Annotated in this window: 50 protein-coding genes, 1 pseudogene and 1 riboswitch (2 of these 52 only partly in view); of the genes and pseudogenes, 23 read left to right on the plus strand and 28 right to left on the minus strand. The window is 62.4% G+C overall.

Translation table 11 applies throughout. The features are described from left to right. From BLW25_RS02220 to BLW25_RS02230, 6 genes and pseudogenes are all read right to left on the minus strand, one after another. On the minus strand, positions 1-900 hold the 5' portion of the coding sequence (locus BLW25_RS02220) for an SGNH/GDSL hydrolase family protein (RefSeq protein ID WP_171909456.1). 663 nt of this gene lie to the left of the window's left edge; only the first 900 of its 1,563 coding nucleotides appear in the window; it begins with the start codon at positions 898-900; the stop codon falls past the left edge of the window. Positions 901-1,194: 294 nt separating this feature from the next. After that, positions 1,195-1,425, minus strand: coding sequence for a hypothetical protein (locus BLW25_RS24600; RefSeq protein WP_216279315.1), 231 nt, complete (start codon positions 1,423-1,425; stop codon positions 1,195-1,197). A gap of 150 nt (positions 1,426-1,575) precedes the next feature. Next, on the minus strand, positions 1,576-2,757 hold the full coding sequence (locus BLW25_RS24605) for a phage tail protein (protein WP_216279316.1): 1,182 nt from the start codon (positions 2,755-2,757) through the stop codon (positions 1,576-1,578). A 59-nt stretch (positions 2,758-2,816) separates the two neighbouring features. Continuing rightward, positions 2,817-3,593, minus strand: a complete 777-nt coding sequence (locus tag BLW25_RS24610; protein ID WP_216279317.1) for a hypothetical protein — start codon at positions 3,591-3,593, stop codon at positions 2,817-2,819. Between the two features lie 387 nt (positions 3,594-3,980). Then, positions 3,981-4,166: pseudogene (locus BLW25_RS25465) on the minus strand (transposase); the annotation flags it as partial. 565 nt (positions 4,167-4,731) lie between these two features. Then, on the minus strand, positions 4,732-5,601 hold the full coding sequence (locus BLW25_RS02230) for a glycosyltransferase family 2 protein (RefSeq protein WP_092895941.1): 870 nt from the start codon (positions 5,599-5,601) through the stop codon (positions 4,732-4,734). Between the two features lie 203 nt (positions 5,602-5,804). Here BLW25_RS02230 and miaB point away from each other — a divergent pair, with 203 nt between their 5' ends. The 11 genes from miaB to BLW25_RS02285 all read left to right on the plus strand — a co-directional run bounded on the left by miaB (position 5,805) and on the right by BLW25_RS02285 (position 17,169). Then, complete coding sequence (miaB, locus tag BLW25_RS02235; protein ID WP_092895943.1) at positions 5,805-7,181, plus strand: tRNA (N6-isopentenyl adenosine(37)-C2)-methylthiotransferase MiaB; 1,377 nt, start codon at positions 5,805-5,807, stop codon at positions 7,179-7,181. Between the two features lie 249 nt (positions 7,182-7,430). Continuing rightward, a complete protein-coding gene (locus BLW25_RS02240; RefSeq protein ID WP_249499321.1) occupies positions 7,431-7,982 on the plus strand; it encodes an OmpA family protein in 552 nt (183 codons plus the stop codon). A gap of 12 nt (positions 7,983-7,994) precedes the next feature. Continuing rightward, positions 7,995-8,375, plus strand: a complete 381-nt coding sequence (locus BLW25_RS02245; RefSeq protein WP_143040418.1) for a hypothetical protein — start codon at positions 7,995-7,997, stop codon at positions 8,373-8,375. A gap of 222 nt (positions 8,376-8,597) precedes the next feature. Then, positions 8,598-9,602, plus strand: coding sequence for a PhoH family protein (locus tag BLW25_RS02250; protein ID WP_394328419.1), 1,005 nt, complete (start codon positions 8,598-8,600; stop codon positions 9,600-9,602). Positions 9,603-9,796: 194 nt separating this feature from the next. Next, positions 9,797-10,300 (plus strand): rRNA maturation RNase YbeY, encoded by a 504-nt coding sequence (gene ybeY, locus BLW25_RS02255; RefSeq protein WP_092895947.1) that lies wholly within the window; start codon positions 9,797-9,799, stop codon positions 10,298-10,300. A 39-nt stretch (positions 10,301-10,339) separates the two neighbouring features. Further along, positions 10,340-11,266: a transporter associated domain-containing protein gene (locus BLW25_RS02260; RefSeq protein ID WP_092895949.1), complete on the plus strand. Its 927-nt coding sequence runs from the start codon at positions 10,340-10,342 to the stop codon at positions 11,264-11,266. 15 nt (positions 11,267-11,281) lie between these two features. Continuing rightward, a complete protein-coding gene (lnt, locus tag BLW25_RS02265) occupies positions 11,282-12,805 on the plus strand; it encodes an apolipoprotein N-acyltransferase (RefSeq protein WP_092895951.1) in 1,524 nt (507 codons plus the stop codon). A gap of 32 nt (positions 12,806-12,837) precedes the next feature. After that, a riboswitch (SAM-SAH riboswitch) is annotated at positions 12,838-12,887 on the plus strand. A gap of 8 nt (positions 12,888-12,895) precedes the next feature. Further along, positions 12,896-14,062, plus strand: coding sequence for a methionine adenosyltransferase (gene metK / locus BLW25_RS02270; protein ID WP_092895953.1), 1,167 nt, complete (start codon positions 12,896-12,898; stop codon positions 14,060-14,062). Between the two features lie 140 nt (positions 14,063-14,202). Further along, on the plus strand, positions 14,203-14,916 hold the full coding sequence (locus BLW25_RS02275) for a tRNA (guanine(46)-N(7))-methyltransferase TrmB (RefSeq protein ID WP_092895955.1): 714 nt from the start codon (positions 14,203-14,205) through the stop codon (positions 14,914-14,916). A gap of 176 nt (positions 14,917-15,092) precedes the next feature. Continuing rightward, on the plus strand, positions 15,093-16,439 hold the full coding sequence (gene aroA, locus BLW25_RS02280; RefSeq protein WP_092895957.1) for a 3-phosphoshikimate 1-carboxyvinyltransferase: 1,347 nt from the start codon (positions 15,093-15,095) through the stop codon (positions 16,437-16,439). A gap of 241 nt (positions 16,440-16,680) precedes the next feature. Beyond that, positions 16,681-17,169 carry a hypothetical protein gene (locus BLW25_RS02285; RefSeq protein ID WP_143040419.1) on the plus strand — a complete coding sequence of 163 codons (489 nt, stop codon included), beginning with the start codon at positions 16,681-16,683 and terminating at the stop codon, positions 17,167-17,169. A gap of 122 nt (positions 17,170-17,291) precedes the next feature. Here BLW25_RS02285 and BLW25_RS02290 read toward each other — a convergent pair whose 3' ends face one another. After that, complete coding sequence (locus BLW25_RS02290) at positions 17,292-17,909, minus strand: GcrA family cell cycle regulator (RefSeq protein WP_092895961.1); 618 nt, start codon at positions 17,907-17,909, stop codon at positions 17,292-17,294. Positions 17,910-18,011: 102 nt separating this feature from the next. Then, positions 18,012-18,659 carry a glutathione S-transferase family protein gene (locus BLW25_RS02295; protein ID WP_092895963.1) on the minus strand — a complete coding sequence of 216 codons (648 nt, stop codon included), beginning with the start codon at positions 18,657-18,659 and terminating at the stop codon, positions 18,012-18,014. A gap of 14 nt (positions 18,660-18,673) precedes the next feature. Between BLW25_RS02295 and BLW25_RS24200 the strand changes: the two genes are divergently transcribed. The 3 genes from BLW25_RS24200 (at position 18,674) to argF (ending at position 21,164) form a co-directional block, all read left to right on the plus strand. Further along, positions 18,674-18,820, plus strand: a complete 147-nt coding sequence (locus BLW25_RS24200; RefSeq protein ID WP_171909457.1) for a hypothetical protein — start codon at positions 18,674-18,676, stop codon at positions 18,818-18,820. A gap of 166 nt (positions 18,821-18,986) precedes the next feature. Then, positions 18,987-20,162 carry an aspartate aminotransferase family protein gene (locus tag BLW25_RS02300; RefSeq protein WP_092895965.1) on the plus strand — a complete coding sequence of 392 codons (1,176 nt, stop codon included), beginning with the start codon at positions 18,987-18,989 and terminating at the stop codon, positions 20,160-20,162. 75 nt (positions 20,163-20,237) lie between these two features. After that, positions 20,238-21,164 carry an ornithine carbamoyltransferase gene (argF, locus tag BLW25_RS02305; protein WP_092895967.1) on the plus strand — a complete coding sequence of 309 codons (927 nt, stop codon included), beginning with the start codon at positions 20,238-20,240 and terminating at the stop codon, positions 21,162-21,164. Positions 21,165-21,171: 7 nt separating this feature from the next. On the opposite strand, the gene BLW25_RS02310 is transcribed toward argF, so the two are convergent. From BLW25_RS02310 to BLW25_RS02340, 7 genes are all read right to left on the minus strand, one after another. Further along, positions 21,172-22,359, minus strand: a complete 1,188-nt coding sequence (locus BLW25_RS02310) for an MFS transporter (protein WP_092895969.1) — start codon at positions 22,357-22,359, stop codon at positions 21,172-21,174. A gap of 63 nt (positions 22,360-22,422) precedes the next feature. Continuing rightward, positions 22,423-24,837 carry an ATP-dependent helicase HrpB gene (gene hrpB / locus BLW25_RS02315; RefSeq protein WP_092895971.1) on the minus strand — a complete coding sequence of 805 codons (2,415 nt, stop codon included), beginning with the start codon at positions 24,835-24,837 and terminating at the stop codon, positions 22,423-22,425. Between the two features lie 93 nt (positions 24,838-24,930). After that, positions 24,931-25,995 carry a heme-dependent oxidative N-demethylase family protein gene (locus tag BLW25_RS02320; protein ID WP_092895973.1) on the minus strand — a complete coding sequence of 355 codons (1,065 nt, stop codon included), beginning with the start codon at positions 25,993-25,995 and terminating at the stop codon, positions 24,931-24,933. A gap of 10 nt (positions 25,996-26,005) precedes the next feature. Next, entirely contained in the window at positions 26,006-26,968 is a 963-nt protein-coding gene (locus tag BLW25_RS02325; RefSeq protein WP_092895974.1) for a PDR/VanB family oxidoreductase, read from the minus strand. Further along, the gene (locus BLW25_RS02330; RefSeq protein WP_092895975.1) at positions 26,965-27,573 is read right to left on the minus strand and encodes a dimethylamine monooxygenase subunit DmmA family protein; all 609 of its coding nucleotides are present in this window, start codon (positions 27,571-27,573) and stop codon (positions 26,965-26,967) included. The genes BLW25_RS02325 and BLW25_RS02330 overlap by 4 nt, the downstream gene beginning before the upstream one ends. Positions 27,574-27,754: 181 nt before the next feature. After that, complete coding sequence (locus BLW25_RS02335; RefSeq protein ID WP_092895976.1) at positions 27,755-28,894, minus strand: aminomethyl transferase family protein; 1,140 nt, start codon at positions 28,892-28,894, stop codon at positions 27,755-27,757. A gap of 237 nt (positions 28,895-29,131) precedes the next feature. Then, positions 29,132-30,472 carry an ammonium transporter family protein gene (locus tag BLW25_RS02340; protein ID WP_092895978.1) on the minus strand — a complete coding sequence of 447 codons (1,341 nt, stop codon included), beginning with the start codon at positions 30,470-30,472 and terminating at the stop codon, positions 29,132-29,134. Between the two features lie 698 nt (positions 30,473-31,170). Here BLW25_RS02340 and BLW25_RS02345 point away from each other — a divergent pair. The 5 genes from BLW25_RS02345 to BLW25_RS02365 all read left to right on the plus strand — a co-directional run bounded on the left by BLW25_RS02345 (position 31,171) and on the right by BLW25_RS02365 (position 36,404). Beyond that, positions 31,171-32,061 (plus strand): class II glutamine amidotransferase, encoded by an 891-nt coding sequence (locus BLW25_RS02345; RefSeq protein ID WP_092895980.1) that lies wholly within the window; start codon positions 31,171-31,173, stop codon positions 32,059-32,061. Between the two features lies 1 nt (position 32,062). Beyond that, a complete protein-coding gene (locus BLW25_RS02350) occupies positions 32,063-32,746 on the plus strand; it encodes a GltB/FmdC/FwdC-like GXGXG domain-containing protein (RefSeq protein ID WP_092895982.1) in 684 nt (227 codons plus the stop codon). Between the two features lie 10 nt (positions 32,747-32,756). Next, complete coding sequence (locus BLW25_RS02355) at positions 32,757-34,094, plus strand: FMN-binding glutamate synthase family protein (RefSeq protein ID WP_092895984.1); 1,338 nt, start codon at positions 32,757-32,759, stop codon at positions 34,092-34,094. A gap of 106 nt (positions 34,095-34,200) precedes the next feature. Next, positions 34,201-35,544 carry a type III glutamate--ammonia ligase gene (gene glnT, locus BLW25_RS02360; RefSeq protein ID WP_092895986.1) on the plus strand — a complete coding sequence of 448 codons (1,344 nt, stop codon included), beginning with the start codon at positions 34,201-34,203 and terminating at the stop codon, positions 35,542-35,544. A gap of 140 nt (positions 35,545-35,684) precedes the next feature. Beyond that, positions 35,685-36,404, plus strand: a complete 720-nt coding sequence (locus tag BLW25_RS02365) for a FadR/GntR family transcriptional regulator (protein ID WP_092895988.1) — start codon at positions 35,685-35,687, stop codon at positions 36,402-36,404. 10 nt (positions 36,405-36,414) lie between these two features. Here the strand turns inward: BLW25_RS02365 and BLW25_RS02370 are convergent, their stop codons facing one another. Next, a complete protein-coding gene (locus BLW25_RS02370) occupies positions 36,415-37,731 on the minus strand; it encodes an ABC transporter substrate-binding protein (RefSeq protein WP_092895990.1) in 1,317 nt (438 codons plus the stop codon). 167 nt (positions 37,732-37,898) lie between these two features. Between BLW25_RS02370 and BLW25_RS02375 the strand changes: the two genes are divergently transcribed. Next, positions 37,899-39,239 (plus strand): NAD(P)-binding domain-containing protein, encoded by a 1,341-nt coding sequence (locus tag BLW25_RS02375; protein ID WP_092895992.1) that lies wholly within the window; start codon positions 37,899-37,901, stop codon positions 39,237-39,239. A 153-nt stretch (positions 39,240-39,392) separates the two neighbouring features. Here the strand turns inward: BLW25_RS02375 and glyA are convergent, their stop codons facing one another. The 6 genes from glyA to BLW25_RS02405 form a co-directional block, all read right to left on the minus strand. Further along, on the minus strand, positions 39,393-40,691 hold the full coding sequence (gene glyA, locus BLW25_RS02380) for a serine hydroxymethyltransferase (RefSeq protein WP_092895994.1): 1,299 nt from the start codon (positions 40,689-40,691) through the stop codon (positions 39,393-39,395). A gap of 40 nt (positions 40,692-40,731) precedes the next feature. Beyond that, positions 40,732-43,398 (minus strand): phosphoenolpyruvate carboxylase, encoded by a 2,667-nt coding sequence (locus BLW25_RS02385; RefSeq protein WP_253188174.1) that lies wholly within the window; start codon positions 43,396-43,398, stop codon positions 40,732-40,734. Next, a complete protein-coding gene (locus tag BLW25_RS02390) occupies positions 43,398-44,372 on the minus strand; it encodes a 2-hydroxyacid dehydrogenase (RefSeq protein ID WP_092895996.1) in 975 nt (324 codons plus the stop codon). The genes BLW25_RS02385 and BLW25_RS02390 overlap by 1 nt, the downstream gene beginning before the upstream one ends. A 21-nt stretch (positions 44,373-44,393) precedes the next feature. Then, entirely contained in the window at positions 44,394-45,281 is an 888-nt protein-coding gene (gene sucD, locus BLW25_RS02395) for a succinate--CoA ligase subunit alpha (RefSeq protein ID WP_092895998.1), read from the minus strand. Continuing rightward, positions 45,278-46,477, minus strand: coding sequence for a malate--CoA ligase subunit beta (locus tag BLW25_RS02400; RefSeq protein WP_092896000.1), 1,200 nt, complete (start codon positions 46,475-46,477; stop codon positions 45,278-45,280). The genes sucD and BLW25_RS02400 overlap by 4 nt, the downstream gene beginning before the upstream one ends. A 93-nt stretch (positions 46,478-46,570) precedes the next feature. Then, complete coding sequence (locus BLW25_RS02405; protein WP_092896002.1) at positions 46,571-47,764, minus strand: aminotransferase class V-fold PLP-dependent enzyme; 1,194 nt, start codon at positions 47,762-47,764, stop codon at positions 46,571-46,573. Positions 47,765-47,984: 220 nt separating this feature from the next. Between BLW25_RS02405 and BLW25_RS02410 the strand changes: the two genes are divergently transcribed. The 3 genes from BLW25_RS02410 to BLW25_RS02420 all read left to right on the plus strand — a co-directional run bounded on the left by BLW25_RS02410 (position 47,985) and on the right by BLW25_RS02420 (position 50,988). Further along, a complete protein-coding gene (locus BLW25_RS02410) occupies positions 47,985-48,659 on the plus strand; it encodes a response regulator transcription factor (protein ID WP_092896004.1) in 675 nt (224 codons plus the stop codon). A gap of 73 nt (positions 48,660-48,732) precedes the next feature. Next, positions 48,733-49,707 carry an HpcH/HpaI aldolase/citrate lyase family protein gene (locus BLW25_RS02415; protein WP_092896006.1) on the plus strand — a complete coding sequence of 325 codons (975 nt, stop codon included), beginning with the start codon at positions 48,733-48,735 and terminating at the stop codon, positions 49,705-49,707. Between the two features lie 3 nt (positions 49,708-49,710). Then, a complete protein-coding gene (locus BLW25_RS02420; RefSeq protein WP_253188176.1) occupies positions 49,711-50,988 on the plus strand; it encodes a glycerate kinase type-2 family protein in 1,278 nt (425 codons plus the stop codon). A 3-nt stretch (positions 50,989-50,991) separates the two neighbouring features. Here BLW25_RS02420 and BLW25_RS02425 read toward each other — a convergent pair whose 3' ends face one another. The 6 genes from BLW25_RS02425 to BLW25_RS02450 all read right to left on the minus strand — a co-directional run. Continuing rightward, positions 50,992-51,396, minus strand: coding sequence for a group II truncated hemoglobin (locus tag BLW25_RS02425; RefSeq protein ID WP_092896008.1), 405 nt, complete (start codon positions 51,394-51,396; stop codon positions 50,992-50,994). Between the two features lie 13 nt (positions 51,397-51,409). Beyond that, positions 51,410-53,779 carry a trimethylamine N-oxide demethylase gene (locus BLW25_RS02430; protein WP_092901369.1) on the minus strand — a complete coding sequence of 790 codons (2,370 nt, stop codon included), beginning with the start codon at positions 53,777-53,779 and terminating at the stop codon, positions 51,410-51,412. A gap of 133 nt (positions 53,780-53,912) precedes the next feature. After that, a complete protein-coding gene (locus BLW25_RS02435) occupies positions 53,913-54,803 on the minus strand; it encodes a bifunctional 5,10-methylenetetrahydrofolate dehydrogenase/5,10-methenyltetrahydrofolate cyclohydrolase (protein ID WP_092896010.1) in 891 nt (296 codons plus the stop codon). Then, positions 54,800-55,690 (minus strand): bifunctional methylenetetrahydrofolate dehydrogenase/methenyltetrahydrofolate cyclohydrolase FolD, encoded by an 891-nt coding sequence (gene folD, locus BLW25_RS02440; RefSeq protein WP_092896012.1) that lies wholly within the window; start codon positions 55,688-55,690, stop codon positions 54,800-54,802. Before folD ends, BLW25_RS02435 begins: the two co-directional genes overlap by 4 nt. 48 nt (positions 55,691-55,738) lie before the next feature. Next, positions 55,739-56,056 carry a chorismate mutase gene (locus tag BLW25_RS02445; RefSeq protein WP_092896014.1) on the minus strand — a complete coding sequence of 106 codons (318 nt, stop codon included), beginning with the start codon at positions 56,054-56,056 and terminating at the stop codon, positions 55,739-55,741. Between the two features lie 156 nt (positions 56,057-56,212). Then, positions 56,213-57,310, minus strand: partial view of a formate--tetrahydrofolate ligase gene (locus BLW25_RS02450; RefSeq protein WP_092896016.1) — the 3' portion only. Its footprint extends 579 nt past the window's final position; the window shows 1,098 of its 1,677 coding nt (coding positions 580-1,677); its start codon lies beyond the right edge, outside the window; the stop codon is at positions 56,213-56,215.

A 57,310-nucleotide genomic window follows, 5' to 3' on the forward strand; every position in this document is an offset into this window, starting at 1 on the left:
CACCCCATTGACCCAGACCGTATAGTTAAGACAGCCGGAGGCCAGTGCACCAAAGCAGAAAGTGAATTCCTTGCCGGTCATCCGGAAGGCATATTTGCCCGAGCTGGCGCCACCCGAGCCGTCTGTGAACCTATGCTGTGCGCCATAAGGAAAGGCTTCATTGTAAAGGGTCTGCTGGTTGAAGCTGCCCGCCGTGATCGTGATTGTGAACTTCGGACCTGAGGGGAACATCCCAACTGCGCGGGCGAAGGTGGCAATGCTCTCGCCACTCTGGCTGGCCGACCAATTGGACAGGACCGGCGCCGCGCCGTCAGCATATTGTTGGCCGACCCAGCGTTTGAATTCATTTGCCCGGGCTGCCGTGTTGTAAAGGCTGCGAGGATCAGATCCGGTGCCATCACGCGGTTCGCTGACGCCCATCTCCGGCAGGCTGGATCCCCAGGTGATGCTGTCACCCAGCAGGCTGATTTTGAGGTACTGGCGAAAGGGGCCACCAAGCGCGCAGGCCAGCTGTGCGATCTGCCCGCCGAACCGCCAGACAGCCGCAGGCGCGTCATCAAGCTCGCCCAGAACCAACCTACTGCGGGTCAGCCCGCCGGCGGTGAAGAAGCCATTGATGTACTTATTGCCCGCCGGCAGCGCCGCCACCTGATAGGTGCGGCCTGCAAGATCGATGATCTGACCCGAGGTCCGCGCTTCCAGTCGGGTGAAAGCCGTATCCACATTGCCGGCGGCAGGCACATCGAAGGCTTCCGGCTTCATGTCTCGGCCAGAGATCAGGCTGCGGAACTGGAGACCGTTGCCATTGCTGACCTCGCCGCCCGCAGAAACGCGCTCATATGCATATCCCTCTGCGTCCACCCGCACGACTGTGCCAATCGGAGTATTGGCGGCGGTCATGCTGACATCCGCCTTCATGGCGGCGAGACTGTCGAAACGGGAGCCGATAAAAGCGAGGGGTAACGATCCCATCGATTAACGTCGCGAAAGCACCCCCCGTAACGATCTGCTGCGCCAGGTCGTTATTCGGCTGCGCCTTCGTGACACCACCACGATTGACCAGGAGCGCATCAGAAATGGCTGTGGATTCAAGATGGGTGCTCTTCACGCCGTTGCTTGCCATGCCTGCCGTCTCCGCTGGGATCAGGCATGGATTACGCGCGCGCGGCAGCATCGGTTCGGACCTATGTCCGGTCAGGTCACCTTAATCGGGAATGGCCCGCTGACCGGCCCCGGTACTCCCTCCGAGGTCTGCGGCTCCAGCCAGATGTAATGGACGCCCTGTGAGAGACAGGCCGCAGTTTCAAGATAGGCCACGACGCCGGTGATCGAGCCGTTGAAATCACTGGATGCCAGAAACTCGATCCGGTTGTTACCGCTGACCGCCTGGATGCGGTCGAGTTGTTCGCCATTCGCACCAACCACCAGCCCGGAACGGGTAGCTGCACCGTGCTGCCTGGTGCGTATCCTGCGATCAATCCACCACCATTGGCCGCAGGAATGCTGATCGTGGTCCAGCCGCCCGAGGTGCCAGCACGATGATTTACCTCGAATGAGGCAGATGTCACGGCCCCGTCACCCGCGCTTCGCTGGGATCAGCTCCGCTCCGGCGTCTTCAGCCCCCGCCGGAGCGGAGCTGATCCCAGCGAAGCGCGGCGCTGATGGCGTAGTGGTATTTTCGGCGATTTCCGCGCCGATCCGGCCATCCCAGGCCGGGATAACGGTCGCATCCGTCAGCTCGTCGATGATGTCAGCGGTGGCAACAGCCCTGACGATGGCGCATTGATCAGTGGTCGCTTCGATATTGGTCACCACGAGGTCAAAGCTGTCTTCTCCCATGATCCCGCAATGCACGATGTCATCCGCCGCCGGCCCCGGCCCCGTGCCGGTCATCGTCAGCAGCACCGTTTCCCCCGGGGTCGTCGGGACAGGGCGCACAAGCGACTGGCCGATGGTGTCAGGCAGCATGTGCGGCGGGCGGCTCTCGTAGACCCGGAAACGGAGCACGTAGCTCGCCCCCTCTGACAGGGTGATAAGATTGTTGAGTTCGACCAGCTGGTCACTGACAGACCGAACGCGGCCAACTTGCTGGGTATGGCGCAGCACATAATGGTTCAACGCCACTTTGTCACCACGGGTCGCGGCCCGAAGAAGACCGTCCTGAGTGACCTCGATCACGTCCGGCCGATGTTCCGCCTCGTGGAAGCGCCGGGTCGCCTCACGCCAGACGATGCCGGCATTGGTCAGGCCTGGCAGTGACAGTTCCTCGGTAAGCGTGATGTCGCCCTCATAGCCCGGGCGGCGCAAGACACGCCGTGCCTCGCGGAAATCGTTCTCCTCGTCATTGAAGGGCACGATCCAGGCATGGGGCTTTTCGGTATAGGTGCGTCGCAAGTTGAAATCCCAGCTGTTGCGCGGGCTGATATGATCGACGATCAGGCCCTCGGGCCGGTCGATGACCACGCCCCATTTGCGGCCATCATGCCGGGGCGATGCCCGGCCGGCGGCGGCGATCTCAGCCCGCGCCTCGCGCAATGTCGTGCCGTCCTGATCGAGCACACGATTGCAATGCAGCTGCTTTGACCGGCAAAACTCGTGCCAGTCGGCAAGAAGATCCTGATCGATCTGATCATCGCGCTGGCGGCGGGGATTGAAGGGTGCCTGAAGGGCGACGCGGAACAAGCTTGCAGGGTTAGAGGTCGGCCGTTCGATCCAGGTGCCGGTTCCGTGATCCCAGTCGAGGCAACGGCGCGCCACCAGGGCTCTGAAATTGTCCAAAGCGCCGGAAAGCTGATGGGTGGCTTTGACACGGATCGCTACAAGAGCGAGCGGATACGGGTATCCTCGGCAACCCATTCCCATTCATCCCGGCTAAGACGTCTCTGGTAGACCCTCTGGCCGACCTTTCCCCGGATGACATTACCCTGATCATCCCGCTGTAAGGGCTTGATCAGATCAACGCCGATCTGCTCTTCCGGCACCTGCTGCGGATAGAGGGTGACCGGCTCGTCATTTGCCAGCCCCTCACGCACCTCAATTTCGACCTCGTCGTAATCGGCGAGACTGGTTTCACCGATCCGGAATTCTGACAGTGACAGCGGCCCCTCGCCAAACACGAAAAGGGCACGGACATACTGACGATCCCCGACAATCTCGGTGTAAGATCTGGCCGCGAAAGGCGGGGCATAGCGTGTCTGTCCCAGCACGACCGGCACCGCACCGTCAGGATCCAGCCGGTTGCGCCATCCCGACAAAGTATAATTGGGCTTCGTATCCTCTGGCTTGACCGGCGGGATGAGGGCGTTGAACAGCAAAGATCCAAGCAGGCTGACACCCATCCCGACAAGTGCAGATGTGACCGCATATCCAGTCGTGCCAACGGCATATTCTAGCGCAGCAGCGGCCCATGCACCGATGGCGACGGCCGCGACCGTCACCACAATCGACAAGACCGCGCGCAGTGCATTCTTGCCGGGAACCAGCCGGATCACCACCCGAACCCCCTCGCGCGGCTTGACGCTCTGCCACCGCTCCGGATGGACAACAGCGGATCCTCGCGCAGTGACCAGAACCACCCGGGCGCGCGCCCTCATGGCGGGTTCCAGACCAGGCAAAGCCGCCGCGACAATATTTGCTCGCTTCTTTCTTGCCGAGGTGAAGACCACATACACGGTCAACCGTCGTACAGCGCAGGAGGCAAAAGGACAGGCGGGCGAACTATGGTTTGTCGGATCTCATCCGTTTCTGCGACCGCGTGACAGTGTTACTACCCCCCTACAGTTTGCGGCTTGCGCAGGGCAGTTTCCTGGCGTGATGCCTTTTGCGGCGGCCCAGTTTTTGGACGATTTATGGATAGCTTCTGGACAATAATTTTTTATGTCAGGTTCCGCCAGGCACGAACCCGAATGCCAAAATCCTGACATCCTCTTACCAGATAGCGCGGGTTGCACATAAGCAAGCGTTGCCAAACATCCGGTTGGAAGGTCGGGCGGGGCGTCCCGTCGGGGCAGAGCGTAAAGTCTGGCATAGCCCCTGCAGCCATCGGCCTGCAGGATGTAGCGGGTCTTGGCCAGATGGCGATGGACGTTCTCTTCCTTCCGGTCCGGCGCGAAGGCAAAGACCGAACCGGGTGGCGCGGTGCTTGCCCAAGGACGTTGATCGCGGATATCTTTTCACTGAAAGGCGGTCCTGCTGCCCCTCGGATTGCGCAGCATGTCGTCATCCTTGAGCTTGTCCTCGGACACTATCCAGACCATCCGCCAGAAATTCTGGATGACCGTCGAACAGCATCTTCCTGATTGGCGGCAGCGGAAGTTTTGATTGGCAGAGCACGGTATCCAGGTCGAGGGAAGCTGACACAGGCGCTCCGACGTCTGCCTGCTTGGGCGAGATTGTGAAGCCGATGGATCACCACACACCAGGATCGCCCTTTTGGTGGTTTTCTGATGCTCTTTACGACACTTGAAAGACGTTGCCCAGAAGACCCAGGGGGGGGTGATGTCTCAATACTGTAGTCCGATCATGCGTGATGAAGACGGCTCTGGCTGTCGCCCAAAACAACTGATTTGCTAGCTCCGAGACCATCAGCTGTCTTCCGCTAGCCGAAAGGATCTCCAAAACACCCAAAACACCCAAAAGCGCGACCGCGGCACTCGCGAATGGCTAATGCGGACCGAAACCTGTCAATTGCGGCAAGTTTTCCCGCAGCTGACAACAACGCTCAGGCAGCGGTCAGAACCATTGTCCGGGTTCCATCAGGCCCAGATCCATCAGCTGGTGACTGTCCCAGCGGAACGGTTCAGAGCTGTGCCAGCGGAAGCTGCGGATCTCATTGCGGCTGCCGGGATTGGTGCGCAGCGCTTTTGCGGTGCGGAATGAACAGACCGCTGCGGTGAGATTGTGATGCCAGGGGCAGGCAAAGGTGTTCATCTCCTCATCCGAGAAGGTGAAATCCGGCCTGAGTTTCACGCCTTTCGTTGCACGAAACAGCGAGATGCGGTCGATCTTGCGCCGGGCCCAGGGCACGTGCTCTTCGAACCGCCAGCGCAGCCCGCCGAAGAAATCCATCTGGCGCTCTTTCTCGGCCCAGTCGCGTTCGGGATCCTTGCGGGGCAGGGCGTAATAGCCGGCGCGGTCGAGATGGGCGTGGTCCAGCGAGACCGCATTGGGATGGGCGGCCAGATCGCAGGAATACAGATCAACCACATAGCTGAGCATCGCATTTCGGCGCTCTTCGCTGTGGAAGGTGGTCAGATCCCGGACCGAGCGGGTCTCGCAAAAGGGAAAGAACAGGAATTCGGCATTGTAGCCGTAGTAGATCCATTCGCCCTGCATCCCCTGGGCGATGAGGTTCACGGCAGTGACAAGCGCGTCTTCTGCAAAGGCATCGGTCTCGATCCGGTCGATCTGCGCTTCCAGCTCGGGGGGCAGGGTGATCTCTTCGCCGGCCAGCAACACGATGCGCCCGAAGCCCAGCCTGAGGTGATGGCGCAGTGTGGCGGCGGTCTCGCAATTGTCCTCGGCAAGGATCAGCGCCACAGGGCCCTTGCCCGGTGCGGGCTTCGCCATTTCCAGAAACTGGCCAATTGAACTATACTGCATGTCTCGCCCGGGTGGTGGATCGGCCCGCATCCGGCCGCGAATAAGACTCTGCTATCACGCCGCCGATGACAAGACGTTACCCGGACACGGATGGCGGTGTATGGCCGCATAAATCCGCAAAGCGGGCCTGGTCGTCGCCCTGCCGGGCATGGCGTTGCCCCGGGCGGCCCGCGCGTGTAAAAGCGCGCTCCAGGAGGCACGCCATGTCGAACCCCGAAAGCCTGACAGATGTCGCAGAAAGCAATGCCGGCCTTGCAAAGGGCGGTGATGCGGATGCGATAAAGAAGCTCTTCATCAAGACTTACGGCTGTCAGATGAATGTCTATGACAGCGAGCGCATGGCCGAAGCCATGGGCGCGAAGGGCTATGTGCTGACGGATAAGGCGGATGACGCCGATATGGTGCTGCTGAACACCTGTCACATCCGCGAAAAGGCCTCGGAGAAACTCTATTCCGATCTTGGTAGGCTGAAGCCGCTGAAACGGGAAAAGCCGGATCTCAAGATCGGCGTGGCGGGCTGTGTCGCCCAGGCCGAGGGCGCTGAGATCCGCCGCCGCATGCCGCTGGTGGATATCGTGGTCGGCCCGCAGGCCTATCACCGGCTGCCCGCGATGGTCGAGGCAGGTGGCGCCCAGATCGATACCGATTTCCCGGTCGAGGATAAGTTCGAACATCTGCCGCAACGGAAGGGCTATCGCGGCCCGACGGCATTTCTGACCGTGCAGGAAGGCTGCGACAAATTCTGCGCCTTTTGCGTGGTGCCCTATACAAGGGGCGCCGAGGTCTCGCGCCCTGCCGCGCGGCTGATGCGCGAGGCGCGCGAGCTGGTCTCCCGCGGCGTACGCGAGATCACGCTGCTGGGTCAGAACGTCAACGGCTATCACGGCGAAGGGGAGGGGAAAGACTGGACCCTTGCCCGGCTGATCCGCGAGCTGGCAGAGATCGACGGGCTGGACCGCATCCGCTATACGACCAGCCACCCCAATGACATGGACGACGATCTGATCGCCGCCCATGGTGATGTGCCTCAGCTGATGCCCTATCTGCATCTGCCGGTGCAATCCGGGTCCGACCGCATCCTGAAAGCGATGAACCGCAAACATACGCGCGAGCAGTATTTCGGCCTGATCGACCGCATCCGCGCGGCGCGGCCCGATATTCTGATGACCTCGGATTTCATCGTGGGCTTCCCGGGCGAGACCGACCATGATTTCGCCGATACGATGGATCTGGTCGCGCGGGTCGGCTATGGCGCGGCGTTTTCGTTCAAATATTCCGCGCGTCCCGGCACGCCTGCGGCGGAAAAGCCCGGCGTCGAGGCGGCGGTGGCGGATGCCAGGCTTCAGGCGCTGCAAAGGCTGATCCTGGATCAGCAGCACGCGGCCCAGGCGGCGATGGTCGGGCGCGAGATTTCTGTGCTCTATGAGAAACCCGGCCGTCTCCCGGGGCAGATGGTTGGCAAATCAGATCATCTGATGGCGGTGCATGTCACCGATCCGGAGGGCCGAATCGGCGACCTCGTCCGGGCGCGCGTGACAGCTGCGTCCTCTAACTCCCTTGCGGCGGAACGGCTTTTCTGATCCCCCCTGTGCCGGCAATGCGCCAGTGATCCTGGCCGGACAGCATTGCTTTCGGCCTGAGAGATCAGGCACGGGAACCACATCATCTTGTGTGCAACTTAAAGTTGAAGTCTACATAAATGAATTGGTTACGGTAAATTCTCCTTTACTTGCGCGTGAGCGGGGGGCAAATCTGCAGGTGCTGCACAAGAGAACAGGGGGCTGGCTGTGAATATGCTTTCACGCGCCGCGCGGAAGATGGGCGCTCGAATGAGCCTGGGGGCGACCGCGCTGGCAATTGCGATTTCCGGGGGCAGTGCTGCCCTGTCGCAAAGCACGATTGATCGCACTGTGGTCACCGGCCAGATCGAATGGGGTGTCTGGGTCGATGATGACGGCTGTATGCACTGGTGGGCCGATGGCGGTCTCGAAGGCTATATGGTGCCGCGCCGCGATCCGAAAACCGGCAAGCCAGTCTGCCTGAAAAAGAACCTTTGCCTGAACGAGAACACTGATCAGCTTTTCGCGACCGACAGTGCGAAGCTCACCAAAGCCGGGCGGCAAAGGCTGGCGAATTTCTTCACGTCAACCGATGCGTTTGGCTACGCGATCTACGGCCATACCGACAGCCGCGCCTCGGATGAATATAATATGAGCCTCTCGCAGCGCCGCGCGAAGGCGGTGGCGGATGTGGCCCGTTCGGTCGGCGCCTCGGTTGAGCGCGAGATCGGTTTCGGCGAGCGCAATCCGATTGCCACCAACTCGACCGCTGCCGGCATGGCGAAGAATCGTCGCGTCGAAATCGTCTGCTATCGCTGGTAAGGGGGCATGAGCATGAGCATGAAACTTGTGACTGTGCTGCTCGGGGCTGGCCTCGTGGCCGGCTGTGCCGAGAGTTTTGAAGGCACCCGGGCCTATTATGGCCCGGATTCGGTGATCGCGACCGGTGTGGACAAGGGGCGCGACCGCGGCGTTTTGCAAAATGGCCGCGCCGCCATCGCCTATGATCCGGATGGTTGTCAGAATTGGATCATCGATGATGGCCTGGAAGGCTATTCGACGCCGCGTTTCGACCCGGTTTCGGGCCTGCCGATCTGCAATGACAAATATCCTCCGGGCACTGTGCTGGGCGATTATCAGTCTGCCAATCCGGGGATCCGGGACCGTGTCTCTGGCCCGGGCCGCAAGACCGTGGTTGTGCGCCGCACGAACTGAACTGCACAGTCAGATCGCTGACTTCAACGGGCTGCAGGGGAACCTGCGGCCCGTTTTCACATCCGGGGCCTTCCCTCCGGCGCATGACCTCCCATATTGTAGAGGTTGTCATCAAATTCTGATCTTCATCCGCAAGATCTGGTGGTGGCAATGAAAGGTCTTGCCAGATGCCGCGTTCAGGCGCAGCATCATGATTAAGGCTCTTGCAGGAAGGAGGCCCATTTGGGCATCAGCGCGCTGACCCCCCCGACCAGCCCCGAGGATATGGTGGAAACCGTCCTGGAATTTCCCGATAACCGGCTCCTGATCGGGCTTTGCGGCGAATATGACCGCAATCTCGCCCAGGTCGAGCATCAGCTGGGGGTCCATGTGCTCAGGCGTGGTAATCGCCTGACGGTGGTCGGCGCTCCGGCAGCACGAGAGCAGGCCGCAGCCGTGCTGCGCGCGCTCTATGCCCGGCTGGAAGCCGGCCGCAGCGTTGAAGCCGGCGATGTCGATGGTGCGCTGCGTCTGTCGATCCCGGCGCAGCCGCGCGACGGCGAACAGATCGAACTCTTTTCCCCCGGGATGGAGCTGCGTACCCGCAAAAAGCCGATCGAGCCTCGCACCGAGGCGCAGAAGGCCTATGTGGCGAACCTGTTCAAACATGAGCTGGGCTTTGGCATCGGGCCGGCAGGCACGGGAAAAACCTATCTCGCGGTTGCGGTCGGGGTGACAATGTTCATCTCCGGTGCGGTTGAAAAGATCGTGCTCTCGCGCCCTGCGGTCGAGGCCGGCGAACGGCTCGGCTTCCTTCCCGGCGATATGAAGGAGAAGGTCGATCCCTATATGCAGCCGCTCTATGACGCGCTGAATGATTTCCTGCCGGCGCGCCAGGTCGAGAAGCTCTTCGCCGAGAAACGCATTGAAATCGCACCACTGGCCTTCATGCGCGGGCGCACTCTGTCCAATGCTTTCGTGGTGCTGGACGAGGCGCAGAACGCCACCGCCATGCAGATGAAAATGTTCCTGACGCGACTTGGCGAGGGCTCGCGCATGGTGGTCACGGGGGACCGCACCCAGGTCGATCTGCCACGCGGCGTGACCTCGGGTCTTGCCGAGGCGGAGCGGATCCTGAAAGGGGTCAGGGGCGTCAGCTTCAACTATTTCAACTCGGCCGATGTCGTGCGCCACCCGCTGGTCGCCCGGATTATTGAAGCCTGGGAAAAAGACGAAGCATCGGTCTGATCGCGACATATAAGACTTTCCCGGAGCCATGGCTCCGGGAATGCCTCCGGCGGGGATATTTAAGGACAGATGAAAACACTGACCCTTTCATCTGTCCTTAAATATCCCGGGGATGAGCGGCTGTGCCGCGAGGGGGCTGGCCCCCTCTCTTTCCTCTCTTGTCATGTGCGAAACAGCGCGATAGCGCGGGTTCTATGGAACAGATCGTAGATACCGTTTTTGAAGATCCGCGCTGGCAGGAATTCGGGTTGGAAGGCCTCGCCGAAACAGCTGCGGCCGCAGTTTTTGCGCAGCTTGGCCTTTCCCCGACCGGCTTCCTGATCTCGCTGCTCGCCTGCGATGACCAAAGGATCGCCGCGCTCAATACCGAATTTCGTGGCAAGCCGGTGCCGACCAATGTGCTGTCCTGGCCCTCGGAGGAGCGCGCGGCGGAGGAGGCCGGCGGTATTCCCGACCTGCCGGAGCCGGGTGATGCCGAGGATCCCGAAGAGCTTGGTGATATCGCCATCGCTTATGAGACCTGTATGCGGGAGGCCGCAGAACAGGAGAAGGCGCCACGGGAACATGTCGCCCATCTGATGGTTCACGGGATTTTGCATCTTCTGGGCTATGATCACATTGATGACGCAGATGCCGCGGTGATGGAAAATCTCGAAACGCGGATACTTGCGGGCCTGGGCATTCCTGACCCATATTGAAACGCACCCACATAACGGGTGGCTCTGGACAAAGGGACAATGGGCAGTAGCAGCGACGGGCCGGTTACGGCGCAGGATGCGGCGTCATTAGCGGGAACAACGGTCCCGCAGGATAATGCGGGACAGGGGAATACGCCGGCAGGAATGCCTGGTGGCGGGCAAAGTGGTCCCAGGGGCTTTTTCGGTCGCCTGATCTCGGCGTTCTCGGGCACAGATGCCGAGGGGGCCGCGCTGACCCAGGGCGAGCAGGCCTTTGCCCTGCTGGCCGAGGTCAGCGTCGATGATGTGGCTATTCCCAAGGCCGAGATCGTGGCGGTTGCGCTTGATACCGGGCTTGAAGATCTTGTCCGTGTCTTCCGCAGCCATGGATTTTCGCGCCTGCCGGTCTATGAGGAAAGCCTTGATCACCCGCTGGGGCTTGTGCTTCTGAAGGATGTGGCGCTGCGTTTCGGCTTCGGCACATCTGAGGCTTTCACCCTGAAAGACCTGTTGCGGCCGATCCTCTTCGCTCCGCCCTCGATGCCGGCGGCGGTGCTTTTGCAGAAGATGCAAAAGGAACGCGCACATATGGCGCTGGTGATCGACGAATATGGCGGCGTCGATGGGCTGGCGACCTTTGAGGATCTGATCGAAGCCGTGATCGGCGAGGTCGAGGATGAGCATGACGAGGTCGCCGGGCTTTTGTGGAAAGAGGAAAGCCCGGGGGTGATCCTCGCGCAATCCACGGCGGAGCTCGAAGATCTGGAGGCCGCTTATGGCATCCGGCTGCGGGGCCTCGCGGAAGATGATGATATCGACACTCTGGGCGGGCTGGTGTTCCTGCGCACCGGTCATGTGCCGGTGAGGGGCGAGATGGTGGTGCTGGAAAACGGCGCCACGATCGAAGTGGTCGATGCCGATGTGCGCCGGATCAAGCGGCTGCGGCTGCGGCTGCCGCAGGCGGCGGTCATCCCGGCGGGAAACTGAACGGGGACAGGTCTCATGCAGCCTCAGCGCAATCGCCTCTGGCATCAGAGGCTGCGTGATTTTGTCATCGGTGCCGTGGCGGCGCTGGGCCTTTCGCCTTTTGGCCTCTGGCCGGTGGCGCTGGTGGCGCTGGCGCTGATCCTCAGGCGGGTGGGCGCGGCAAAGACCGGGCGCGAGGCCTTCTGGCGCGGGCTCTTTGCCGGGGCCGGCTGGTTCGGCCTGTCGCTCAACTGGATCGTGCAACCGTTTTTCGTTGATCCCTGGCGCCATGGCTGGATGGCGCCTTTCGCGCTTTTGCTGATCGCCTTCGGGCTGGGGCTGTTCTGGGGCCTTGCCGGGTTGATCGCGCGGCGTGCCGGCGGGGGGGCGATGGCCTTCGCGCTGGCGCTTTCGCTGACGGAACTGGCGCGTGGTTTTGTCTTGACCGGCTTTCCCTGGTCTTTACCCGGCCATATCTGGCTCGATACTGCGCTGGTGCAGATGGGCGCACTTATGGGCGGCTATGGCATGACGGCGCTCACGCTGATCGCGCTGGCCGCACCATTTTCTTATGGCTGGCGGCGGGGAGGGGCGGTTTCCACTGCCATTCTCGCGCTCGGCGTCGGCTGGTCGGGCTACCGGCTTTCCCTGCCCGAACCCGCGCCGCGTGACACAGTCCTGCGCATCGTGCAGCCCAATATCGCGCAGAACCTGAAATGGGATCCCGAAGAGGCGCGCAGCAATTTCACGCGGCTCTTGTCTATGACCGCAGGCGCCCGGGCAGATCTGGTGATCTGGCCCGAGACATCGGTGCCCTATCTGGTGACAGAGGGCGATGGCGCTGCGCTGTCGATCGCACAGGCCGGAGGCGATGCGCTGGTCGTCGCCGGGTATCAGCGCGATGAAGGTGCCGCGGCCTGGAACACACTGGGCGTCTTTGGCCCGGGCGGGCGCATCTCACAGACTTTTGACAAGATCCATCTGGTGCCGTTCGGGGAATATATGCCGATGGGGGATCTGCTTTATGATCGTTTCGGCATCCGCGCTTTTGCAAGCCAGGCCGGGGCGGGCTATTCGGCGGGGCTCGCACGCAATCTGCTGGATTTTGGCGCCACGGGGGGGCGGGCGCTGCCGCTGATCTGTTATGAGGCGATCTTTCCCGGCGATCTGGTCACGGATGAGCGCCCCGACTGGATCTTGCAGGCCACCAATGACGCCTGGTTCGGCACCCTGACCGGGCCGTATCAGCATTTCGCCCAGACCCGGCTTCGCGCGATTGAACAGGGGCTGCCGCTGATCCGTGCCGCCAATACCGGGATCTCGGCCGTGGTCGATGCGCGGGGCTTTGTCGCGACAGACCGCGAAGGCCAGCCGGCGCGTCTTGGCCTCGGGCTGCAGGGTGTGATCGATGCGCAGCTTCCCGGCCCGATGGCGCCGCCGCCCTATGCGCGGATGCTGCGCAGTGTCGGCGAGGCGCCCTTGCTGATCTTCCTGCTATGTGGCCTTTTGGTGCGGGTCCTGTCGGCCCGCCGCCGGGCCGCGGGCCGAGCTGGCGCTTGATTGTTGGCCCCGTGGGCGCTAAGCGCAATGACACACCGTCACAACGGCTTCCTGGCGTGACGCGGTCCTTTCCAACGGAGCACTTCCCCAATGAGCCGCAAGAACTATGTCTTCACCTCCGAATCCGTGTCGGAGGGGCATCCCGATAAGGTTTGCGACCGCGTCTCCGACGCCGTGCTTGACGCATTCCTGACCGAGGAAGCCAATGCCCGCGTCGCCTGTGAAACCTTCGCCACGACGAATTGCGTGGTCGTGGGCGGCGAGGTCGGTCTGACCGACAAGGGCGCGCTGACCTCCATGCTGGAGCGCGTCGAGACCATCGTGCGCGACTGTGTGAAAGATATCGGCTACGAGCAGGACGAGTTCCACTGGAACACGCTGAAAGTGACCAATCTGCTGCATGCACAATCGGCCCATATCGCGCAGGGCGTTGATAAGGACGGGGCAGGCGACCAGGGCATTATGTTCGGCTATGCCTGCCGCGAAACGCCCGAGCTGATGCCGGCGCCGATTCAGTACAGCCATGCGATCCTGCGCCGCCTCGCGGAAGTGCGCAAATCCGGTGCCGAACCGACCCTGCGCCCGGATGCGAAATCGCAGCTTTCGCTGCGCTACGAGGATGGCAAGCCCGTCGAGGCCACCTCGATCGTGCTCTCGACCCAGCATTCCGACATCGCGCAAAGCTCGGATGATATCCGCGCCATCGTGGAGCCCTATATCCGCGAAGTGCTGCCTTCGGGCTGGATCACTGAAAAGACCGTCTGGCATGTCAACCCGACCGGGTCTTTCGTGATCGGCGGTCCGGATGGCGATGCGGGTCTGACGGGGCGCAAGATCATCGTCGACACCTATGGTGGCGCAGCCCCCCATGGTGGCGGTGCGTTTTCGGGCAAGGATCCGACAAAGGTTGACCGCTCGGCCGCCTATGCCGCGCGTTACCTCGCGAAAAACATCGTCGCAGCCGGCCTTGCGGATCGCTGCACGGTGCAGGTCTCCTATGCCATCGGCGTGGCCGAGCCGCAGTCGATCTATGTCGATACCCATGGCACCGGCGCGGTTCCTGACAGCGTGATCGAGCTTGCGATCCCGAAAGTGCTGGATCTGACGCCGCGTGGCATCCGCACCCATCTGGGTCTGAACCGCCCGATCTATGCCCGCACCTCGGCCTATGGCCATTTCGGCCGCGCGCCGGAAGCGGATGGCGGTTTTTCCTGGGAGCGCGACGATCTCGTCGCTGCCCTCAAAGCAGCGGTCTGAGCCCGGTCTGCCTGCCAAATTCTAAAAAGGGCGCCCATAGCGGCGCCCTTTTTCATGCTTCCCGGCCGGCCTGTGCTTGACCCGGTGCTGCGTGGCGCTTAGACGCGCGCCCTGACCGCACCCCGCCAGAGGCCCGCCCGATGTCCGATCCCGTTGCCCCGGAACAGCTCCCCGCCGAGCCCCGCCGCAACTTCTACGGCCGCTCAAAAGGCAAGACCCTCAGGGCGAGCCAGAAGGACTATCTCGCCAATGATCTCGAGACGCTGCGGCTGAGGGGCGTCACCCGTGACGAAAACCCGGGCCGTGCGCCGCTGGATCTGGCGCAATTCGGTGGTCTTCCGCTCTGGCTGGAGGTTGGCTTTGGCGGTGGCGAACATCTGGTGCATATGGCGGCGCTGAACCCGCAGATCCACCTGATCGGCTGCGAACCCTTTGTGAACGGGGTGGCGATGCTGATCGGTAAGATCCGCGCCGCCGGGGTGACGAATCTTTCGATCCATCCGGGCGATGTGCGTGACCTTTTTGACGTGCTCCCGGATGGGGTGATCGGCAAGACCTTCCTCAACTACCCCGACCCCTGGCCGAAAGCCCGCCACCATCGCCGCCGCTTTGTGACGCAGGGCTATCTGCGCGCGCTTCACCGCGTAATGGCGCCCGCGACCGAATTCCGCATCGCGACCGACATCCCCGATTATGTCCGTCAGGCGCATGAGGAAGTGCCCGAGGCCGGGTTCCGGCTGGAGCGTGAAGCCGGCGACGGCGGCGCATGGGAAGACTGGATCTCAACCCGGTACGAGCAGAAGGCCTTTCGTGAGGGGCGTTTCCCGCATTACCTGACCTTCCGGCGGGACTGAAACCGCGGAACGCTTCGCGGGGCGTATTTCCGTCAAACGGAAGCCCGCATTTCCTCCTGATCCAAAGGCACCCGACTGAGGCATCTGTGCTTTCCGTCTCTCATGCCGCTGCGATGCTGGACCCCCTCTTCTGCTTGCGCTATCAGGCAGGGGCATTTGCGGGACGGGAGAGAAATATGTCTGGCCATGGTGACGCACAGGTGATGATTTCCGCCAAAAGCGGGCCGCTGAAAGGCGTGGCATCGGTGCCTGGCGACAAGTCGATCTCGCATCGCTCGCTTATCTTCGGGGCCATGGCTGTCGGAGAAACGAAGATCACCGGCCTCCTGGAAGGTGAGGATGTGATCGATACCGCGAAAGCGATGCGCGCTTTCGGCGCGACCGTGACCCGTCATGGCGAGGGGATCTGGTCGGTGAACGGCGTTGGCGTCGGCGGCTTTCAGGAACCTGCCGATGTGATCGATTGCGGCAATTCCGGCACCGGCGTGCGTCTGATCATGGGGACCATGGCGACGACGCCGATCTCGGCTACCTTCACCGGGGATGCGAGCCTGCGGAAACGGCCGATGGGGCGGGTGACCGACCCGTTGTCGCTGTTTGGAACCGAAGCTTACGGGCGCAAAGGCGGTCGTCTGCCGATGACCGTGGTCGGCGCCGCCGATCCGGTTCCGGTGCGCTATACGCTTCCGGTCGCCTCGGCCCAGGTGAAATCTGCCGTGCTGCTCGCGGGTCTGAATGCGCCTGGCGAGACCGTCGTGATCGAGCGCGAGCCGACCCGCGATCATTCCGAGCGTATGTTGCTGGGATTCGGCGCCGATCTGACCGTTGAAAAAACCTCGGAAGGCCATGTCATCACGCTGAAAGGCCGCCCCGAACTGCGTCCGCAGATTGTGGCGGTGCCGCGTGACCCGTCTTCGGCCGCTTTCCCGGTCTGTGCCGCGCTGATCGCCGAGGGCTCGGATATCCGCGTGCCGGGCGTCAGCCAGAACCTCACCCGCAACGGGCTTTACCTGACCCTGGTCGAGATGGGCGCCCTGATCGACTTTGAGAACCCGCGCGAAGAGGGCGGCGAGCCGGTGGCAGATCTGCGCGTGCGCTTCTCGCCCGATCTCAGGGGCATCGAAGTGCCGGAGGATCGCGCGCCTTCGATGATCGACGAATATCCGATCCTCTCGGTCGTGGCCTCTTTTGCCGAAGGCGTCACCACCATGCGCGGCGTCAAAGAACTCCGCGTCAAGGAATCCGACCGGATCGACGCCATGGCGCGCGGCCTTGAGGCCTGCGGTGTGAAGATCGAGGAAGAGGAAGACGTGCTGATCGTCCACGGCATGGGCGCGGGCGGAATGCCGGGCGGCGCCACCTGCAAGACCCATCTTGATCACCGCATCGCCATGAGCTTCCTCGTCGCCGGCATGGCCGCGAAGCGCGAGATCACGGTTGATGACGGCTCGCCGATTGTGACCTCTTTCCCGGTCTTCGAGGCGCTGATGAACGGGCTCGGCGCGGCGATCCGCCGCGGCTGATCTGGTCCGGGAACAGACCCGAACCCGCCCCGGCTGTGCCAGGGGCGGGTTTTCCATATCCGGATCACGGCTTTACATCCCGACCCTGCGCCGCCAGTTTACCCGCAGTTTTCACCTCTCTCCGGGGATCCGCGCCATGCGCTTTGTCTGTTCTGCCGCCCTTCTTTCCGTGATCCTCTCTGCGGCCATTTCTGCGGTCTTTTCTGCGAGCCCGGCTTTGGCACAGGAAGAGGGGGAGGAGATGGAGGAGGTCACGGGCCAGCAGGTCGATGGCTGGATCAGGCTGGAAAGCGACGGCGAAAGCCATGAATTCATGACGGTCAGCTTCCTGTTCGACACGGTCAGGGTCGGCACAGCTTCGGTTGCCGATGGCGCGCTGACCGGCAATGAAACGATTGTGGCCGTTTCGGGCGGGCAGGAGCCGGATGGCAGCGGGCCGTTCTTCCACCTCGCCTTCGGCTGGCCGGGCGAAGGCGCCCAGCCGGTGCTCAAGCCTGAAATCACCTGGTATCCGGCCGGGCAGCAGCCGCCCTTTTTTGCCAGCCTTCTGGCCAGCCCGCCGGAGGTCACGGTCACCCGCTACGCCTTTGACGGGCAGGCCGGGGCGATCAGCGGCAGCTTCAGCGGCAGGGTCTGTTCGGTTACAGACTGGGACCAGGAAGAGCCGGATGCCGCGCTTTGTCGCGATGTCACCGGGGCGTTCGAGACAAAGCTCAATCCGGCCTTCTGACCTTCGGCCTTCTGATTTTCTGGCCCGTTCAGTCTCAGCAGGGTGTGCGCCGCAAAAAGCCCGCAGGATTTCTCCTGCGGGCTTTTGTCATTCCGGGGACCGGGCGAAAACGCCCGGAGGCATCAGCGACGGCGGTCGCGGCGGGCGCTCATCGGCTGGAAGGCGACGCCGACATGGGCCTCGCAATAGGGTTTACCGGGCAGCGAGGGCAGGCCGCAGAACCAGAAATCATCGGTTGCCGGGTCGCCGATCGGCCATTTGCAGGTGCGCTCGGTCAGTTCCATCAGCGACAGCTTGCGGGCACGCTTTTCGACTTCACGCACCGAAGCCAGCGCCTCGGGGCTGATCTCGTTGAGCGAGGGCTGCGGCGGCAGCGGCTGACCTGCGGGCACGATGGCTTTGCGGAGCGGCAGCGGCGTGACATTCGACACCGGAGCCGCCGACGGCGCAGGTGCCGCGCGCGGTGCCGCCGGTGCGGGCTCTTCACGCGGCGGTGCCGGCTGAGCCGGGGCTGCCTCGGCGACGGGTTCCGGGCGTGGCGGCGGGGCCGCTGCTGCCGGAGCCGGCGCGGCCTCTTCGTCATCCTTGCCGCCTACGCGGTTCGAAAGGCCCAGCCGGTGAACCTTGCCGATGACTGCATTGCGGGTGACGCCGCCAAGTTCCTTGGCGATCTGGCTGGCCGACTGACCCTCGCCCCACATGCGCTTGAGGGTTTCAACCCGCTCGTCCGTCCAGGACATATGCCTCTCCGCCTGTCTGATAACCGCTGCATAATAAGGGGAGGGGGCAGGGGGCCGCAAGGGGATAGCGAATCAAATCCCGTTCCTGATCGCAGGTCAGGATTAATGGTCCGGCAAAGGGGCGAGACAGGTGGCGACATGCGGGCGTTTTGCCTGGCGTTGCCACCAGTTGTGCAAGGCCGGAAAGGCAGCCACCGCCGCCGCTCCGTCCGGGCTGCGGGTAAAGCCTGCAAACATCGGTGCCAGATGCAGATCGGCAAGGGTCAGCGGACCGGAGAGCACCAGCCCCTCAGTCGCGATCCCGTCCAGCGCGGCCAGAACCGGCATCGCCGCGCGCAGCCCGGCCGAAACCCGCGCCGGATCCGGCGGCTCGCCCTCGGCCAGCGCAAAGACCCCCGCCCCGTAATGGTCGCGCAGCATCGGGCGAAAGCCATGCGCATCCATGATGGCGATGGCCTGGACCATCCGTGCCCGCGCCTTCGGATCCCCGGGCTGCAGCGCCGGGCCGTCAAAGCCCTCGTCAATCCAGCGGCAGATCGCCCCGGTCTCATAAAGCGTGAACTCACCCTGGCGCAGCACCGGCACCATGCCAAAGGGGGAAAGCCCTGCCGCATCAGGCGTCCGGAACTGGTCAACCTCGACGAAACGCGCTGCCACGCCTTTCTCAGCAAGGGTCAGCCGCACGATGGCAGTGTGGATGCTGTGGCGCCAGCCGGTCAGGATCAGGGGCAGAATCAGGGGATCACGCATTCGCGGATCCTCGCATGGCCCGGCGTTCCGCGCAAAAGCCCCGCCGCGCAAAATCCTTTCCGCAGATCCCCCGCATTCCCGTTTACAAAGCGCCATTGCCGTTTTATCAGATGCACATGACCATGAAAGCGAAACAGCTTATTCATTCGCTACGCCGCTGAGGCGTTGGTCCCGGCTTGCCCGCCGGTCACTCAGGGCAATCCCCCGCATATCCCGACAGAGCTCTGTCTGTCAGCGACCCGTCACCACGCAGGAATAAAATCCGCATGTTGACACCCCCATTGCCCCGGCTTTACGCCTTTGGCTTCCATTCCTGAGGGAAATTCCATGATCACGCCCGTGCTTCCCACCTATAACCGCGCGCCTTTGTCCTTCGTAAAGGGCGAGGGCAGCTGGCTGGAGGCGAGCGACGGCCGCCGATATCTGGACCTCGGCGCCGGGATCGCGGTGAATGCGCTTGGCCATGCCGCGCCGGAACTGGTGGCCGTGCTGACCGAACAGGCGGGGCGGCTCTGGCATGTCTCGAATGTCTATACGATCCCGGAACAGGAAAAGCTGGCAGAGCTGCTGGTCGACAGAACCTTTGCCGACACCGTTTTCTTCACCAATTCCGGGACGGAAGCTGCCGAGCTTGCGATCAAGATGGCGCGGAAATTCCATTACGAGAATGGCCAGCCGGAGCGGACCGGCTTCATCGCTTTTGAAGGCGCCTTTCACGGCCGCTCCACCGGCGCCATCGCGCTTGCCGGCTCGGAAAAGATGGTCAAGGGCTATGGTCCGCTGATGGAGGGCTTCCAGCAGCTTGCCTGGAATGATGCAGACGCGATCCGCGCCGCCATCACCGACAAGACCTGTGCCGTGATCATCGAGCCGATCCAGGGCGAAGGCGGCATCCGCCCGGTGCCCGACGCGCTTTTGCAGGAGATCCGGGCGCTTTGCGACAAGACCGGCACGCTTCTGATCCTCGATGAAGTACAATGCGGTATGGGCCGCACCGGACGTCTTTTCGCGCATGAATGGAAGGGCGTCACACCTGATATCATGATGGTCGCCAAAGGCATCGGCGGCGGCTTCCCGCTCGGCGCGGTGCTCGCATCCGAGCGCGCCGCCAAAGGCATGACCGCAGGCACACATGGCTCAACCTATGGCGGCAACCCACTTGCCTGTGCCGTGGGCGCAAAACTCACCGAAATCATCTCCGACCCGGCCTTCCTCGCAGAGGTGTCGCGCAAATCGGCGCTGCTGCGCCAGGGGCTCGAATCCCTTGTCGCGCGCCATGCGGATATTTTCACCGAAGTCCGCGGTGAAGGCCTGATGCTCGGGCTGAAATGCGTTCTTGCGCCGGGCGATGTGGTCACTGCAGGCTACCAGGCCGGTCTCCTGACCGTCGCCGCCGCTGATAACGTCCTGCGCCTGCTCCCGGCCCTCAATATTCCCGATGCAGACATCACCGAGGCGCTTACCCGCCTCGACCAGGTGGCGACCAGCCTGAAGGCCGCCTGATTTCATCTGTCCTTAAATATCCCGGGGGTGCGGGGGCTGGCCCCCGCTGCCCGACCTGTCAAAAAGCGAACCGAAATGAAACATTTCCTCGATATCCACACCACTTCGACCGATGATCTCCGGGCGATGATGGACAAGGCCCATGCGATGAAGGCCGCCCGCAAGGATCGCCCGAAAGGCACGCCTGATGATGACCAGCCGCTGAAAGGCCGCATGGTCGCGCTGATCTTTGAAAAGCCCTCGACCCGTACCCGCGTCTCCTTCGATGTCGGCGCCCGTCAGCTCGGGGCCGAGACCATGGTGCTTTCCGGCAAGGAAATGCAGCTCGGCCATGGCGAGACCATTGCCGATACCGCCAAAGTGCTCTCGCGCTATGTCGACCTGATCATGATCCGTACCTTCGAGGAAGACACGCTTCTCGAGATGGCCGAACATGCCACGGTGCCGGTGATCAACGGGCTGACAAACCGCACCCATCCCTGCCAGATCATGGCCGATATCCAGACCTATGAAGAACATCGCGGGCCGATCAGGGGCCGCAAGGTGGTCTGGGCCGGAGACGGCAACAATGTCTGCGCAAGCTTTCTGCATGCGGCCGGGCAGTTTGGATTTGACTTCACCTTCACCGGGCCGGAAACGCTTGACCCCGAAGGAAAATGGCTGGATTTCGCGCGCTCGAAAGGCTCAAAAGTCACCATCCAGCGCGATCCCTTCACCGCGATTGAGGGTGCCGATCTGGTGGTCACCGACACCTGGGTTTCGATGCATGACCCGGAATCCGCGCGCGAACGCCGTCATAACCAGCTGCGCCCCTATCAGGTCAATGAACAGCTGATGAGCCGTGCCAAACCCGATGCGCTCTTCATGCATTGCCTGCCGGCACACCGCAATGACGAGGCGACCAGCGCCGTGATGGACGGTCCGCATTCGGTGATCTTCGACGAGGCCGAGAACCGCCTGCACGCACAAAAGGCCGTGATGCGCTGGTGCCTCGGGGTCTGAGACCGCCTCACTCCACCTGGCGATCATCGGCGCTGGCGGTTCGTCCGGCCAGCGCCGCAAGCCCGAAGATCATCACTGCGAGGCCGCCGAAGGTGACGCGATGGCCGAAATGCTCGGCCAGCCAGCCGATCGAGGCCGGCGCCATCAGAATGCCCGCATAGCCCACCATCGTCACAACCGACATAGCCGCGCCCGCACGCTGGCCGGGGTAATTGCCGGCGGCAGAAAAGATCACCGGCACCAGATTGGCACAGCCCAGCCCGGAAATGGCAAAGCCGAAGATTGCAATCCAGGACCCGGGCGCGGCGGCAGCCAGCGCCATCCCGATCCCGGCAATCAGAGCCGAGAAAAAGAAGATCCGCACGCCGCCAAAGACATTCCTGAGCCGGTCGCCAAGAAAGCGGGTGATCGCCATGCTCGCCGCGAAAAACGCAAATCCAAGGCCCGCAGTGAACTCATCGGCGCCAAAGGCTTCGCCAAGATAAAGCGCGCCCCAGTCCAGGATTGATCCTTCCGGTACAAAGGCCATCAGCGCCATCACGCCAAGGATCCAGATGCCGGGATCTTTCGGCAGGAAACTGTCCTTTACCGCAGCAGCAGTCCCCGGCTGGGGCGCCCCCTCGGGCGGGGCACCGCGGAGATAGGGCATCGCAATCAATACCAGCGCGGCAATCGCCCCCGCAGCCACCAGGGACTGGGTCTCGGCCGAGGTTTTCGAGATGATCCATGCCCCGACTGTACCCGCGATAAAGCCGCCAAGGCTCCAGAACCCGTGCAGCGACGACATCACAGCCCGCCCGAGCCGCCGTTCGATCTCGACCGCATTGGAATTCGCGAGCACATCGAGAAAGCCCATCATCAGGCCAAAGAGCACCATCGCCAGCGCGAGCAGCGGCAGAGAGGGCGCGTAAACCACCAGGGGCAGCACCGGTGCCTGGGCCAGCGCCGCGAGGCGGAGCAAAGGCAGCGTGCCATATTTCTGGATCGCCTTGCCCGCAACCAGCATCGCAAGCATAGCCCCCACCCCAAGCCCCAGGATCAGCAAGCCGAGCACCGCCTTGTCGATGCCGTGCTTTGGCAGCAAAAGCGGAATCTGGGGCGCCCAGGCGCCCACCAGCATACCGCCGCCGGCAAACATCGCGGCCAGCGCCCAGCGGGCGCGTGTCGCTTCCTGGCGGGTCATGGTGAGGCTCATGGCTTTCGTTCCTCCGTTAGCGCCAGCATCCCTATCCTGGGCTAATGGCGGCGGGAAGGGGGATCAGCTGCGGGGTTTGGCGCGCAGGGTCGGCTCTGCTTCGCGCGGGTCTTCGGGCCAGGGATGTTTCGGATATTGCCCGCGCATATCCTTTCTGACATCGGCGTAAGACGAGGCCCAGAAACCCGGCAGATCCAGTGTCACCTGCACCGGACGGCGCGCCGGCGACAGAAGCGTGATGCGCAAAGGCAGCCGGTTCTGGCCGACCACCGGATGGCGGGTGACGCCGAACATTTCCTGCAGACGGACCTCGATTGCGGGGTGGTCGCCGTCATAATCGATCGGCACCTCGCGCCCCAGAGGCGTGGTGAAATGGGCGGGGGCAAGGCGGTTCACCTCTGCCATGTGGTCCCAGCCGATATGGGCTTTCAGGGGCTCGATCAGATCCAGGGCCTTCAGGTCAGACAGGCTGCGGGCGCGGGTCAGATGCGGCAGGAGCCAGTCTTCGGCGCTGGCCAGCAGTGCTTCGTCACTGACCTCTGGCCAGTCCGCGTCACGGGTCAGGCGGATACGGGCGCGCAGCCGCGCGGCGGCGGGCGACCAGAAGATCCCGTTTTCGCGAAGACCGTCCAGAGCCGCGCGGGCGAGCGCCGCGGGGGGCGCGTCAGGCCAGGGGCGCTCGGCCAGCACCAGCGCGCCAAAGTGTTCTCGTTTCAGCGCCTGGACGCGGTTTTCACGGCTGTTCCAGATCACCTCATCGGACCAGGTGATCGCCGCGCCATGGATCTCGCGCAGTTCCTCTTCGCTGATGGCCAGCCCAAGGCGCAGCGTGGCCTCGCGCAGATCGCCATCGAGGTCGGTTGCAATGATCAGCGGTTCTTTGGCCAGCGCGGTGCCGGTCGCGACCACCGCACCCTTGCCATTGGCCAGAAGGTAGCGCGGTGCGTCACCTTTACGCCGGAGCCCGATACGGTCAGGCCAGGCCAGCGCCGCCCATTGCGCGACCGAAAGCCCGGGGCGCGCGCCCTCCGGCACCGCGCGCGCGAGGCGTTTCGCCTCCTGGCGGATACGTTCGATCACCGCGCGGCTGGCGGTTTCGGGCGGGCGTTCAATGGCTTTGAGGCGCAGCATCAGATCCGGCCCGGCACCGCGCATCGGGTCGCGTTCTTCCGCCAGCGCCGCCAGGCGGGCGGCATCTGGCCCGGCGATCATCAGCATATGGCCAAGGCGGGGATGCAGCGGCAGGCGCGAGAGCCGGCGCCCGTGACCGGTGATCGAGCCTGAGCCGTCGAGCGCGCCCAGCGTGGTCAGAAGATCACGCGCCTCGCGCAGGGTTGCGGGATGCGGTGGCGTGAGGAAAGGCAGATCGTCCGAGCCCCATTCCGCCAGTTCGAGCGCAAGCGCAGTCAGATCGGCCGAGGCGATCTCGGGCGGCGGGAAAGCCAGAAGCCCGCCTTCCTCGCCTTTGGTCCAGAGCCGGTAGCAGATGCCAGCCGCAACCCGGCCGGCGCGGCCCCGGCGCTGTTCTGCCTCGGCGCGGGTGACGCGCTCGGTCACCAGCCGCGACATGCCCGAAGCCGGGTCGAACCGCGCGCGGCGCGCACGGCCACCATCGACCACCACGCGGATGTCGGGCAAAGTCAGCGAGGTTTCCGCAATCGAGGTCGCCAGCACCACACGCCTGAGACCTTCGACCGGTGCCAGTGCTGCGCGCTGCGCCTGGAAATCCATTGCGCCAAACAGCGGGCGCAGCGCGATCCCGGGGATGTCTTTCAACCGCGCCTCGACGCGCCGGATCTCGCCTTCGCCGGGCAGGAAGGCCAGCAGGCCCCCTTCGGTGGTTTCTTCCAGCGCCTGGGCAATCAGCCCGGCCATGGCGGCATCAAACCGCATCGAGGCATCAACCGGGCGGGGCAGCCAGCGGGTCTCGACAGGATAGGCGCGGCCCTCTGCCGTGATCATCGGGGCGTCATTCATCAGGGCCGCGACCGGTGCGGCATCGAGTGTCGCCGACATGACCAGCAGCGCCAGATCGGGGCGCAAGGCCGCGCGGACCTCGAGCGCCAGCGCAAGGCCGAAATCAGCATGGAGCGAGCGTTCGTGGAATTCATCAAAGATGATACAGGAGATCCCCGGCAGTTCGGGGTCAGACTGGATCATCCGGGTCAGAATGCCCTCGGTCACCACCTCGATCCGGGTGGCGCCCGAGACCTTCGCCTCGCCCCGGATGCGGTAGCCGACTGTTTCGCCGATCTTTTCGCCAAGGGTTTCTGCCATACGCTCGGCACTGGCGCGGGCGGCAAGGCGGCGCGGTTCCAGCATCAGGATTTTTTGCGCGAACAGCCCTGATTTCAGCAGGTCGAGCGGCACCAGCGTGGTCTTGCCGGCGCCGGGCGGGGCCTGCAGAACGGCCCGCCCCGCACGGGCCAGCGCCGCACGCAGGTCAGGCAGAATCTCGGTGACGGGCAGCTGTTCCATGCCTGCTATATGGCAAGCCCGGTGCGGATAAGCCAGCGCCGCCCGGGGAAGGGGCGGCGCGGGGTCATTCTCGTCTCCGGGTCAGTCTCAGGGTCAGTCTTCTGGCCACCAGCCGGGCGAGGTCGGCGCGCCATCATCATATTTCGCCAGATAGTCGAGGATCATCGGCTTGTTGCGGATGAAGCCCTTATAGGTCGCCAGCTCATCGGGCACGGTTTTGATCACCCGGTGGAAACGCCGCGCCCATTTCGGCTTGGTGACCAGATCATCCAGACTGATCAGGTAGCAGCGGATCGGGAAAACAATCGCATTCGAGCGCGGCAGCCGGATCAGCGTCTGCAATTCCACCCGCAGATGCTGGCGCTTGCCGATGGTCTCGGGCGTCATGGTGGTCTTTGACGGGCCCCATTTGTGGTAATTTTCGGGGCTGGTATCCAGCAGCGGATCGACGGTCATCGTCCAGTTGAACCGCCGCACCGGCGCACCATACTGAAGCGCGAGCAGGAATTTCAGCGCCCGGTCAAAGATCCCCATCTGATGCGCCAGCGGCACCGGCGCATGCCATTCGTGGAAATTCATCCCGATATCGAAATCAAGGCTCCAGTCGGCCTGGCTGGTCACCATGCCGGCTTCGATCCAGAGATTGTCGTCGCGCTGATCCTGCAGCGTGAAATCGCCCTGGGCCTGGCGGGTGATATATTCAAACGGCCCCATCGGCAGAGTCGATTCGTCCAGGAAGGTGAACTTCTGGTCGATCCCCAGCGGGCGGTTGATCCAGTGCCACTTGTTCCCGTCTTTCGTCAGCGAGAACCACTGGGGGTATTCCTCCGAGAATTTCTCCATGATCAGTTCAAGGAGATCCCAGCCCGCCAGCGTCATATGTGGCAGCGACTGGCAGCGCAGCGGGTCCTGTTCCAGCACCCGGGCGCGGTCACGCATTTCCGAGACGTAATGCTCGTCCACGTCAAAGTAATGTTCAAAGATCGAGCCGGGGCGACCCGCAACATGGGGCTCCATATTCACCGAATACATGTAATCGTCTTCGGGGAAGGGGAAGGGGAAACGGTTCACCGCATGGGGCGAGTTGCGATAGGTGTAATCGCCGAAAAAGCTCTCGTCGCGGAAGAACGGGTCTTTGAACGCATCATCAAGGCTCATCGCATCCTCCTCAGAGTTCGATCACCAGGCGCTCGCCTTTGAAACGCGAGACGCAGGGCATGATATGGGATTTCGCGGCTTTCTGTTCGTCGGAAAGCCAGTGATCATAATTCAGGATCTCGCCTTCGACGGCGTTGACCTTGCATTCGCATTGGCCGCAGGCACCGCCACGGCAGAGATAGGGGGCATCGACGCCGGCAGCTTCCAGCGCCTCCAGCATCGACTGGGTCGGGCCGACATTGACGGTGATGTTTGACTTTGACAGCTCGACCTTAAACGCCTCGCCCACCGGGGGAGCGAGGAATTCTTCGGAATGGAGCGCGCCTTTCGGCCAGCCCATCTTTTCAGCGGTCGAAAGCACCCAGCCGATCATCCCCTTGGGGCCGCAGACATAAAGATGCGTGCCAAGCGGTTGCGTTTTCAACAGGGTCGCGAGGTCGATCGCCTGTTTTTCCAGGTCGTAATAGGGATGAACCCGGTCGCCGTAACGGGCGGAGAGCTCTTTCATATAGGCGCCCAGCTCGCGGTCACGCATGGCGTAATGCAGCTCGAACTTATGGCCGAGCGTGTCCAGCTGTGCCATCTGCGCGATGAAGGGGGTGATGCCGATACCGCCTGCGATCAGCAGATGTTTCTTCGCGCGCAGGTCCAGCCCGAAGAGGTTCACCGGCTGCGAGATCACCATTTTCATGCCGGGCTTCACGCCGGAATGCATGAACAAAGAGCCGCCGCGTCCGGTCTCGTCGCGGCGTACAGAAATCTCATAGCCCGAGCTGTCCGACGGGTCGGACATCAGCGAATAGGCGTTCAGGCGGCGGGTGCCATTGTCATCCATCTCGACGACGGTATGGGCGCCGCCCGAGAAACCCGGCATCAGCCCGCCATCTTCGCGCACGAAACGGAAGCGTTTGATCAGGCTGTTGACCTCGACCACTTCGGTCACGATCACGGGCAATCTGGTCGAGCCGCTCATTTGAAACGCTCCTCGGAGGCGGGCACTTCGCCGGGGTCTTCGGCGTCGATGCAGACGCCCTGGAAGGCAGCGAGGCGGCGCGAATAATGGTCGCGCACGAAGAGGTTGAGCCCGCAATGCGAGCAGACAAACGGGTCAAGCGTCACGTTTTCGGTGATGCCTTTGCAATGGACGCATTGCACACGCCGCGCGAGTGAGCCGCGCTGCTCGGTCTGGAGCGCATCATGCGGCAGGCCGGCGGCAATCGCGTCGCGCTGTACCTGGCCGATCAGCCCCTCGGTGCCGGCGGCATAAAGCTGCAACCCCATATGCGCATCGCCCAGCACCTTGCGGATGCGCTGCGAGGCAGAGGCATAGCTGGGCGCGGGGTGGAAGACCTGCGCGCCAAGCCCCGAGACCATCGTGGTCAGATCGGTGCCATTGGTGCCAGGAATATAGACGATATGGGTCGTGGATTTCAGATCCGGCGCGGCAGTCAGAAGCGCGGCCACAGCCTCGCCCCCTTCGCCATCGGCCACAATGAAATGCGAGGAACCCTGCCGTGGAACAAGGCGGCCATAGAGCGGCCGGGATCTCATGATGTCATCTGCTTGCGTTTGCGACATTCTTCTTCTTTCGCTCTGGCATGATGCACCCGCGAGGGCCGGCGCATCGGCTTCATGTCTCTTCCTCACCCCAAAGCCTCTTGCGGGCCTTCCTCCCTGGAGGGTGATGACCTCCCCGCCACAAAGATGCGCGGCGGGGAGGGGAACAGACAGGGCTGAACCTGATCAGCCTTTGACGGTATCAGCCTTTGACGGTGCGGCGCTTTTTCTCGACGTCGTAGAACGGCATCGAATGGCTGGTCGCCGCGATCTCGCCATGGGTCTCGCAGTTCACCACAAGTTTGGTGTCGTTATTGGCATATTCAACCGGCAGTCGCGCAATTGCGACGGTCCAGTTGTTCAGCGGCGAATGCATCGCCTGGGTCACGACACCCACTTTCTTGCCGTCTTTGAACACCGGCGCGCCGTTGCCCGGGACTTTGTTGCCCTCAAGCTTCAGGCCCCAGATCTTGAAGCGCTCTTTGCCCTTCAGGCGGTAATGTTCTTCCGCACCGCGGAAGCCGATCTTGCCCGGCGAGACGGTGAAATCGAGGCCAAGCTCCCACAGCGTGTCGCCGCCCGGCTCGTTGTCAAAGGGGTTATTCTCCGACGTGTCGAACGGGTAGAACAGCAGGTAGCTTTCGACCCGCAGCATATCGAGCGTGGTGAAGCGGCAGGGCATGATGCCCATATCGGCGCCTTCTTCCAGGATACGGTCCCAGACCATGCCGGCATCCTGGCCGCGCACGAAGATCTCATAGCCGCGCTCGCCGGTATAGCCGGTGCGCGAGATCATGACGGGCTTGCCGAAAAGTGAGGTCTGCATATGGCTGAAATAGTTCAGGTCCCGGATGCCGGGCACGTGCTTTTGCAGGTAGTCAACGGCCAGCGGGCCCTGAAGCGACAGGTCATGCAGGTTGTCGTCAAAGCGGATATCGACATCGCGGCCGGTGGTGTACATGGCCAGCTGCTCATGGCCGTTGCCGGTGCCATGGACGACCATGAAATTGTTCGGCCCGGTGCGGTAGATCACGCAGTCATCGACGAACTTGCCGCCATCGGACAGCATGGTCGCGTAGGACGAACGGCCCGGCATGATCTTTTCAACGTTGCGCGTGGTGGCGCGTTCGATCACGTGGCTGGCGGCCGGTCCGTTCAGATAGACCTTTTTCAGGCCCGAGACGTCCATCAGGCCGGCTTTGGTACGGATGGCCATATATTCGGCATCTGCGTCACCGACCTTGTAGGACCAGGCCGTGCCCATCCCGCTCCAGTCTTCCATATCCGAGCCGAGCGCGCGGTGGCGATCACCGAGTGCAGAGAATCTCCAGGAATTGGTCATGATTCCTCCCGTCGTTTTCTTAATGAATGTTGCGACTCATTCTGAAAGGTCGGGATCGGAAAAGCAACATTCATGTTAAAAAAGGTTTCCTGACAGAGAACATTTTCCTGTTCCTCATTCGGTCTCCGGGCGCGGCGCGCGGAACTGCCCGATCCTTGTGCGACGCCTGGATGCGACATGGCAAAGCCGGCGGAAGGATCTCCCGCCGGCTTGCAGTCAGGGACGCGAAGGCCCGGCTTATTTGCCGTTGTCGAGCCCCCAGCGAAGCTTGTCGAGCCCTTCGGCCTGCTCCTCTTCGGGCACACGCAGCCCGGTCGTCGCCTTAAGCACCACCGACAGGATCAGCCCGGTGATGATGCCGACGCCAAGGCACAGCGCAAAGCCCGCAAGCTGCATCAACAGGCTGATATGGCCATGCTGATAGGCAAAGGGCCCTTCGGTGATGCCCCAATACCCGCCGCGCGGCGTGCCGGCCTTGAAGAGGCCAATCATCACGAGGCCGTAGAAGCCGCAGCCGATGAAGAGGGGGAACAGCTTGTGCTCGTCGATTTCACGCTTGGAGGTGAAATCATAGACCAGCCAGCAGGTCAGCGGTGCGCCAAGCGCCACGAGGAACATCTGCCAGGGCAGCCAGACGTCAAATCCGGGCGCACCCGCGACATAGCCGCCGAGCGGTCCGAACAGGAGGTAGATGTAGTTCTTCGTCTTATACGAGATTGCTGCGCCGGTGATGGCGCCGCCGGCCCAGGCCAGCGCATAGTTGTTGAAGGCAATCCCCAGCGAGGTATCGGCCATGGTGACCGAAATCGCGCGGGCTTCCGGGTCGACAAAGAACAGGCAGGAAAGAATCACCATCGGCAGGCCCGAGAAGATGGTGATGATGCCGGTTGCCGCGAGGCCGATCGACGGCGCCTGGTAAGAGGGCACCTTGGGATGGGGCGCGAACATGCCGGGGCGCTTGCCAAGCTGCGGCACCAGCACCATCGCGATCCCCGTCGGGAAGATATAGACGAAGCCGATCCCGAAGAAGTCATGGAAGCCGGCATTGGTCAGCGGCCCGACCGAACCCCAGACCACCCAGCTCAGGATCGAGGAAACGACCGTTGCCACCACGCAGGTGATGTAAAAGGCCGAGGCCTTCATCCGCTCGGACACCGCGAAATGCAGCAGCACGTTCACGATCCCCGCAAAGGTGGCGAGGAAGAAGATGAAGATCTGGAATGTGTTCAGCCCCGGCCAGACGGCGGGATCGACATTTTGCGCATGGGCATTCGACAGCGTACCGAAGAACCACCAGTCCTTCAGCGAATCCATCATCGTGGCGCCGCCCATGATGTAATATTGCCCGGCCCAGAAGCCGAAGCCGACCGCGAAATAGGTCGCGAATCCAATAAAAAACCCCACCATTTTCTCGATGGTGGAGTTGTAGAGATTAGCGCTTCGCGTTGTGCCGGCATCGATCATTAAAAGCCCGGCGACAACCATCAGCGCCCCCACCGTACCAGACGCATAGACGAGGTTCTGGACGAGCTGGCTGAGGTTTACCTGTTCCGCGAAGAACGTGGCAGTTTCTTCCATATACGCACTCCCTGTTGTGGGTCCGGCTCCTCTCATGGGGCCGGTTTCTGGTCTTTCCGGCATGTCGCCGGCCGTTCCGGTCTTTTGGAGTTCCGCGCGCAGCAGGGCTGCGTCCCGGAAGCGCCGGATTATTCCGCCTGCCCGCCGGTCCTTGCTGCCGGTCTTCCCGGCTTTCTTTCATGCTGTGAGGGCTGAATTTCCCGCAGCAGAAAAGCGCCAACCGAGAAAAGTACCGTTCCAATGGACCAGAGGGCAGACCACTTGCCGCGCCAGATCATACCGATTGCCGATCTGGTCTGGTGTGCAGGGCTACATTGCGAGCAAGCGAAATGAAAATCAACCATCCAGGAAAAAACTATTCCCATAGGGAAGACTCCTCCGGCCAGACCCCGTTTAACTGACTGATAGGGCGTGGAAAAATCTGGAGGTGAGAGGCGAAGATATCAGGTTTTTCTGCTGATTCCGGGGCGAGCAGCAGGCGTCGGTGCCTTGTGTCTGACCGCGTCGGCCAGGCGGGCAGTGCCAAAGGGCCAGGTTCGGCGCTGTACCAGATGCCCCGGATGGCTGAACCGCAGCAGCGAACCGGGAATCGCTGCCTGTTTGTAAAAATATTCCCCTCATTCAACTTTATTTCTTGTGTGTTTGTTTGTCTGGTTGTTAGGATTGTTTTGCGCCAGAGCTAATAGGGAGCCGCTTCGATGTGCGGGATTGTTGGACTTTTTCTGAAGGACCGTTCGCTGGAGCCCGATCTGGGCCGTTTGCTGACGGATATGCTGATCACGATGACGGATCGCGGTCCTGATTCTGCTGGGATCGCGATTTACGGTGATGATGCGGGGGGCAAGCTGACGGTTCAGTCTGCCTTTGCGGATCGCGATTTTGCGACGCTGGAGGCGGATCTCGGGGCGGCGATCGGGGCGAAGGTTTCGCTTTCGCGCAAGGACAGCCATGCGATCCTGACGCTTGCGGCGGATAAGATCGCGCTCGCACGGTCGACGCTTGCGGCTCTGCGGCCGGATGTGCGGGTGATGAGCGCCGGCGATTCGATCGAGATCTATAAAGAGACCGGTCTGCCGAAGGATGTGGCGGCGCGCTTTGGCGTCTCAAAAATGTCGGGCCGGCACGGGATCGGCCATACGCGGATGGCAACCGAATCGGCGGTCACCACCATGGGGGCACACCCGTTCTCGACCGGGCTTGATCAGTGCCTTGTGCATAACGGCTCGCTGTCGAACCACAATTCGCTGCGCCGTGAGCTGATCCGCGACGGTGTGAAGTTCGAGACCCAGAACGATACCGAAGTCGCTGCGGCCTGGCTGTCGCATCAGCTGGCCCAGGGTGTCGAGCTTGGCGATGCGCTGCGCGCCGGTCTTGATGTGCTCGACGGCTTCTACACCTTCGTCGTCGGCACCAAAGACGGCTTCGGCGTGGTGCGCGACCCGATCGCCTGCAAGCCGGCGGTCATGGCCGAGACCGACCAATATGTCGCTTTCGGATCGGAATACCGCGCGCTGGTCAACCTGCCGGGCATCGAGGACGCCCGCGTCTGGGAACCGGAACCCGCAACCGTCTATTTCTGGAAGCACTGATATGCAGACGATTGACCTTGCAACCACCACTCTGCGCGACCTGAACGCGACGCTGCAGGCCACCAAAGGCCAGACCAATGCCACCGCCTGGGAGATCGTGAACCCGAAGGGCAGCCATGCGCTGGCCGTCGGCCTCGATGCCCCGATCGAAGTCACCGTCAAGGGCTCGACCGGCTATTACACCGCCGGGATGAACAAGCAGGCGACCGTCACCGTGAAGGGCTCGGCAGGCCCGGGTGTTGCCGAGAATATGATGTCGGGCACCGTCGTGATCGAGGGCGATGCCAGCCAATATGCCGGGGCGACCGGCAATGGCGGGCTTCTGGTCATCAAAGGCAATGCATCATCGCGTTGCGGCATTTCGATGAAGGGCATCAATATCGTCGTGCATGGCAATATCGGCCATATGTCGGCTTTCATGGCACAATCGGGCAATCTGGTTGTGCTGGGCGATGCCGGTGACGCGCTTGGCGACAGCCTTTACGAGGCGCGGCTCTTTGTCCGGGGCAGCGTCAAATCCCTCGGCGCCGACTGTATCGAGAAAGAGATGCGCCCCGAGCATATCGCGATCCTCCAGGACCTGCTGGCCCAGGCGGGCGCGGATGCAAAGCCCGAAGAATTCAAACGCTACGGCTCGGCCCGCAAGCTCTATAATTTCAACATCGACAATGCGTCGGCTTACTGAGGGATCGGCCATGAAAGACGAACAGAAGACGATCCCGCAGACCGTGCCGCGCCAGTCCTGGACCTATAGCCAGGAGATCAATTCCGAGATCCGCCGCGCCGCCGCCACCGGCATCTATGACATCCGCGGCGGTGGGGCAAAGCGCAAGCTGCCGCATTTCGACGACCTCCTGTTCCTTGGCGCCTCGATCTCGCGCTATCCGCTGGAAGGTTACCGCGAGCGCTGCGAGACCAAAGTGGTCCTCGGCACCCGTTTCGCCAAAAAGCCGATCACGCTCGATATCCCGATCACCATCGCGGGGATGAGCTTTGGCGCGCTTTCGGGCGCGGCGAAAGAGGCCCTTGGTCGCGGCGCCACGCTTTCGGGCACTTCGACCACCACCGGCGACGGCGGCATGACCCCCGAAGAGCGCGGCCATTCCAAGACCCTGGTCTATCAGTATCTGCCCTCGCGTTACGGCATGAACCCAGATGACCTGCGCCGCGCCGATGCGATCGAACTGGTGGTCGGCCAGGGCGCCAAACCGGGCGGCGGCGGCATGCTTCTGGGGCAGAAGATCTCGGACCGGGTTGCCAAAATGCGCAACCTTCCCAAAGGCATCGACCAGCGCTCGGCCTGCCGTCACCCCGACTGGACCGGCCCCGATGACCTCGAGATCAAGATCCTCGAGATCCGCGAGATCACCGGCTGGGAGAAGCCGATCTATATCAAGATCGGTGGTGCACGGCCCTATTACGACACGACGCTGGCGGTCAAAGCGGGCGCCGATGTCGTGGTGATCGACGGTATGCAGGGCGGCACCGCCGCAACCCAGGACGTGTTCATCGAACATGTCGGCCAGCCGACGCTCGCCGCACTGCCCCAGGCGGTCAAGGCGCTGCAGGATCTGGGCATGCATCGCAAAGTGCAGCTGATCGTCTCAGGCGGCATCCGCACCGGCGCCGATGTGGCCAAGGCACTGGCGCTTGGCGCCGATGCGGTCGCAGTCGGCACCGCCGCGCTGATCGCGCTTGGCGATAATGACCCGCATTGGGAAGCCGAATACCAGAAGCTCGGCACCACCGCCGGGGCCTATGACGACTGGCATGAGGGCAAGGATCCCGCCGGCATCACCACCCAGGACCCCGAGCTGCAAAAGCGCCTCGACCCGGTCCAGGCGGGGCGGCGGCTCGCGAATTACCTCAAGGTGATGACGCTGGAGGCCCAGACCATCGCGCGGGCCTGCGGCAAGAACCATGTCCATAATCTCGAACCGGAGGATCTCTGCGCGCTGACGGTGGAATCGGCCGCCATGGCGGGCGTGCCGCTCGCGGGAACCAGCTGGATCCCGGGGCGCGGCGGCTACTGAACTGCTTTGGAAAGCCGGTCCGGATCTGGGCCGGCTTTCCTTTTCACAACATCAGGCCAGCCCCTCGACGGGCCAGCTGTATCAAAACAACAGGGAATCGAACAAAATGGCCTTGGACAAAGGGCAAAGCGCAAAGCCGCAGACCGGTGCCGAACTGAAGGCTTATGCCGAAGAGCGCGGCATCCGCTATTTCATGATCTCCTTCACCGATCTCCTGGGGTATCAGCGCGCCAAGCTGGTGCCGACCTGCGCGATCGAGGGCATGTGCCAGGATGGCGCCGGTTTCGCAGGCTTTGCGACCTGGCTCGACGTCACCCCGGCGCATCCCGATATGCTGGCCGTGCCCGACCCCTCGACCGTGATCCAGCTGCCCTGGAACCCCGAGATCGCCTGGGTCGCCTCGAACCCGGTCATGTCGGAAAAGCCCCTCGACCAGGCGCCGCGCAATGTGCTGCGCAAGCTGGTCGATGAAGCCGCCGAGCTGGGCCTGCGCGTCAAAACCGGCGTCGAGCCGGAATTCTTCCTGCTCAACCCCGATGGCTCCGCCGTCGCCGATGAATTCGACGATGCGGTCAAGCCCTGCTATGACCAGAACGCCATCCTGCGCCGCTATGACCTGATCAAAGAGATCGCCGATGCGATGCTCGATCTCGGCTGGGAACCCTATCAGAACGACCACGAAGACGCGAATGGCCAGTTCGAGATGAACTGGAAATACGATGATGTGCTGGCCACCGCCGACAAGCACGCCTTCTTCAAATTCATGACCCGCGTTCTGGCCGAGAAATACGGGCTGCGCGCCACCTTCATGCCCAAACCCCTGATGGGCAAGACCGGCAATGGCTGCCATGCCCATATCTCGGTCTGGACCATGGACGGCAAGTCGAACGCGTTTTCGGATGACAGCAAAGAGCTCGGTCTGTCCGATAAGGGCCGCGCCTTCCTTGGCGGCATCATGAAACACGCCTCGGCACTCGCGCTGATCTGCAACCCGACGGTCAATTCCTACAAGCGCATCAACGCGCCCCGCACCTCGTCAGGCGCAACCTGGGCCCCGAATTCGGTGACCTGGACCGGCAATAACCGCACCCATATGGTCCGCGTTCCCGGACCCGGCCGGTTTGAACTCCGCCTGCCCGACGGCGCCGCAAACCCCTATCTCATGCAGGCCGTCATCCTTGCCGCCGGTCTCGACGGCATCCGCACCAATGCAGACCCGGGGCCCCGCTCCGACATCAACTTCTACACCGAGGGCCATCTGATCAAAGACGCGCCGAAACTGCCCCTCAACCTCCTCGACGCCATCCGCGCTTTCGATGCAGATACCGAGCTCAAAGCCGCCCTCGGCGAGGAATTCTCAAGCGCCTTCATCAAGATGAAAACCCAGGAATGGAACGAATATTGCGGCCATTTCACACAATGGGAAAAACAAAATACACTCGATATCTGAAGCTTGATCCCCTGGCGGGCTGGTCCTGAGCCAGTTCGTTGGACTTGCGCGCCCCTTACCGGGCGCGCTTTTTTCATGCGGTTGCACCGGCGCGGTGCATCTGATGATATTCAGGACAGCAGCAACAGGAGGGGCACAGAATGCGCAGGCCGGAACAGGTGACAGTGCTCTTTGCCGATCAGTCGCTGGGGGCGACCGTCAGGATCGTGGCCGAGACGCTGCTCGCGCGGATCACCTCGCAGGAATATGTGGTTGACGAGAGATTGCCCTCGGAACGCACCCTGGCCGGAGAGCTGGGGGTTGCGAGGAATACGGTGCGCGAAGCACTGGATGTGCTGGAAAATCAGGGTGTCATCCGTCGCCGTGCCGGCTCGGGAAGCTTTGTCACCGGGCTGTCACGCCATGAAGATATCGATGTCGGCGATGTGGCGGCCGAGACGAGCCCACTTGATCTGCAGGTGATGCGCGGCATTCTTGAGCCCGAGATGATCCGCCTTGCCATCATCGCCATGTCGCCGCGCGAGATCGAGGCGCTTGGCGAGGTGCTTTCCGCGATGGAGGCGGTGACCACCGATGCGAGTGAATTCGCGCGGCTGGAGGATGAATTTCACCGCCAGATCGCCAAAGGTACCGGCAATCCGCTGATTGCGGCCTGCTATGATCTGGTGATCGCAGCCCGCCACCAGGCGTTTCGCGCCGCGCTGAACCGCCGCTTTCTGACACCGAAACGTATCCAGGAGTGCCAGCGCTATTACAACACGCTGTTCAACACCCTGACCGCGCGCGACATCGAAAGCGCGGTCGAATTTACCAAGCTTTTGCTGATCGAAGAGCAAAAGCTCCTGATGCAGGAAGACTAGATCCGGGGGATCAGAGCGGGGCGGAGGCGGCGCTGTCCAGCGTGGTGTCGCGGATCGGCAGCGGCTCTTTGCCCTCGCGCTGATACCACATCTGGCCAAGGGCCTCCATTTCCTGGCGAAGCCGTGCACCATGTTCGGCCAGCCAGGCCGGGATCGAGCCAAAGCCGACAACCCGCGCCCGGCCAGACGTGATCCTTACCACCGGCCAATCCCCCGCCAACAGATTGTCATTGCCGTAAAATTCGGTCCCGAGCCAGCGCGCATGGCCAAAGGCATGTTCCCCCCGGCCGCCATGTTTCATCGCCGCAAGGACTGAGACCGGCGCCACGGTTCCGGCCTTTTGCACCGCCATATGCCACAGATCCAGCGTCGCCGCATATTCCCAGGACACCGAGCCCCAGCTGCCGGGAAAGCGCCGCTCATATTCGCTGTGGAACTGTGTCGGGCGGTTGAAGAAAAAGCTCTTATTCTGCAGGGCAGGGTCGTCGAAATCGGGGAACTGGAAGAGAAAGCCTTCCATGAACTCCGTCGATGTTTTGCGGATCAGCTCGCGGTAGCCATCGGCGGTGCAGGACAGCAGCTGGCCGGTAAAGCCCTGGCGATGCGCCGCTTCGGTCAGCGCATGCACCATCGGCGTGTGGCTGGTGCACCAGCACAGGACCTGCGGATCCGTGGCCAGCATCGCCGCCACGATCTCGTCGGCATCACCACCGGTATTGGGATAGCGGATCTCTTTGGTGATCTGGAAACCTTCTGCGCCGAAAGCCGCACGATAGGCGGCAAGCGAGGGCAGGCCCAGCTCATCCATCTGGCTGCACAGCGCCACCCGCCTCAGCTCGGGCCGGTTCTTTGCCAGCCAGCCGACTGCGGTGACATTGAGCAGGGGATGGGTCTCGCTCGGCGCGATCAGATAGGGCGTGTCGGGGGAAAGATCGCTCGGGAGCAGGGTCGAGGTCAGGATCTTGCGTTCGGTTAGCCAGGGGCGGAGCCGACGCAGCGAGTCGCCGCCGAGCATCATCATAAACCGCACATTGCCATCCTGGACCAGCCGGCGCGCGCCGATAAACGCCCGGTCGGGGTCATAGCCGCAATCTTCGGCGAGGATCTCGACCTGATGGCGCCGCCCGCTGATCATCATGCCGCCCGAGGCATTGATCTGATCGGCCCAGATCTGACAGCCATAAAGCCCGGGCAGGCCCCAGGACCGCACCTGGCCGCTCAAAGGCGCCAGAAAGCCGATCGGGATCCGTTGTCCGGTGGTGGTTTCCAGGCGCCGGACCAGACCTCCGACCGCGAGCCGCTGTGCCAGACTGACAGAACCGGTCATCTCCCGCCCCTTGTTTCAGCGTCAGACCGCCCGGGAGGCGGCGATTCCGCCAGGAATCTTTTTCCCAGCATGAAGATTTGTTGACATGCTGGCAATCCTGTCGCGTAATTGGCGCAGTGAATAAGGAACCAATCCATAAACTGGTTCAGACCAACGGGAGCACACGCATGAGTAAGAGAATCGCAGTCATCGGAGCAGGCCCTTCTGGCCTTGCACAGCTGCGCGCCTTTCAGTCGGCCGCCGAAAAAGGCGCCGAGATTCCAGAGATCGTCTGCTTCGAGAAGCAGTCCGACTGGGGCGGGCTGTGGAACTACTCCTGGCGCACTGGTCTGGACCAGTATGGCGAACCGGTTCATGGCTCGATGTACCGCTACCTTTGGTCAAATGGCCCGAAAGAAGGGCTTGAATTCGCTGATTATTCTTTTGAAGAGCATTTTGGCAAGCAGATTGCCTCCTACCCGCCGCGCGCGGTGCTGCTCGACTATATCGAGGGGCGCGTGAAAAAGGCAGGGGTCCGCAAATGGATCCGCTTTGAGAATGTGGTCCGCCTTGTAGACTGGGATGAGGCGACGCAGAAATTCACCGTTACCGTCCAGGATCTGCCGAAAGATCACTGCTATTCGGAAGAATTCGACCATGTGATCGTGGCCTCGGGCCATTTCTCAACGCCGAATGTGCCCTCTTTCCCAGGATTCGAGCGCTTCAACGGCCGGATCGTCCACGCCCATGATTTCCGCGATGCGCGCGAATTCGCCGGCAAGGATGTGATGCTGGTCGGCACGTCCTATTCGTCGGAGGATATCGGTTCGCAATGCTGGAAATATGGCGCGAAGTCGATCACCAACACCTATCGCTCGGCGCCGATGGGGTTCGACTGGCCGGATAACTGGGAAGAAAAGCCCAATATGCAGAAGGTCGAAGGCAATATCGTCACCTTCGGCGATGGCACGACCAAGAAGATCGACGCGATCATTCTGTGCACCGGCTATAAGCATCACTTCCCCTTCCTGCCCGACGGGCTGCGGCTGAGAACGGCGAACCGGCTTGCGACGAACGACCTCTATAAAGGGGTCGCCTATGTCCATAACCCGGCCCTTTTCTATATCGGGATGCAGGATCAGTGGTTCACCTTTAACATGTTCGACGCCCAGGCCTGGTGGGCGCGTGATGTGATCCTGGGGCGCATCGCGCTGCCGGGCAAAGAGGCTATGCAGGCTGATGTGACCGACCGCGTTGCGCGCGAGGATGCCGGCAAAGACACCCATGATGCGATCCAGTATCAGGGGGATTACGTTAAAGAACTGATCGCAGAGACGGATTACCCGAGCTTCGATGTCGATGGTGCCTGCGAGATCTTCTTCGAATGGAAGGATCACAAGAAGCAGGACATCATGGGCTTCCGCAACAATTCCTACAAATCGGTGATCACCGGCACGATGGCGCCGAAGCATCACACGCTCTGGAAGGATGCGCTGGACGACACGATCGAAAGCTATCTGCAGAACTGACGGTCCGCTCTGGCGCAAAAGGAGAGGTTCCGATCAGAAGGGGCGCTGGCATGGTCCAGCGCCCCTGTTTTTTGCGAAATTGTCAGAAAAACGTAAAAATGCCGGAAGATTTTCCGGCATTTTGCGATCTGAATGTTCGAATAGTGAAAGCCGTCAGAGTGTCGGGTAAAGCGGGAACCTGTCGCAGAGCGCCTGGACCTCGGCCTTCACTTTGGCCTCGACCTCGCCGTTGCCGTCTTCGCCATTGGCGGCGAGCCCATCAACCACTTCGACGATCCAGCGCGAGATCTGGCGGAATTCGGCCTCGCCGAACCCGCGCGTGGTGCCTGCCGGCGCGCCCAGACGGATGCCCGAGGTCACGAACGGCTTTTCCGGATCAAACGGCACGCCGTTCTTGTTGCAGGTGATATGGGCGCGGCCAAGCGCGGCCTCGGCCGCCTTGCCGGTCACTTTCTTGGGCCGCAGATCGGCGAGGCAGAGATGGTTGTCGGTGCCGCCCGAGACGATATCGATCCCGCCCTTCATCAGCTCATCCGCCATCGCTGCCGCATTGGTTTTCACCTGGGCTGCATAGGCCTTGAACTCCGGACGCAGCGCTTCGCCGAACGCGACCGCTTTGGCGGCGATCACATGCATCAGCGGGCCGCCCTGCAGGCCGGGGAAGACCGCCGAATTGATTTTCTTAGCGATGTCTTCATCATTTGTGAGCACCATACCCCCACGCGGGCCGCGCAGGCTCTTATGGGTCGTGGTGGTCACCACATGGGCATGGGGCAGGGGCGAGGCATGCACGCCGCCGGCCACGAGGCCCGCGATATGCGCCATATCAACATGGAGGTAAGCACCGATCTCATCAGCAATCGCCCGGAAGGCGGCCCAGTCCCATTCACGGCTATAGGCGGTGCCCCCCGCCAGGATCAGCTTCGGCCTGTGCTCGAGGGCCTTTTTGCGCACCTCGTCCATGTCGAGGCGCTGGTCCTGCTGACGCACGCCATAAGAGACAACCTTGAACCATTTGCCGGACATATTGACCGGCGAGCCATGGGTGAGATGTCCGCCCGAATTCAGGTCGAGCCCCATAAACGTGTCGCCCGGCTGCAAAAGCGCGAGAAAGACCGCCTGGTTCATCTGGCTGCCGGAATTCGGCTGCACATTCGCGAATTTGCAGCCAAAAAGCTCTTTCGCGCGCTCGATCGCGAGGGTTTCGGCGATGTCCACATACTGGCAGCCGCCGTAATAGCGCTTGCCCGGATAGCCCTCGGCATATTTGTTCGTGAGCACCGAGCCCTGGGCCTCAAGAACCGCGAGGGAGACGATGTTCTCGCTCGCGATCAGCTCGATCTCATCGCGCTGACGGCCAAGTTCAGAGCGCACCGCTCCGAAAAGTTCGGGGTCGCGCGAGGAAAGAGATTCGGTGAAAAAACCGGAGCTTTGGAAACTTGTATCGGGCATATCGGGCCTCTTTCTGGTCCTGGATCTGCGGAAAGGGGGGTCAGCCGGTCCAACCGAGGCCGGCGGCGATGCAGTTCATGCTTTGCAGGAGCGGCACGGAAAGGGTTTGCCGTTCGCTTTGGCGCGCATGGCGCAAGAGGTCGATCTGCAGGCGGTTGAGCTGATCAAGGGCGACCCGGTTGCGTTCGAACCCTTCGCGGAACATCGGGAACCGCGCGGCAAGAACATCCTGATTGGTGATCTGCAAGACCGCCGCGCAGGTCAGCTGGTATTCCTCGCGGATCATCCCGAAGAGGGTGCGGGCGAGATCTCGGTCGGTGACAAGGCTGGCATAGCCGGCGGCGACATCCATATCCGCCTGTGCCAGGCTCTTCTCGATCTCGTCAACCACCATGCGAAACAACGGGTTAGAGGAGAACATCCGCGCCAGGAGCAGCCTGCCGCTTTCGCCGCGCACCGAAAGGAAGGAGGTGATGGCAGATCCGAAACCATACCAGCCGGTCAGCATATGCCGGTTCTGGGACCAGGCGAAGACCCATGGGATGGCACGCAGATCAGCGAGCGTCTTTGCCCCGTGGCGCCGCGCCGGCCGCGAGCCGAGTTTCAACGCCGACAATTCGCCGACCGGGCTTGCCTCTTCGAAATAGCGCACGAAATCCGGGCTTTCGACCAGGCGTGACCAGACCGCCTGCGACATGCCGGAAAGGGCGACAAGGGCTTCGTCCTGATCTGGATGGACCACCGGTCCCTGCGGGCCGGTGCCGGCGGTATGGGTGAGGACGGCGGCGGTGAGCAACTCCATATTATGGAGGGCTGTGCCGCGATTGGCGTATTTTGCGGAAACAACCTCACCTTGCTCGGTGAGTTTCAACGCGCCGCCAATGGTGCCGGCGGGTTGCGCCGCAATGGCGCGTTCTGTCGGCGCGCCACCCCGGCTGGCTGAACCACCACGACCGTGGAAGAAGCTGGGACGGAAACCATGGGCGGCCAGTGTTGCGGTGATGCGCCGCTGGGCACGGTGCAATTCCCAGGTCGAACAGAGAAAGCCTCCGTCTTTCCCGGAATCGGAATAGCCCAGCATGACCTCGACATGGCCGCGTTTTTCCCGCAATCCTGCGCGAAACGCGTTGTTTTTCAACAGCTCTTCCAGGATTTCCGGACCAGCGCGCAGATCGGCGATGGTCTCGAACAGGGGGGCTACGATCAGCGCAGGCGCGCCGGGGCAGGGGCCAGCGGCATAACGCGCAAGCAGGTGTACCGCCAGAATATCTTCGGCAGAGCGCGCCATTGACACGATAAAGGGACCAAAGGACTCCGGGTCATGCCCGCTTTCGCGGGTCAGCCGAAGCAGAGCGAGCAGGTCCTGCGCGACCGGCCCGAGGTCAGAATCCTGCGCCTGGGGCAGTTCGGGGTCGGCGAGGGCGCGCCGGATTTCCGCAGCACCGGCAGGGGTGCCGCTGCGCGCGCTGATCCCTTGCGCAGCCCAGATCTCATCCAGGACCGCATTGATAATGGTCGAATTTTGCCGCAGATCCAGCGCGGCCGTGCGAAAACCGAAAACCTCGGCCCGCCAGCGCACCGGGCGGATCCAGGCCCTTGCGAGATCGCCGGCACCGATGGCAAGCAGGGCGGTTTCGACGCTGTTCAGATCGCCAACCAGCTCATGCGGGCCACGATAGGCGGTCGCAGTGCCATCGCGGCTTGCGATCAGGCGGGCGAGGATCGCGCTCAGTGCCTGTCGGAAAATCTCGTTGGGATTTCGTTGATTATGTGGCGTGCCGCTTCTGCTCTGGACGATGACGGCGGCCAGAGCGGCCATATTGGCCTCGGGAACCGGCACGATGCGACAGGAAATGCTGAGCCGCCGCGCGGCGCGCTCGACCCCTTCGATATGGCAGGCGAGCGCGGCCAGCCTCCCGGCATCGATCGCGGCCCGCGTCACCTCGGCCGTCACATTGGGATTGCCGTCGCGGTCGCCGCCGATCCAGGTGTTGAACCGCAGACAGGGACGTTCCGATGCCGCCGATTGCGGCGCGAATTCAGTGCGCGCGTCGATAAAACGTTCATAAAGCTGGGGAACCGCGTCAAAGAGGCTGTTGCGGAAAAATTGCAGGCCCCAGTTGATCTCATCGGTGAGGCTGGGGCGTTCCAGCCGCAATTCGCCGGTCAGCCATAAAAGACCGATCTCGCAGCGGATCTCTGTATAAAGCGCTTCGCGTTCCCGCGGGGTCCAGCGTTGCGTCTCAAGCTCGACAAGGCGGCGATAGATGCGGCGGTGAATTTCAAGAATGGTGACCCGTTTCGCCTCGGTCGGATGCGCGGTCATCGTCGGCACCACCGCGAGCTTTGCGACCGCGGCATCAATTGCGGCAGAATCCAGCCCCTGCTGCGCAAGGCCCGCAAAGGCCGCGGCGAAAGAGCCGGGAACATTCTCCGCCCCTTCTCGCGCTTCGATCCGGCGGCGCTGCCGCATCGCGTCGTTTTCCTCGGCGATCCGCGACAGCTGAAAGCGGATGTTAAGCGCCTGGAGATAGGGGATGGCGCGGTCATCGGCGGGGATCGGGTCGGTCGCGCCGGTGGAAAGCCAGGCAGCGACTTCAGGCGCACGCTGGGTCACCACCTCGGCCAGCAGGTCATGCAACAGGTGGCGCAGCGCGGCGGCATCGCTGTCGGCGGGCAGGCCCGGATCAGGCATTACCCGGTTCATCATGCCACCCTGTCGCGAGGGGCGCGGCCCTCAAAGAAATCGACCAGGTTTTCAAAGACGCGGAACCCCATGGCCTCACGGGTTTCGCGGGTCGCCGATCCCAGATGCGGCAGCAGCACAAGGTTGTCGCTGTTCAGAAGATCGGCCGGGATCTGTGGTTCGCGTTCAAACACATCAAGCCCGGCGCCACCGATGGTGCCATACCAAAGCGCACGGGAAAGCGCATGTTCATCAACCACTTCGCCGCGCGCCGTGTTGATCAGGAACGCACCGGGCCGCATCAGATCGAGGCGCCGCGCATTGATCAGATGCCGGTTTGCCGCGCCCCCGGGGCAGTGGAGCGAGACGAAATCGCAGGCCGGCAACAGGTCTTCGATGGTTTCCACCTGCACCGCGTTGTAGCGGGCAAGCACCTCAGGCGAGATGGGCGAGCGGTTCTGCACCAGGATCTTCATGCCAAATCCGTGATGCGCGCGCTGCGCCATCGCCTGGCCGATGCGGCCAAAGCCGATGATCCCGAGCGTTGCGCCTGAAACCCGGGTGCCGATCATATGGGTCGGCCGCCAGCCGGTCCATTTGCCGTCCCGGACCTCGCGTTCACCTTCACCGGCGCGCCGTGCAACCATCAGCATCAGCGTCATGGCGATATCGGCGGTGCATTCGGACAGAACATCGGGCGTATTCGTCACCATGATGCCGCGATCCTTCGCAGATCCGGTGTCGATATGGGAAAAGCCAACCCCATAATTTGCAAGGATTTTCACCCGCGCCGGGGCCTCGCAAAAGGCCTCGGCGGGGAGTTTGTCAGTCACTGTCGGAAGAACCGCATCATAGCTGCGAAAGGCGTCCCGGAACTCTGCGAGCCCCAGAGGCCGGTCGGCCCGGTTCAGATCGGTGTCGAAGATCTCCGACATTTTCGCCTCGACCGCAGCGGGCCAGCGGCGGGTGACAAGAACCTTTGGTTTTGCAGCCATGATGCGTTCCCCCCTTGCGGTTCAGGCGGCGTTCAGCACGCGGGCGATGGTCTCACCGATAACCGAGGGGTTCTCGGCCACGGTGACGCCTGCGGCGGTTAGGATCTCGACCTTTTCGCTGGCGCTTTCGCCAAAGGCCGAGATGATCGCGCCGGCATGACCCATGGTGCGGCCCTTCGGTGCGGTGAGGCCGGCGATATAGGCGACCACCGGTTTCGTCATGTTTTCCTGGATCCAGGCGGCGGCTTCGGCCTCTTGCGGGCCGCCGATTTCACCGATCAGGCAGACGATATGGGTGTCGGGATCTTTCTCGAACTGCTCAAGAATATCGCGGAAACTGGAGCCGTTGATCGGATCACCGCCGATGCCGACGCTGGTCGAAACCCCGATGCCGCGATCTTTCAGCTGCTGTGCCGCCTCATAGCCGAGCGTGCCGGAGCGGCCAACGATGCCAACATGACCGGGCAGATAGATATGCCCCGGCATGATGCCGACCAGTGATTTCCCGGGAGAAATGGTGCCGGCGCAGTTCGGCCCGGTCAGGACCATGCGCTTTTCCTTGGGATAACGCATCATATAGCGCTTCACCCGGATCATGTCCTGGGCCGGGATACCGTCGGTGATGCAGACGCAGTAGCGGATGCCGCCATCTGCGGCTTCCATGATGCTGTCAGCGGCGAAGGGCGGGGGAACGAAGACAAGGCTTGCTTCGGCGCCGGTGGCCTCGACCGCTTGTTTTACCGTGTCAAAAACCGGAACGCCGTGGACGGTTTCGCCGGCCTTGCCGGGCACGACGCCGCCGACGAGGTTGGTGCCGTAATCCAGCATTTCCTTGGCGTGGAACTGCGCCATGCGGCCGGTGATGCCCTGGATGATGACGGGGGTGTTTCTGTCGAGAAAGATGCTCATTTCACGATCCTCATCCGGGTGTTCTGGGTTTTGTCGTTTTTCCAGGCCGAAACAGCGCGCTCTGCCGCTTCCATCAGCGAGGTCGCACGGATGATCGGCAGCCCGCTTTTCGCAAGGATCTTCAGCCCTTCCTCGACATTGGTTCCGGCAAGGCGCACCACGACCGGCACATCGACCGGATTGGCCTGCAAGGCCTGAACCACGCCTTCAGCGACCCAGTCGCAGCGGTTGATGCCGGCAAAGATGTTCACAAGGATCGCCTGGACGTTTTCATCCGAATTCACGAGACGAAACGCCTTCGCCACCCGCTCGGGCGTCGCACCGCCGCCGATATCCAGGAAGTTCGCAGGCTCGCCACCTGCCAGCTTGATCGTATCCATCGTCGCCATAGCAAGCCCGGCGCCGTTCACGATGCAGCCGATATTGCCGGAAAGGCCAATGTAAGAGAGGCCACGATCCGCCGCGCGGCTTTCGCGCGGGTCTTCCTGACTTTTGTCGCGCAGCTCGGCAATGGCCGGGTGGCGGAACAGGGCATTGGTATCAAAGGTCATTTTCGCGTCGAGCGCCAGGATGCGGCGGTCGGCGGTGATCACCAGCGGGTTGATCTCGACCATGGTCGCGTCAAGCTCGGTGAAGGCGCGGTAGCAGCCTTGCAGCGTGCGGACCATCTGCTGGATCATGTCGGTCGGGATCTTCAGCGCAAACGCGATTTCCCGCGCCTGGAATTCCTGAAGGCCCACCGCCGGCTCCACCGTCGAGCGAACGATGCTGTCCGGGCGGTTTGCCGAGATCTCTTCGATCTCCATCCCGCCTTCCGAGGAGGCGACGATCATCACCCGCTGCGACGAGCGGTCAAGCACGAAGCCGAGATAGATCTCGCGCTCGAACGGCACTGCCGCCTCGACATAGATGCGGTAGATGCCTTTGCCTTCGGCGCCGGTCTGATGCGTGACCAGACGGCGGCCAAACATCTCATTGGTGGCGTCCTGGATCTCATGTTCCGAGGAACAGATCTTGACGCCGCCGGCCTTGCCACGCCCGCCGGCATGGACCTGGGCCTTCACGATCCAGCGTGAGCCCCCCATTTCCCTTGCGCGATAAGCCGCCTGTTCGGGGCTGTATGCCAGCGCCCCATCCGGAATTGCGACACCGAAACGGTGAAGAATCTCTTTCGCCTGATATTCATGAATATCCATGCGCGGCCCTCCCTGACCGGTTATGGTTGTGAATTTCCGCGTTTTTCGCGGTTGGTATCTGGCTGCGGGCGATGCCGCAGCCAGGGAAACGGCTTATTCCGCCGCCAGCGCCATCGAGCGCGAATTGGATTTACGCCAGAATTCCTCGGCCGCCGCGACGCCGGAACCGGCCTCGATCGGGATGCCGACATCGCGCATCGACATCTCGGCGCCGCCAAGTGCCATCATCAGCATCAGCTCATTCAGATCGCCGAGATGGCCGATGCGGAAAACCTTGCCGGCCACGACCGACAGCCCGGCGCCCAGCGAGAGACCATAGCGGTCATAGGCGCGCGCGATCACCTGGCGGGCGTCATGGCCCTCGGGCACGACGATGGCGCTGACGGTGTCGGAATGCCATTTCGGCTCTTTCGCGCAGAGCGTCATGTTCCAGGCCGAGACCGCGCGGCGCACGCCTTCGGCAAGGAACTTATGCCGCGCCCAGATATTCTCGATCCCTTCCGCATTGATGCGGTCGAGCGAGGCGCGCAAGCCGCGCAGCATGTTCATCGGCGGCGTATAGGGGAAATAACCGGTCGCATTGGTCGCGGTCATGTCCTTGAAGTCAAAATAGCAGCGGCGCAGCCCGTTGGTTTTCGAGGCTTCCAGCGCTTTCTGGCTGACGCCGATGATTGCCAGGCCCGCCGGCATCATAAAGCCCTTTTGCGAGCCGGCCACGGCCAGGTCGACCCCCCATTCATCCATGCGGAATTCGAGCGAACCGATGGAAGAGATGCCGTCCACGTAAAGCAAAGCCGGGTGATCGCACTGATCCATCACTTTTCGAACACCGGCGATATCCGAGGTCACGCCGGTCGCGGTCTCGTTATGGCAGGCGAGGATGGCCTTGATCTCGCGCTTTTTGTCGGCGCTGAGGCGCTCGGCAAGCTTGTCGAGCGGAACGCCCGTGCCCCATTCGCAGTCGATGGTTTCGACATCGAGACCGAGGCGCTGGCAGAGATCAACCCAGAGCACCGAAAACTGGCCGAAACGCGGTGCCAGAACCTTGTCGCCGGGCGACAGCGTGTTGGTGATCGAGGCTTCCCAGCCACCGGTGCCGGTTGCCGGGAAAATGAAGACCTGGCCGGTTTCGGTGTGGAAGACCTTCTTCAGATCCTGGAACAGCGGCAGCACCAGTGCAGGCACATCGGGCGAACGATGATCCTCCATCGGCACATCAATCGCCTTGCGAATCGCCTCGGGAACATTGGTGGGGCCGGGGACGAAAAGGCCACGGATACCTTGCATAACAGTCCTCCCATGGGGCGGCGTCGGGTTATTCCCTTCACGCCGTGAATAATCGTTGACCTCAGGGAATACTTGTTATGAAAGTTTCACAACGGAACTACCTCCTGCTTTTGGGCTTCCGTTTGGGTGGGAAAAAACCTGCCAGAATGTCTTGATATACGGTTGTATGCAGAAAATTTACCTATCCATGCGGGTAGGTTTCCTAGCGGAAGGGTTGTAAATGCAAGTGCTTAGCCCGGCGTCCCGACAGATCTCGCTTGCGCTGGCGGACAGCAATCCGCTGGTTCTGGGTGCGATGTCCGAGATTTTCGACCGTGATCCCCGATTCTCACTGGTCGCCACCAGTTCAAGCGCCGAAGGGTTTCTTGGTGCGGTGATGCGGGTGCCGGTGGAACTGGGGATTATCGACTGGCGGATCCCCGCGCTTGGTGGCCAGAAGCTGATCGAGGTGCTGCGTGATCAGCCCAATGCGCCCCGTCTGATCGTCTATGGCGATGATCAGAACGGCGAACTGCCGCGAAAGTCGATGATCGCTGGCGCGGCCGGCTTTGTCGCGCGCTCCACCTCGGTCGAGAAGCTGGTCGATACCTGTCTCGCGGTCGCGTCGGGCCAGATGGTTTTCCCCTTTCTCGACGTGCGCGAGCTGCAGACCGATCCGATCCACCAGCTGACGCGGCGCGAAAAATCGCTGCTGGAGGCATTGGCACGCGGGCTGACGAATCGCGACCTGGCGGGCGATTTCGGCATCTCGGCCAATACGGTGAAATTTCACTTGTCGAACCTTTACGAGAAGCTCGGCGTCCACAGCCGTGCTCAGGCAATCGCGTGGTTCTACTCGCATCAGCAGAGCGGCGACGCCGGGGCTGCGCGGCTCGCATTTACGGCGCAGAAATAATATTTCTTGACAGGAAAGTAATTTTCTTTCTCGCATTGGGTCAGCACAGATCACATCCTGAGGAGGATCCACAATGAGCTTTCACCCCATCGAACAGGCGCCCGCACGGCTGAACCGCAGCGAATTGGCGGTTCCGGGAAGCCAGCCGCAACTGTTTGAAAAGGCAGCGCAATCTGACGCGGATGTGGTGTTCCTCGATCTCGAGGATGCGGTGGCCCCCGATGACAAGGCCCAGGCCCGCAAGAATATCATTAAGGCCCTGAACGAGATGGACTGGGGCAAGAAAACCATGTCGGTGCGAATCAACGGGCTCGATACGCATTATATGTATCGCGATGTTGTCGATGTGGTGGAGCAGGCGGGCGAGCGGCTCGACCTGATCATGATCCCGAAAGTGGGCACTGCCGCCGATGTCTATGCTGTCGATATGCTGGTGACGCAAATCGAGGATGCAAAGGGCTATAAAAAGCGAATCGGCTTTGAACATATCATCGAGACCGCGCTTGGCATGCAGAACGTGACCGAGATCGCGGGCGCATCCAAACGCAATGAGAGCCTGCATTTCGGCGTGGCCGATTACGCGGCCTCGACCCGCGCCCGCACCACGATCATCGGCGGCGTGAACCCGGATTATTCGGTGCTGACCGACCCGCTGGAAGATGGCACCCGGGCCGTCCATTGGGGCGATATGTGGCATTACGCGCTGGCGCGGATGGTGGTTGCGGCGCGCGCGAACGGGCTGCGCCCGGTGGATGGGCCGTTTGGCGATTTCTCGGATCCCGATGGCTATCGCGCGGCGGCAAAGCGCGCGGCGGTGCTGGGCTGCGAGGGCAAATGGGCGATCCATCCGAGCCAGGTCGCGCTGGCCAATGAGGTCATGAGCCCGTCCGAGGCCGAGGTCACCCGCGCACAACGTATCCTTGAAGCGATGGCGAAAGCGGCGTCGGAAGGCAAAGGGGCTGTTTCGCTTGACGGGCGGCTGATTGACTATGCGTCGATCCGTCAGGCAGAAGTTCTTGTCGAGAAAGCAAAACAGATCGCAGGGTAAGACATGACCATGGGAGAGGGCGCGGCCCGGGCTGAGATTTCGGGGCTGCGCGAAGAAGCGCGGGCGATGTTCGCGCGTGCGGTTCAGGCGGCGGATCCGGCACTGGCGCTCCGGCGCGCGCTGGAGACTGCGCCCTTTCCTCTGGCGCCCGGGCGCCAGATCGTCATCGCCGTCGGTAAGGCGGCGGTGCCGATGGTGGCCGAAGCGCTGCGGCATCTGTCGCCCGAGGCCGAGGTCATTCTGGTGACGAATTATGAGAATGCCGCGTCCTTGCCCGATGGGTTCGGGCGCGTGCAGGTTTTTGCCTCGGGTCATCCGGTGCCTGATGAGAATGGGCTGCGCGCCGGTCAGGCCGTGATAGCGGCACTGCAAGGGGCAGGGGCGGATGACCGGGTGATCGCACTGATTTCGGGCGGTGGCTCGGCGCTGTTGCCCGCGCCGGTCGAGGGCGTCAGCCTTGCGGACAAGGCCGAAGTGAACCGGCTTTTGCTGGCGGGCGGGCTCGAGATCACCCAGATGAACCTGATCCGGCAGAACCTGTCGCAGCTGAAAGGCGGCGGAATGCTGCGGCTGGCGGCCCCGGCCCCGGTTTCGGCCTGGATCCTTTCCGATGTGATCGGCGATGATCTGCGCACGATCGCGAGCGGGCCGACGGTGGCCCCGCTCGGCGGACGGGCGGCGGCGGGTGACATCCTGCGCAAGGCAGGGCTTTGGGATGCCTTGCCCGAGTCAGTCCGGGCGCATCTGAGTGCTGCGGCAGACGAAACACCGCCACCCGCAGCTGCGCTGAACCGGCTGATCGGGTCGAACCGGCAAAGCCTGGAAGCGATCCGTGACGGCGCAGGCCACCCGGTGGTGATTATTGATCAGCCGCTGGTCGGTGATGTGGGGGCTGCGGCAGAGACGATCCTCGCGGCGGCGGAACAGGCCGCGCCCGGGGATTGCCTGATCTGGGGTGGCGAGACCACAGTGACGCTGCGTGGAGACGGTAAAGGCGGTCGAAATCAAGAGCTTGCGCTTCGTGTGGCGCTTGGGGCCACGCGGATCAGCCGGCCCTGGGTCTTTCTGTCAGGCGGCACTGACGGGCGCGACGGGCCAACCGATGCGGCGGGCGGGCTGGTCGATGCGGGCTCGGCTGCGCGGATGCGCGAAAGCGTCGATCCCGGGCCTTTGCTTGCGAATAATGATTCCAATAAGGCGCTGGCCGCGTCGGGTGATCTTCTGATCACCGGCGCCAGTGGCACCAATGTGGCCGATGTGCAGATCCTGCTGATCGGCTGAGCCTCAGGCGGGAATTCCCGAGGCGGGAAGGTCATTGACCAGCACATGCGCGACCCGGGTGAAGGTCGCGCGCATCCTGTCGACATGCGGGCCGCTGAGCCCGCAATCCAGGATCGCCTGATCCATCAGCGCCAGCCAGTCATCCGCGTCGCCTGCCCGGATCGGGATATGGGCGTGCATCGTCTTCACGTCCATATTCCCATGTTTTTCAAGGTAATAGCGACGGCCGCCCAGGAAGCCCGAGAGAAAATTGAACTGTTCTTCCCGAACATGGCTCAGCCCGTGGCCGCGGAAATGCAGATGCAGGATCTGTCGGCCGCGCGGATCGGTCTCGACCAGATCATAGAAGCGGTTGACGAGGCGCCTGAGCGCCTCCTCTCCGCCGATCTGGTCGAGGATGCTGGTCATTTCGGTTGCGGCCTCACGACTGGGGGCGGGTCTTTTTCGGATCGTAATGCGACAGCGTCACGATCTTCGCAGGCAGGCGCTTTTGCTGCCCGTCAAGCTTGCCGACCTCAACCTCGGTCCCCGGTTCCGAATGCGAGATATCAACGCGGGCCAGCGCGATATTCTTCTTCAGGAGCGGCGAACGCATCGACGAGGTGACCACCCCGATCTGCGCCCGACCGATATGGATGCAATCGCCATGCCCGACCGAGACATTCGAATCGATGTCGAGCCCGACAAACTTATGCATCGGGTTCTCCTTGCGCCGGACCAGCGCATCACGCCCGATGAAATCGTCCGTCTTGCCTTTCAGCGGCACGGTAAAGCCGATGCCGGCTTCGAACGGGTCGGTCTGATCGGTGAAGTCGTAATTCGCAAAGATCAGCCCGGCTTCGATCCGGAGCATGTCCAGCGCCAGCAGACCCATCGGGCGCAGCCCGTGTTCAGGGCCTTTTTCCCAAATGGCGTCAAAGACTTCGCCCGCATGTTTCGGGTGGCACCAGACCTCATAGCCCAGCTCGCCCGTATAGCCGGTGCGCGAGATGACGACCGGGATGCCCTGGTCATGACCGATCCGGCCGACGGTAAAGCGGAACCAGGCCAGCTCCTGGATCTTCGGCTGATGCGGCGGCGTCCAGATCACCTTGTCGAGCAGGTCGCGGCTTTCCGGCCCCTGTACGGCGAGGTTATGCAGCTGATCGGTGGAATCGCGGATCAGCACTTTCAGGCCCAGCTTCTCGGCCTGTTCGCGCAGCCAGGTGCCAGAATATTCGTCCCCACAGACCCAGCGGAAGTTGTTATCGCCAAGTTTGAAGATGGTGCCGTCGTCGATCATGCCGCCATGCGGATAGCACATCGCCGAATAGACGATCTGGCCGGTGGTCAGCTTTTTCACATCGCGCGTCAGCGTATATTGCATCAGCGCCTCAGAGTCCGGCCCGGTGATCTCGTATTTCCGCAGCGCGGAAAGGTCCATGATCACCGATTTCTGGCGCGCGGCGAGGTATTCCTCGGTCGGGCCGGCCTCGGCGAAGGAATTCACCAGCCAGAACCCTTTATATTCCACAAAATTGCGGGTGAGTTTGGACAGGCGGTCGTGGAACCCGGTTTCCCTGGTCATCTTCGGCTCCGAATCTGGGGTCGCGCGGAAAGCGACGGCGCGGCTGAATTTCTGCGTGGCCGCATAGGTGCGGACATGAATGTCGGTCGGGTTCCAGCCATTGGCGGCCGTGGTGTCATCGGGGCAGGCCGAATTGACGCAGACGATGTCGGTCAGGGCGCGCAGGAGGACATAATCACCCGGGCGCGACCAGGGTTCATCGGCATACATGACACCATGATCATCGACGCCGGTGTTGAAGAAGAAGTTCGCAGCCATCCAGCCGCCGCGTGCACCGATACCATGCGGTGCGAGGACCGCATTGAAATTCTCGGTACAGTTCACATGGCCCGGATAGCCGATATCGTCGTAATATTTGGCATAGCAGGCCAGCGAGAAGGCGTCATGACGCCCGCAGGTGTCCTGGATCACCTCGACCAGCGGGGTGAAGTCCTGGTCGTAATATTTCGCGTGCAGGCCCGGCATCGGATAGGCATGGCCCATGACCGAGCGGGTCGCGGTGACGTCCAGCGCATGTTCGATACCGCGATCCAGCTTACGGGCGTCAAAGCACTGGAAATCGGTGCATTGGCGGCCATCGACATCAAGGATCTGGATATATTCGCCGGCCTTGACCACATAGGCCTCGGCCGTGGCCGAGCGCACACGGATCTCTTGCAGCGGATCCGACAGCGGGTCGGGCAGTTCGGATTTCAGCGCGAAATTCGCCGCCGCACGTTTGACAAAGACGGTGAGCGGCGTCGCGGTGTCCTGGCCATCGGGATCCATATCGCCGCCAGGCGCCGCCACCACCAGAAAGCCCTCGCGGCTGGCGGTGAAATCGACCGAGGTGCGCGCGGGGGTATCGGCGGCAAAAAAGCGGCTGGCCTTTGCCCCGGCCAGATCGAGGCCAAGACGCTCAAGCCCCTGGCGCATCCGCGCAAGGCTCGGCTCGCCCGAGGCCAGCAGCGCTTTCAGCCCGCTTGCGTCACAGTCGCCGCCAAGCCCCAGAAGGGCCGGATCGATCCGCCCGTCCTGGCCTGCCGCCAGCACCTCGCAGGGCTGTCCGCCCTCGTCATTGACCACCGTGATCCGGTCGCCGGTGCCGATCCGGATCATCATCGCGCCGGCACCGGGCACCGAATAGCGTTCGGTGCCTTTGGGCAGCATCAGCCCGGCGGGGCGGATGATCTGGCTGGGTCTGGGCGGGCCCGGGATCACATCGGGATAAGCCTGGTCGAGCATCGCATCCTCCATCACGCCATTGGCGTATGCAGAAAATAAGTTTACGCTGAGGAATATTCTAGGCCCGGGCAAGCGCAAGTCAACGGAAACCACAGGCTCTTTTACTGATAAAGCGACCGAAGGGGCGGGGGGCTCAGCTTTGCAGCCAGCCCGCCGCGATCTGGCGTTGATGTGCGGTCACCGCATTGCGCATCAGGATCGCCACAGTGACCGGGCCGACACCGCCCGGAACCGGTGTGATCCAGCCTGCGACCTCTTTGACGCGGTCGGTGTCGACATCGCCGACGATCCGCACAGTGCCATCGGGATCGGTCACCTGGTTGATGCCGATATCAATGACGGCCGCACCGGGCTTGATCATATCCGGCCCGATCAGATGCGCCTTGCCAACGGCAACGACCACCGCATCAGCGCGGCGCGAATGCATGGCAAGGTTGCGCGTCATATGGTGGCAGATTGTCACCGTCGCACCCTCGGCCATCAGAAGAAACGCTGCCGGTTTGCCGACGATCTCGGAATGGCCGATCATCACGACCTCCAGCCCCTTCATCTCGAGGCCGGTTTCACGAAGCAGTTCAACCGCGGCGGCGGCGGTGCAGGGCGCCATCGCCACGTCATTATAGACGATATTGCCGATCGAGGCGGGGTTCATCCCCTCGACATCCTTCAGCGGATGGATCGCCGATTGCAGCGAGCGCACATTGATATGTGCCGGCACCGGACGCTGCAGGATGATCCCCAGCACATCGTCTCGGTCATTCATCTCGACGATCAGGCGCTTGGCCTCTTCCTGGGTGATCTCGGCAGGCCAGAGCTGCTGGTCGAACGGAATCCCCGCTGCCGCAGCGCCCCGCGCCTGGTTGCGCACATAGACCGCCACCTCGGGCGAGGGGCCAATCGAGACCGAGACCAGCCGCCCGATGGGGCGGGTGGCCGAAGCCTCCTGCACTTTGGCCCGAACCTCGGCAAGGAGGCGCTGTTGCACCGCCTTGCCGTCGATGAAACGGTGGTCGCTTACAGTCACGCGGTCAGACCTTCGGGCTCAGGGAGGTTATTGGCGCGGCAGGCTGCCGTCAGCGTATTTGCCAGCAGGCAGGCAATCGTCATCGGGCCAACGCCACCCGGCACCGGGGTGATCGCACCGGCCACTGCGGCGGCGCTTTCATAATGCACATCGCCGACAAGCTTTGCCTTGCCGTCGCGCTCGATCCGGTTGATGCCGACATCGATCACGGTCGCGCCGGGGCGCACCATGTCGCCGGTGATCATCTCGGGGCGACCGACTGCGGCCACGAGGATATCCGCGCCACGGCAGACTTCCGCGAGGTCTTTGGTGCGGCTATGCGCGATGGTCACGGTGCAGCTGTCGCCCAGCAGAAGCTGCGCCATCGGCTTGCCGACGATATTCGAGCGTCCGACCACAACCGCATTCAGCCCTGCAAGCTTGCCATGGTGATCGCGCAGCATCATCAGGCAGCCCAGCGGCGTGCAGGGCACCATCGACTTCTGCCCGGTGCCCAGAAGACCCACATTCGAGATATGGAATCCGTCTACATCCTTCGCCGGATCGATCCGGTTGATCACCAGCTCGGAATTCAGATGGCCGGGCAGCGGCAGCTGCACGAGGATGCCATGCACCGCCGGGTCAGCATTCAGCCTGTCAATCAAAGCCAGAAGATCGGCCTCTGACGTATCGGCCTCCAGCTTGTGCTCGAAGGAATTCATCCCCGAGGCCTTGGTCTGGATGCCCTTGTTTTTCACATAAACCGCCGAGGCCGGATCTTCGCCAACCAGCACCACGGCGAGGCCGGGCACCAGGCCCTTTTCCGCCTTCAGCCGGGCGACATGCGCCGCCACCTGCTCGCGCACCTTTTCGGCAAAAGCCTTGCCGTCGATCACCTTCGCCGCCATCCGATAATCCTTCCTGTGTGACGCCTGGCCCTGTCTGAGCGGGCAGGTTTATCCGTTCCTGTCCCTGAGGCTGTCCGGCCCCAGGTGGCTTTCCTCACGCGCGATCGACCAGTCGATCAGCCGCCGCCAAAGCTTCTCCACCAGGTCGGGGGGCAGGCCTTCACGCGCGGCATGGGCGCGGACATTGGCCACCACTTCCTCAACCCGGGAGGGGATCCGTGCTGGCAGATCCACCCCGGCCTTGATCGACGCCGCCCTGTCGATAAACTGCGCCCTCAGAGCGAACAGCCGGACCAGGTCCTGATCCAGCGCATCAATCCCGGCACGAATTTCCGCCATGGTCGAGCAGTCTTCCGGCTTTTGCATCTCATGCCCTCCGCAAACATCGCCCCTGACTTATGCCAGCAGGCCCTTAGCGAAAAGCCCTCTTCCTCTTGACGTAAATACTCTGTGGGCGGATGGGGGGCGCAAAGCCCCCCATCCCGGTATCATACTGAGCGAAAGCTCAGAACAGAGCCGTGATCAGAACAGGCCTTCGACCTGGCCCGCTTCATTCAGACGGATGGTCTCAGCTGCCGGCACGCGCGGCAGGCCCGGCATGGTCATGATCTCACCGCAGATCGCCACGACGAAACCGGCACCGGCCGAAAGACGCACTTCGCGGACCGGGATCGTATGGCCCTCGGGCGCGCCGCGCAGGTTGGGATCGGTCGAGAAGCTGTACTGGGTTTTCGCCATGCAGACCGGCAGATTGCCGTAACCGGCAGCTTCCCAGGCCTTCAGCTGATCGCGCACCGACTTGTCGGCAATGACTTCGCCCGCGTGATAGATGCGCTTGGCGATGGTCTCGATCTTGGCGAAAAGCCCCATTTCGTCCGGATAGAGCGGTGCGAAGCTGGATTTGCCGCCCTCGGCCAGCTCGACGACTTTCTTCGCCAGATCCTCGATCCCGGCAGAACCCTGGGCCCAGTGCTTGCACAGGATCGCTTCAGCGCCCTGTTCCGCGACATAGGCTTTCACCGCTTCGACCTCGGCATCGGTGTCCGAATAGAAGTGGTTGATGGCAACCACCACCGGCACGCCGAAACCTTTGACATTGGCGATGTGACGACCGAGGTTCGGACAGCCCTTTTTCACCGCATCAACGTTTTCAGCGCCCAGATCGGCCTTCGCCACGCCGCCATTCATCTTCATCGCGCGCACCGTGGCCACGATCACCGCCGCCGCCGGTTTCAGCCCCGCCTTGCGGCATTTGATGTCGAAGAATTTCTCGGCGCCCAGATCGGCCCCGAAGCCGGCCTCGGTCACGACATATTCGCCCAGCTTGAGCGCGGTGCGGGTCGCGATGACCGAGTTACAGCCATGCGCGATATTCGCAAACGGGCCGCCATGGACGAAGGCCGGGTTGTTTTCCAGCGTCTGCACCAGGTTCGGCTGCATCGCGTCTTTCAGGAGCACGGTCATCGCGCCATCTGCTTTGATGTCGCGGCAATAGACCGGCTTTTTCTCGCGGGTATAGGCGACGATGATGTCACCGAGGCGCTTTTGCAGGTCTTCGAGGTCTTTCGACAGGCAGAGGATCGCCATGACTTCCGAGGCCACGGTGATGTCGAACCCGGT

This window comes from Rhodobacter sp. 24-YEA-8, from assembly GCF_900105075.1.
Lineage (GTDB): Bacteria > Pseudomonadota > Alphaproteobacteria > Rhodobacterales > Rhodobacteraceae > Pseudogemmobacter.

Excerpts from the sequence above, each read along its gene's own strand:
- BLW25_RS02245 (WP_143040418.1), top strand. The coding sequence starts at position 7,995 with ATGAGCATGAAACTTGTGACTGTGCTGCTCGGGGCTGGCCTCGTGGCC.
- BLW25_RS02320 (WP_092895973.1), bottom strand. The coding sequence starts at position 25,995 with ATGAGCCTTGATGATGCGTTCAAAGACCCGTTCTTCCGCGACGAGAGC.
- BLW25_RS02290 (WP_092895961.1), bottom strand. The coding sequence starts at position 17,909 with ATGTCCTGGACGGACGAGCGGGTTGAAACCCTCAAGCGCATGTGGGGC.
- BLW25_RS24200 (WP_171909457.1), top strand. The coding sequence starts at position 18,674 with ATGGCCCGGCGTTCCGCGCAAAAGCCCCGCCGCGCAAAATCCTTTCCG.
- folD (WP_092896012.1), bottom strand. The coding sequence starts at position 55,690 with ATGGCGGCGAAGGTGATCGACGGCAAGGCTTTTGCCGAAAAGGTGCGC.
- BLW25_RS02370 (WP_092895990.1), bottom strand. The coding sequence starts at position 37,731 with ATGACCGGTTCTGTCAGTCTGGCACAGCGGCTCGCGGTCGGAGGTCTG.
- BLW25_RS02425 (WP_092896008.1), bottom strand. The coding sequence starts at position 51,396 with ATGACCAGCATCCTCGACCAGATCGGCGGAGAGGAGGCGCTCAGGCGC.
- BLW25_RS02430 (WP_092901369.1), bottom strand. The coding sequence starts at position 53,779 with ATGCTCGACCAGGCTTATCCCGATGTGATCCCGGGCCCGCCCAGACCC.
- BLW25_RS02230 (WP_092895941.1), bottom strand. The coding sequence starts at position 5,601 with ATGCAGTATAGTTCAATTGGCCAGTTTCTGGAAATGGCGAAGCCCGCA.
- hrpB (WP_092895971.1), bottom strand. The coding sequence starts at position 24,837 with ATGGAACAGCTGCCCGTCACCGAGATTCTGCCTGACCTGCGTGCGGCG.
- miaB (WP_092895943.1), top strand. The coding sequence starts at position 5,805 with ATGTCGAACCCCGAAAGCCTGACAGATGTCGCAGAAAGCAATGCCGGC.
- lnt (WP_092895951.1), top strand. The coding sequence starts at position 11,282 with ATGCAGCCTCAGCGCAATCGCCTCTGGCATCAGAGGCTGCGTGATTTT.
- BLW25_RS02335 (WP_092895976.1), bottom strand. The coding sequence starts at position 28,894 with ATGACCAATTCCTGGAGATTCTCTGCACTCGGTGATCGCCACCGCGCG.
- BLW25_RS24610 (WP_216279317.1), bottom strand. The coding sequence starts at position 3,593 with ATGAGGGCGCGCGCCCGGGTGGTTCTGGTCACTGCGCGAGGATCCGCT.
- sucD (WP_092895998.1), bottom strand. The coding sequence starts at position 45,281 with ATGAGCATCTTTCTCGACAGAAACACCCCCGTCATCATCCAGGGCATC.
- BLW25_RS02415 (WP_092896006.1), top strand. The coding sequence starts at position 48,733 with ATGAGCTTTCACCCCATCGAACAGGCGCCCGCACGGCTGAACCGCAGC.
- BLW25_RS02325 (WP_092895974.1), bottom strand. The coding sequence starts at position 26,968 with ATGAGCGGCTCGACCAGATTGCCCGTGATCGTGACCGAAGTGGTCGAG.
- BLW25_RS02355 (WP_092895984.1), top strand. The coding sequence starts at position 32,757 with ATGAAAGACGAACAGAAGACGATCCCGCAGACCGTGCCGCGCCAGTCC.
- BLW25_RS02240 (WP_249499321.1), top strand. The coding sequence starts at position 7,431 with ATGAGCCTGGGGGCGACCGCGCTGGCAATTGCGATTTCCGGGGGCAGT.
- argF (WP_092895967.1), top strand. The coding sequence starts at position 20,238 with ATGAAACATTTCCTCGATATCCACACCACTTCGACCGATGATCTCCGG.
- BLW25_RS02405 (WP_092896002.1), bottom strand. The coding sequence starts at position 47,764 with ATGCAAGGTATCCGTGGCCTTTTCGTCCCCGGCCCCACCAATGTTCCC.
- metK (WP_092895953.1), top strand. The coding sequence starts at position 12,896 with ATGAGCCGCAAGAACTATGTCTTCACCTCCGAATCCGTGTCGGAGGGG.
- BLW25_RS02345 (WP_092895980.1), top strand. The coding sequence starts at position 31,171 with ATGTGCGGGATTGTTGGACTTTTTCTGAAGGACCGTTCGCTGGAGCCC.
- BLW25_RS02390 (WP_092895996.1), bottom strand. The coding sequence starts at position 44,372 with ATGGCTGCAAAACCAAAGGTTCTTGTCACCCGCCGCTGGCCCGCTGCG.
- BLW25_RS02375 (WP_092895992.1), top strand. The coding sequence starts at position 37,899 with ATGAGTAAGAGAATCGCAGTCATCGGAGCAGGCCCTTCTGGCCTTGCA.
- BLW25_RS02310 (WP_092895969.1), bottom strand. The coding sequence starts at position 22,359 with ATGAGCCTCACCATGACCCGCCAGGAAGCGACACGCGCCCGCTGGGCG.
- BLW25_RS02350 (WP_092895982.1), top strand. The coding sequence starts at position 32,063 with ATGCAGACGATTGACCTTGCAACCACCACTCTGCGCGACCTGAACGCG.
- BLW25_RS02365 (WP_092895988.1), top strand. The coding sequence starts at position 35,685 with ATGCGCAGGCCGGAACAGGTGACAGTGCTCTTTGCCGATCAGTCGCTG.
- BLW25_RS02260 (WP_092895949.1), top strand. The coding sequence starts at position 10,340 with ATGGGCAGTAGCAGCGACGGGCCGGTTACGGCGCAGGATGCGGCGTCA.
- BLW25_RS02285 (WP_143040419.1), top strand. The coding sequence starts at position 16,681 with ATGGAGGAGGTCACGGGCCAGCAGGTCGATGGCTGGATCAGGCTGGAA.
- BLW25_RS02385 (WP_253188174.1), bottom strand. The coding sequence starts at position 43,398 with ATGAACCGGGTAATGCCTGATCCGGGCCTGCCCGCCGACAGCGATGCC.
- BLW25_RS02400 (WP_092896000.1), bottom strand. The coding sequence starts at position 46,477 with ATGGATATTCATGAATATCAGGCGAAAGAGATTCTTCACCGTTTCGGT.
- BLW25_RS02300 (WP_092895965.1), top strand. The coding sequence starts at position 18,987 with ATGATCACGCCCGTGCTTCCCACCTATAACCGCGCGCCTTTGTCCTTC.
- BLW25_RS02420 (WP_253188176.1), top strand. The coding sequence starts at position 49,711 with ATGACCATGGGAGAGGGCGCGGCCCGGGCTGAGATTTCGGGGCTGCGC.
- glnT (WP_092895986.1), top strand. The coding sequence starts at position 34,201 with ATGGCCTTGGACAAAGGGCAAAGCGCAAAGCCGCAGACCGGTGCCGAA.
- BLW25_RS02330 (WP_092895975.1), bottom strand. The coding sequence starts at position 27,573 with ATGTCGCAAACGCAAGCAGATGACATCATGAGATCCCGGCCGCTCTAT.
- glyA (WP_092895994.1), bottom strand. The coding sequence starts at position 40,691 with ATGCCCGATACAAGTTTCCAAAGCTCCGGTTTTTTCACCGAATCTCTT.
- BLW25_RS02340 (WP_092895978.1), bottom strand. The coding sequence starts at position 30,472 with ATGGAAGAAACTGCCACGTTCTTCGCGGAACAGGTAAACCTCAGCCAG.
- BLW25_RS02410 (WP_092896004.1), top strand. The coding sequence starts at position 47,985 with ATGCAAGTGCTTAGCCCGGCGTCCCGACAGATCTCGCTTGCGCTGGCG.
- BLW25_RS02295 (WP_092895963.1), bottom strand. The coding sequence starts at position 18,659 with ATGCGTGATCCCCTGATTCTGCCCCTGATCCTGACCGGCTGGCGCCAC.
- BLW25_RS02445 (WP_092896014.1), bottom strand. The coding sequence starts at position 56,056 with ATGCAAAAGCCGGAAGACTGCTCGACCATGGCGGAAATTCGTGCCGGG.
- ybeY (WP_092895947.1), top strand. The coding sequence starts at position 9,797 with ATGGAACAGATCGTAGATACCGTTTTTGAAGATCCGCGCTGGCAGGAA.
- BLW25_RS02275 (WP_092895955.1), top strand. The coding sequence starts at position 14,203 with ATGTCCGATCCCGTTGCCCCGGAACAGCTCCCCGCCGAGCCCCGCCGC.
- aroA (WP_092895957.1), top strand. The coding sequence starts at position 15,093 with ATGTCTGGCCATGGTGACGCACAGGTGATGATTTCCGCCAAAAGCGGG.